A 57,671-nucleotide genomic window follows, 5' to 3' on the forward strand; every position below is an offset into this window, starting at 1 on the left:
TTTTTGCTTTTTCCTTACGTAATTTTTCTTCTCGGATCATTTCTTTCTCAGCCGCAGTGCGATGAAAAAGCTCTCTGAATTTATTGTAACTCATCGTAATAATAAAGGCAACTCCTGTCTCTACAACTTGTCCTTCGACCGCAACCTGATATTCATTTTTACGATACGCACGAACCATATATCTACCGTCTTTTGTCAGTTGATAATCCAGTGCTACATCTCCTGCAATATTGGTACTTTGCTCGTTGGCACGTTCCTGACCTTCGACAGCAAAACTGCTTCCTACGGTAACTTTTAATCTGTCATCTAATAGTTTTTTAGAAAGTCCAACATTCAAATCCGTTCTGTTTTCTCTGGTTCCCGTCGTATAATCATCAGTAGATTCAAGATCAAATTCTAATTGAACTCCGGTAATTAATTCTCCTGCAAGATCATTTAATTGTTGCGAAAGTATTTTGCTCACACTTTGTCTTGCCAAAGATTCTGCACTTGTACCGCCACTTTCGCTCGCAAACGGATTTTCGCCAATAAATCTATTCAATAATAAAAGGGCAAAAACCTGTTTGTTTAATTCGGCTGGTTCTTGTCGTAATTGTTGCAATTTCGTTTGTGTAAGAGACACAACATCTGTCGAAACATCATAATTACCATCCGGAAGAACAATATCAAAAGTAATTTCAGGTTTCAAAAGTTCCTTATTCATTTTCAATAAAGTCTGAAAAGGAATTTTCTGTTTATAGGTATTTCTAACTGTAGGATTATCTGTTGGCAATTGATTTCCAAGTAAATCAATTGGTGCCGCATTTACTTTATAAATAGCGGTAATATTCAAAGTAGCCATTGTTGGTTCCCCATTCCAGGTAATAGAACTTCCTTTTTGAATGTCAAATTTTCGTCGGATCATGTTGAAATTCATTTCATACGCTCCACCTGAAAATTCGTATTTACCCGTCAAAGTTGTTTTTCCTGACGGATCAATTCCGCCTATAAGTTCTGCTTCCCCTTTTAGATTCAAATAATCACCATTTCCTTTATCGATTACCAAAGTAAGTTCAGCCTCTTTATCGATAGAAATGGCAACGCTTACATCCATACCAATTAATTGCGATTGATTCAGCTTTTGCTCCATCGCTGCCGTTTGTTTTAGATACTGATTGTCCTCATCGACAAACTCTACAATTCCTTCTCTATCTGCAATTGAAGGATCTGACTGAGGCAAAACAACAGTAAATTTAGTCTCTTTATTTATTTTGATATTTCCGCCAATAACAGGATTTGCAAGCGTTCCTTTGATATTTAATTTACTATCTAAAATCAAATCTCCATAGAACAAATCATTGTCTTTTTCTTTAGAATGTATCGCTCTAAAATCGTCTGCAACAACAGTTAATCCAAAATCAAAATTGGAATAATCTTCTGATTTAATTGTTCCGTTTATCGTTAATTCATTATCATTTTCGTCATGAAAAGTGAAACTATCAAATGTAATTACATCGTTTTGAAGTGTTATTTTTTCTTCTTCGGTTTTAAAATACGAATTGAATTTAGTCACTCTGAAACCTGCATTTTTAAAATCTAATTCTCCGTTTACTTTTGGCGCATCCGAAGTTCCTGTAATTTTAAAATTTCCGGCTAAATATCCTGTTCCTTCGGTAAGATTCCCCATGCTGAAACCTTGAATACTTTTGATATTCAACTTATTTACATCGAGATTAAAATCAAGATTTCCATCGTCAATTTTATAATTTCCAGTCAGATTTACGTCATTTCCTTCTCCGCTTAGCGTAACATTTGCTGCCAATAAATTGTCTGTTTTATTATCGACTTTTATAGCAATATCTCCAACAGGTTCACCTTTAAAGGCAAATTGATCTATTTTTATGTCTGATGTAAAAGTTGGTTTCGTCATTACATTTTCAACCACTGCATTTCCATTAATCAAACCTTGCATCAATAGCTGATCTTTTTTGACTATGTTCATAATAGTCTCAATCTTGAAATTTACAAAATCAACTTGCAGCGGCGCATTGTCCTGATCTCCTTGCGATTGAATTTTAAGTTCGTTACCTGAATGTTCTAAAAAGAACTTATTGATATAAAGTCTTTTTGCTCCAAATTCAATGGCATTTTCAGGATCGACATTCCATTTATCGTAATTCAGAACAAAGTTTTCTGCATCAATTTTAAAAATGTTTTTAGAATCTTCTGTTTTAAATTCTCCGGCAATAAAATACTGTTGTTTGTCTTTTGCATCTTTCACTTCAAGTGCATAAGTCAGAATATTATTTTCGACTTTTCCGGATAAACTTGTAAACGGAATTTTTAAAGAATTACTTTCTATTGTTGCAACAGAAATTTGATATTCTAAAGCATTTTCTTTGGCTTCGATATTTATTTTTCCGTCGGCGATTGTATTATTTGCATAAACAATTCTCGGAATCGTTCCTTTTATTTCTAAAGAATCGGTTACGTTATTGTATTTTCCGGTGATTTTCAGCGGCTCCAAACCTGTTAATTTCGGAACAAGTTTAAATAGAATTGGATCGTTATCAACTGTTAATGTAAAAGCCAATCGTTGTTCATCTGATTCTCCTTTTTCTTTCGGGCTTTTCAAATCAATATATTTCGATAATGATTTTTTTATTGCAGCGGCCAATGTCGTTAGCTTGTATTTTCCGTCAACTTCTGCTTTTAAAAACTGAGACGAAATCTTGATATTATTTCTGTTTTGATCCGCAAAAGCAATTATTCGTACAGAATCTAAAACAATTGGTTCTGCATCTTCTACCACCTGAATGTTTGAAAGAAACACTTTTCCGTTTAGAAAATCCGGATTACTGTTGGCAATATCAGCATCTACATTTCCACGCAATTTCATTGGGCCGGCATGAAGATTTAGTTTTTCTAAATCGGCAATATCAAGGTTTAATTTTAATTGAACAGTTGGATATTTATCTTTTGTATTTCCGCTTGCAACAAGATCAAAATTTAGATTTTGGTCTTTCATTCCAGATTTTACCGCGAAAGATCCGTTTTCTATATTTCCTTTTAAAGCCAAATCTTTGTAGGTATATTTATTGAAAACTGCTTTCTGAACCAAACCATCAAATTGTGCCTGAGCCGTTTTTGGATCTAAACCTTTACCTTTTACTTTCGCTTTAAGCGTAATTTTTCCGATCGAATCGTTTTTGATTAATCTTCCTAAATCAAAATCCAATAAATAAACGGTCGCATCGTATTTCTCTTTTTTCTTAAAACGCTGATCAAATAAAGCATCGATTTTTGCATTTCCGAAACTACTGTTTAAAGCCAAATTGGTTTTGAAATTTTGAACTGAACCTTTAAATTTTCCGCGTAAATTCAATTGAGATGGTAATTGAATAGTTGTAGGAATCGTTCCAACTGGTACAAACGAATAAATATCTTTTGAGGTACTTGAAAGTTTTTGAATATCTAAATCATAATAGGCTTTTTGAGCATCTGGCAAACCTTTTATTTTCCCCGAAAGGGCAACTTTTGTCGTTCCTATTCCGCTCATTTCAAATTGAGGAATATTCAGGTCTTTTACTTTTCCGCTCAAGCGTGTCTTCAAATACAAAATCGCATTTGGATTACTCTTAAACGGATTTGTTTTTTGTAAATCGGGAGCAAAAAGCAAAATGTCTTTAAATCCAATTTTTGATTGCTTTAAATTGGCATCTAAAGTAAGATTTCCTAAATCTTTAGAAATTGCCGCAATTGACGGATAACTAACTTTTATTTTATTTTGCAGAAGTGTTTGCGGCGTTTTCAAATACAAATCATTCAAATATGCATTTTTTGGACCATAAAAGAAATCGGTTTTTAAGGATTGAATCTGTAATCCGCTTTTATCATTTGCCGTTAACGCTTTTATATTTCCCGAAATAGTATCATTTCCATAGTACAATTTCTCCGCTTTAAAATTGAATTTATCCAAATCCATATGACTGTAATCAATTCCTTTTGAAACGGGTTTTGATTGCATATCATCAAATTTGAAAGCAATGTTTTCTAAGTTAACATCTGCCAACTTCACTTTCCAACCTGTTTGTTTTATGGCTGTTGTATCTAAATTTGGCGCTTGAATTTGTTTGTCTTTTGCCCCCAAGCGCAAATTCCCTTTTAGATTTTTTAATTCGAAAGAATCAAAATCCAAAAGCTGATTATTCAGGTCTATTTTATTGACGGTTAAATCCAGATTCCCCAGTTTTATTCCGGAATCTAGTTTGGAATCTTTATTATCATAAGCAATATCAATTTTTGACAATCTGATTTTGCCTAATTTCAAACTGAAGTCTTTTCTTTTCGAAATGGTATCCACGGTTTTCACCGAAACTTCGGCAATCTTTTCTACAACATCCTGATTCAAGACTACTTTTAATCCGTTTAAATCAATATTCGGAATATCGAAATTCATTTTATCTAAATCGAATTCTTTGAATTTAGTATCAAAATGTACCAATTTCACCCGAACATCATTTTTAGAAAAATCGTCTTTAAAATTAAAGTTTACGTTGTCCAGATTTACTTTTACAACTGAAATTTTAAAAGGTTTGCTATTTGGTTCTTCTACTTTTGGTTCTTTAGATTCGAAAGCTTTTATGATATAATCAAAATTGAAAACGCCGTCTTTATTTCGTGAAATATTGGCTTTGACATTTTCCAGCGAAACCGAATTAATTTCTAATTCACTGCTAACCAATTTAAACAAATCGACATCGAGTTCCAGACGTTTTCCTGCCAGTAAAGTATCTTTTTTTTGATCTTCAAAATAAAAACCCTCGAGAACTACATCTTTAGGGAATTTTATCGAAATATGATCTAAGGAAACTTTGGTCCTGATTTTATCCTGCAAATAGGTAATCGCTTTGTCCTTTACATAATTTTGAATAGACGGAACCTGAATTAATATAATTAGAAGCAATAAAAGCGCAATGGCAGAAGCCACGCACCAAAGCAGCACACGTAATGTTTTTTTAAGAAAATGAATTGGCTTCTTATTCATACGTCAATAAAACACATTAGATTTAAGTTGCGTTGTTATAAGACTGTAACTCTACAGTTTACAAATTTGGAAAATTTAAATTTTAACAATTTACACAATTACATGCAATTATTCTAAAATTTCGATAGCAAATAATTATTCTCTTACTTTTGTTTTTGCCACGAAGACGCGAAGGCTCGAAGATCGTTTTGAATAAACTCCAGCTAAAGCTGGAGGCCAGTCAATAAATTGCAAACATTAAAAAATGTTGTTTAAAATTTAATATGTGACCATTTCTCTTCTATGGCTTTTATTTTCTGCTGAAGTTTAGCTAAGAATTTTTGGTGTTGTTCTGATTCTGGATTAAAGCTTCGATGGTGTAGACTTTTTTGGATTTCTTCGACTTCCTGCATCGTCGAAATACTATTTTCAGAAATATAATTTTCGCTGAATTTATGCCAGATATAATCGATTGCTACTTGATTGGGATGCAGCATATCTTCGGCATAAAAACGATAATCACGGAGTTCGTCCATCATAATTTCGTATGAGGGAAAATAGTTTGGAGTTATGAATTTTGAATTATGAGTTTTTAAACTTTCGTGAAGTCCTGCAAATAAATGTGATTTACTCAATTGATTTTCTGCAAAACCATCTTTAATATGACGCACCGGCGAAACCGTAAAAATAAAATTTATATCAGGATTTAAAACCTGAATGAGTTCGATTGTGTTTTGAATGCTTTTCTGAGTGATCTCAACTGATAATAGTTCTTTTGAAAACTGCTTCTGCGGAACTTTATGACAATTGGCAACAATCTCGTCACTTTCGATATTTCTATAAATCCAGGAAGTTCCGTAGGTAATAATAATGTGTGTGGCTTCTTGTAATTGTTTGTTTGTTTCTGAAATAGCTTTATTCAACGTTTCGAGTAATTCTTCACGATCAGAATTGCTTAAATCGGAATGTACTTCATAACTATGCCAACGTTCGTTATAAAAGAAAACATCTTTCTCTGTATATAATTCCTCCCTAACAACTCGACTAATTATTTTTTCGATCGAAACCGGATTAAAAATAATCCCAAACGGATTCGTGGTATTTTGAAACTTAAAATAGTCGAATTTTTCGGCCATATTTTCTGCAAAACAAGAGCCAAAAGATACTACTTTCGAATTATAATCGATTGGATTATTGGTTTTAGAAATTGGTATTTGGGTTCTGAATTGCATGAGTTTTATTTAAAACACGAATTTCACCAATTTTTATCAATAAAAAAACCAAACACAGAAGTATTTGGTTTCTAAGAAAATTAAACTTTTTTGATTAGTAAGTGTATTCAATTTCATACTCTATTGATTTACCATCACCTGCAAATGATGTATGTCTCAACGGATAGTCTTTATCATTATAGGTATATGTTGTTAAGTAATTTGTAGGTGTTGAATTTCCAGAGCTTATACTAGTGGTTTTTGTACTATTATTTTTTCCGAATTCACTTATTTCATTTAACAACAAATCAAATCCTAAAACATTTTTTAAAGGATTATTTTTGGCATCATATTCATAAGTTCTTGTTGATATTAAAGAACCAGAAATTTGTTGTTCCTTAACAAGATTGCCATCTTTGAAGGTCAAACTACCTTCATCCCTTTTTGATTCTGCTTGTGTATTAACGTTAACAGAATAATTTACATAAGAAATCAAATTGGCAGAAGTATACGTGTATACTGTTTTATAAATATATTCTCCGTTAGGATATTCAGTACTAAATGACTCTTTTAGAATCCTGGTTTTTAATTTTCCATTTTCATAAGTATATGAAACTTCTGCGTCTTTTGTCTCTACACCTTTTGAATCTAGATCAAATTTTACTTGTTTTGTAATCAAATTACCATCATACGTAAATATTGTTTTTGAATTCTCATCAACGGTACTTACAATTTTATTTCCGGAATAAGTTATAACACTTGTGTTATTTGTACCCAACATAGCCGAAGGATAAATATAAGAAATTGTCTTAGGTAAGATCGATGTATCTTCAGATGAAGAATTATTATCGTCATTAGAACATGATGTAAGTACTAAACTTAAAGCACTAAAAAGCAATAAAAGGTTTTTCATTTTTTGTGGTATTTGTTTTCGGTCAGCAAATATAATTGAAATTATTACGGATAATAAAATTTAATACTCCTCCAAAACAAGAAGCAAATACACTGCTTTCCAATTATAATCGATTGGACTATTGGATTTAGAAATTGGTATTTGGGTTCTGAATTGCATGTTATTTAATTTAAACACGAATTTCACCAATTTTCACCAATAAAAAAACCAAATGCATAAAGTATTTGGTTTCTAAGAAAATTAAACTTTTTTGATTAGTAAATGTATTCGATACTTTCTTTTACATTCCCTGTATAATCATAAGTTGTTTTTTTAGTAGGATAGCCTTTTTTGTTGTATTCATAATTCATAGTGTCACGAAATGGTTCAAAAATAATCGTTGCGAGTTCAGGATCAGTGCCTGGTACAAGATTTGTAAACACATTAAATGTATTAATGTTATTTGATGAAGAAAAATTTAATTCAGAATCAAAATCTGCCTGATCTAGCAATAAATTAAGGCCTAGAATATTTTTAAAAGCGTTATTATTTGCATCATAATCATAACGACAAGTGGTAATATAAGGCTTATCTTCCCAATTTGAAACAGATTTTATTAGATTTCCATTTTTAAATGTAAGTATATCAGTAATACAATTTTCTGATTGTTTTCCTGTTTTTTTATTGCTTCTGTAAGTTTCTTTTTTAATTGTATCATCTTCATTATAAGAATAAACATATTTCTCACCATCATCAGATCCATTATAAGTTAACATCCCCGTGTCTAATTTACCATTTAGGTACGTGTATACGATTTCAGAATATTTTGTTTCTTTTCCTTCGTATTTACTATATCGAATTTCTTTTACTATTTGATTGCCATCATAAGTAAAGTAAGTCAATGTACTCTTACTAGAAATACTCACAATTTTATTACCCTCATAAGTAAAAGTTGTAGTTTGATCTTTAGATGTTATTGTTTTTGGTAAAATTAAATTAGTATTATCATTATTCTCGTCAGTAGTACAAGAAGTAAAGATTAATATTATACAGGTTAAAAAATAAAGCAATTCGTTTTTCATAATATTATTGGATTTTAATTAATCATGTAAAAATGATACTTTAAGATAAAGATCTATTGCCACTATAAGTCATGATTGTATCACTATAAGGCATACCTGATGTGGTTATTCAAAAAGTAATCTTTTGTTTGTTAAATTGCGATTTAACTTAAATAAATCATGAAAACACTAAAAATCACAATTGCTAGTTTAGCATTAATTCTATCATCATGTGATAGCAATAATGCAGAAGTTGACATTAAAACATCCTCATCATTAAATGAAGAAATACGCATGTGTCTGTTTGATGAAATGAATTTGCAAAACAACTTTACTTCAAAATCTAATGTGGCTATCACTACCAACAGGACATGGAGGAATGGTCAGATTATTACAGTTAAATTTGTGGACTCCATTGAAAATTATGCAGCACAGGAAAAGGTAAAAAAATATGCAAGTGAATGGACTAAATATGCAAATCTTACCTTTAAATATGTTCCTAAAAACGAATTTGCTGATATCAGAATTGCTTTTACTGGAAGTGGCGCAGGAGGCTGGTCAGCATTAGGAACACTTTCCTCTTATTCTTCGTCTCAAAATGAAGCCTCAATGCGTTTAGGGCCACTTAAGGCAGATGACGAATCATCAAACATAGGTCTCATATTACATGAATTTGGACATGCGCTAGGATTAGTCCATGAACAAACAAGTCCTGCAGCAAATATTAATTGGAACTTACCAAAAGTTTATAAGTATTATAAGGATCTTATGGCATGGTCTAACGAAGATGTAGATCGATGGGTGATTAAAAAACACGTTGATTACGATACAGATTATAGTACATACGATCCTCTGTCTATAATGCATTATTATATAGATAAAGCTCTTACAACTGATGGAGTTGGTGTACCTGAAACCAAAGAGTTATCAATTCTTGATATGAAATCAATAAATAAATGGTATCCATTTCCAATTGTATCTGTTTTAGAATCGGGACAAAGTATACGTGATCTTCCTTGGAGTAAACGTATAAAATCTCCCAATGGCAAATATTCTCTCGAATTTAATAATGGTCTTCTACAAATAATAGATTTAAATGAGAACAACGTTATCTGGAAAGTTGGAGATTATAATTATCGCTATAAATCAAATTGCTATTTCGAGTCAACAACCGGAAATATTATAATTAAAGGGGCAAGATTTGCTGGTTTCCCAACAAGTATAACATGGGTCAGTAATACATCTGGATTTCCCGGAGCAGAACTTTATTTGCGAGATGATGGTAATCTTGAACTAATACAAAATGGAATTGTAAGATGGTCTTCTAAAAATGGAAAAATATAAATACTAAAATTTTAAAATCCGATATTTTAACGAATATCGGATTTTTTCATTTATGAAAAAACATTCCGTATCCACTAAAAATGATCTTCTTTATCTATACTATAACCAACAGCAGTTAAATATTTCATCATTCATAAAATTTACATTTTTAATAACTAAAAGCAACTTTACAGAGTCAAACTATTCACTACTTTTACATTTCCAATAAATTTAAATCTACTTATGAAATTATTATATTCTTATATAATCAAACACAAAATGCTTTTGTTTTTTGCTTTGATTATGGCTTCCATCAACATTTGTTTCAGTTTATCAGACTCTGTAATTACCGGTAAATTAATGCAGGATTGCGGGGTTGGTTTGCATAAATATGCTGGAAACGAAATCGGTTTTATAAAATCTTTATCGTTCTGGCTGGGTCTTTCGCTTGGTGCTGCAATGATTTCCAGAATTACCAAAAACTTTCAGGATTACTTTACCAATGTTGTGATTCAACGCACCGGAGCACAAATGTATACTGACGGAATTAAAAAGTCTCTTGATCTGCCTTTTGCAGAATTTGAGGATCAACGAAGTGGTGAAACTTTGAGCAAACTAACTAAAGTACGTTCTGATTCTGAAAAACTAATTACACTCTCGATCTCTTTAATTTTTCAAACTATTATCGGATTCATATTTGTGATTGTTTATGTTGCCCGAATCGATTATCGCATTTCGATCATCTTTTTGATTACAGCTCCAATTATTGCCTTGATTAGTTCATATCTTGGAAAAAAGATCAAAATTGTTTCCCGAAAAATTGTCAATCAAACTAATGCTTTGGCAGGTTCTACAACCGAAAGTTTAAGAAATATCGAGCTTGTAAAAAGCCTTGGATTAACGTATCAGGAAGAAAAACGTCTGAACTTAAATACATTCAAAATTCTACATCTTGAATTAGAAAAAATACGCTTTATCAGAAGTTTGAGTTTTATTCAGGGAACAACTGTTCACTTTTTAAGAACTTGCGTTGTTTTTACATTATATTATTTCTTGTTTGGAAATAAAATTATCGTGGGTGATTTATTAACAATGGTATTTTTTACTTTCTTCATTTTTGGTCCTTTACAAGAATTAGGAAATTTCATTATTGCTTTGAATGAAACCAAAGTCTCAATGGAAAATTTCAAAACCTTATTAAGCGCTCCAAAAGAATTTCGTCCTAAGAATCCAAAACATGTTGGAGCGATTCAATCTTTGCTTTTTTCTAATGTGAGTTTTCAACATAAAACGGCAAAATTTAAAGCGGTAGAAAACATTGATTTTGACATTAAACAAGGTGAAACCGTTGCTTTTGTTGGTCCGTCCGGTTCCGGAAAAACTACTTTAGTAAAACTACTCGTTGGTTTATACACGCCCGCCGAAGGAAAAGTTCTTTATAATGATATTGATTCTACCGAAATTGATTTACTGGATTTAAGAAAACAATTAGGTTTCGTAACGCAAGATGCTCAATTATTCTCAGGAACAATCCGTGAGAATTTATTGTTCGTAAAACCAAATGCTACAGACGAAGATTTATACGACGCTTTAAAAAGAGCAAGTTGCGAAAAATTGCTACATCGTGCTGAAGACGGTTTAAACACAACAATTGGTGAAGGCGGAATCAAAGTTTCAGGTGGAGAAAAACAACGTTTGTCAATTGCTCGCGCTATTTTAAGAAATCCGAATTTATTGATTTTCGACGAAGCAACTTCTGCATTAGATTCTATTACTGAGGAAGAAATCAATGCTACAATCAGAAATATATCAGATCAAAACAGAATCACAGTTTTAATTGCACACAGATTATCTACTGTAATGCACGCTGATAAAATATTTGTATTAGAACAAGGAAAAATTATCGAGCAAGGAAAACATGATGATTTAATACTTGAAAAAGGTTTGTATTACGCTATGTGGCGTCAGCAAATTGGGGAACGCAAGTAAGTTTTTTTTTAATCTCGCAAAGTCGCGGAGTCGCAAAGTTTTTTTTATATGCTTTGCGACTTTCCTTTTTCTATAATTTAAGTTTTTAAGTTGATAAGCCTAAAGATTAGATACTACTCTTTTGATTCCAAATTTAATGATTGGTACATTAAAGTTTATTAATAAACCTAATTTCATTTTTGTAATTTTAAGATAAGTCAAAACTTGTTTAGCGTGAATGTCTGTAATTTGCTCAATTGATTTTATCTCTAAAATAACTTTATTCTCGACTATCAAATCTGATCTAAATCCGATATCTAGTTTAATTCCATCCCAAAGAACTGGCAATGTTTTTTGTCTCTCGACCGATAATCCTCTTTTAACTAATTCATGATATAATATCACCTCATAAACAGATTCTAATAAACCAGGTCCCAACTTTACATGTATTTTATAACATGCATCAACTACGATAGCTGAAATTTCATTTTCCGTCATTTTTCTTTTTACAAATATAAAGAAAAAACTTACAAATAATATTTAACTTAATAAAAAAAGTCGCAAAGCATTTTAAAACTTTGCGACTTTGCGTCTTTGCGAGATTAAAAACATTTGCTACTTCACAAAATCAATTGCGTGAGCCAAAGCCTCTGCAACTCCATTTGCATTTTTACCTTTTCCAGATGCGAAGAAAGGCTGACCTCCTCCGTTTCCTTCAATATATTTTCCTAATTCTTTGATAACAGCATTTGCATTTAAGCTTTTGCTTGCTACCAATTCTTTAGAGATGTAACAGTGAATATTTGGCAAACCATCTTCTATTGAAGCTAAAAACACAAACGAATCAGCTTTTGAACTTCCTAAAGCAGAAGCCAAATCTTTAGTTGAAGCCATGCTTAAATCTACTTGCTTCGCAAGGAAATTTACTCCGTTTACTTCTTGGAAATCTTTCTCTAATTCAGATTTTAAAGCACCTACTTTTTCTTTAAGTAATTGCTCCACTTGTTTTTTCAATTTTGCATTATCATCCTGCAAAGAAGCCACTGATTTTAAAATATCCTGTGGATTTTTTAATGTTTCTTTTATTTCAGATAAAGTATTCTCCTGATTTTGATAGAAGTCTTTTACTGCATCACCTGTAATCGCTTCAATACGACGAATTCCAGCCGCTACTGCACCTTCAGAAATAATTTTGAAATGCCAGATTTCTGCCGTATTTTTCACGTGAATTCCACCGCAAAGTTCTTTACTTTCTCCAAATTCAATCATACGAACATTATCTCCATATTTCTCTCCAAATAAAGCCATTGCACCTTTATCTAATGCTTCTTTTATCGGAATATTTCTGTGTTCTACCAATTGCAATTGTGCTTCAATTTGCGCATTTACACTTGCTTCAACCTGACGTAATTCTTCATCTGAAACTTTAGAAAAATGCGAAAAGTCAAAACGCAAATAGTTAGGATTTACCAATGATCCTTTTTGCTCTACATGAGTTCCCAAAAGGTTTCTTAAAGCCAAATGCATTAAATGCGTAGCCGAGTGATTTTTAGAAGTTGAACCTCTTAAATCGTTATTTACTTTTGCTACAAAACCAGCTTCAATATTTTCCGGTAATTGTTTTGCAAAATGCAAAATCAAATTGTTCTCTTTTTTAGTGTCAATGATTTCAATAGTTTCATTTGCAGAAACCAAAGTTCCTTTATCCCCAACTTGTCCTCCACCTTCTGGATAAAATGGCGTATTGTCTAAAACGATTTGGTATAAAATTCCGTCTTTCTTAGAATCAACTTTACGGATTCTGGTAATTTTCACTTCATTCTCTACTTTATCGTAACCAACGAAAGTTTCTACATTTCCAGGGATCAAAACCGTCCAGTCTTCTGTAGAAACTTCTGATGCCGCGCGTGAACGATTTTTTTGTTCCTGCATCGATGCATCAAATTCTGTTTCGTTAAAAGACATTCCTTTTTCTTTCAGAATCAAAGCTGTTAAATCTTTCGGGAAACCAAAAGTATCGTATAACTCGAATGCTTTTGCTCCAGAAACTTCTGAACCTTGAGTTTGTGCAATTACGTTATCTAACAATTGTAATCCTTGGTCAAGAGTTCTTAAAAAAGAAGCTTCTTCTTCACGGATTACATTCGTAACTAATTGTTGCTGTGATTTGATTTCAGGAAAAAATTCTCCCATTTGGTTTGCCAAAACTTCAACCAATTTATTGATAAAAGGCTCTTTTGTACCCAAAAATGTAAATCCGTAACGAATTGCACGACGTAAAATTCTACGAATTACATAACCAGCACCAGTGTTTGATGGTAATTGTCCGTCGGCAATTGCGAATGCAACCGCACGAACGTGATCTACAACTACACGAATTGCAATATTGGTTTTATTTTGTTCTTCGCTGATGTTTTTTACTTCATCAGATGTATATTTTAAACCTGTAATTTGTTCTACTTTCTCAATAAGCGGCGTAAAAACATCCGTATCATAATTAGATGTTTTGCCTTGCAAAGCCATACACAAACGTTCAAATCCCATTCCGGTATCTACGTGTTGTGCAGGAAGTTTTTCAAGAGATCCATCAGCTTTACGGTTGAATTCCATGAATACATTATTCCAAATTTCAACTACTTGCGGGTGATCATTGTTTACAAGACTTTTTCCTGAAACTAATGCTTTTTCTTCTGGAGTACGTAAATCAACGTGAATTTCAGAACAAGGTCCACATGGTCCCTGATCTCCCATTTCCCAGAAATTATCTTTTTTATTTCCAAGAATAATTCTGTCCTCATCAATTAAGGTTTTCCAGATATCCCAAGCTTCCTGATCAAAAGGAACATTATCTTCTTTGCTTCCCTCAAAAACAGAAACATATAGATTTTCTTTTGGAATTTTATAAACTTCCGTCAATAATTGCCATGCCCAGTTAATTGCTTCTTTTTTGAAATAATCTCCAAAAGACCAGTTACCCAACATTTCGAACATAGTATGGTGATAGGTATCAAAACCTACATCTTCAAGATCGTTATGCTTTCCAGAAACACGAAGACATTTTTGCGTATCGGCTATTCTTTTGCTTTTTGGTGTTCCGTTTCCTAAGAAATATTCTTTAAACTGGGCCATTCCCGAATTATTGAACATAAGAGTTGGATCGTCTTTAAGAACGATTGGAGCAGAAGGAACAATTAAGTGCCCGTTGCTTTTAAAAAAGTCTAGAAATTGTTTACGTACGTCTTGTGATTTCATGTTATAATTAGAAAATATGATAATGTGATAATTTGATAATTAAAAAATGTGCTTATTTGAAAATGTGACAATTGGATAACTTTTAAATAAAAACTTAAAGTGCAAGACAATAAATTTCCCTTTTAAAACATTATCTAATTATCAAATTGACACATTATCTAATTGTATTTATTCTTGAAAAAAAGCTTCGAACAACTGAAACATTTATTAAATTTGTTCGACTAACTTATTTTACAAGCTGCAAAAATAGGGTATTTTAAAATATGGCGAAAGTAAAATATTATTACGACTCAGAAAATCTGGCTTATACGAAAATAAAAACCAGAAAAAGAATCAAAATTGGTTACGCATTACTGTTTTTGCTAGCTTCTGCACTCTTTGGATTTTTAGTTTTTGTGCTTTTAATCAATACCCCTTACTTTGAAACGCCAAAAGATCGTTTACAGACACGTGAACTTGAAAATTTGAAATTGCAATACGCGATTCTAAACAAAAAAATGGACGAAATTGATGATGTTACAGAAGCATTAGAAAATAGAGACAATAATATATACCGGGTTTATTTTAATAAAACTGAAATTCCGGATTCTATTCGAAAGGCAGGCTTTAGAGATCCTAATAGGTACAAAAAATTAGAAGGTTATAATAATTCTCAGTTGGTATTAAATACCACAAAACGAATTGACAGATTGTCTAAAGAATTAGCGATTCAATCGAAATCATTAGACGAAATTTTGAAACTGGCAAGCGTAAAAGGTAACTTATTACTGGCGATTCCGGCGATTCAGCCTGTTAGTAATGAGAATTTGAAACGAATGGCTTCGGGTTTTGGCTATCGAACTGACCCTTTCACGAAAGTGCGAAAAATGCATAACGGGATGGATTTTACTGCCAACACGGGTTCTCCTGTTTATGCCACCGGCGATGGTGTTGTAGAAAGAGCAGATGCCGCAGCGTCAGGATTTGGAAATCATATTGTGATCAGGCATGGTTTTGGATACGAAAGTTTATACGCCCATTTGAGCAAATACAACTGCAGACCCGGACAACATGTCAAACGCGGTGATGTAATTGGGTATGTGGGAAGTACCGGAAGATCTGAAGGTCCGCACTGCCATTATGAAGTTCATAAAGACGGAAAAGTCGTAAACCCCCTGAATTTTTATTACGGAAATATGTCAGCTGTCGAATATGTCGCAATTTCGCAAATGGCAAATCAAGAGAATCAATCATTAGATTAATACTGTAAAAAGTAGTATTTTTGGAATAAAATAGAAAATTAAAAAATCATGCATATTGAGCTTTCAAAAGATAAAAGATATTATAGCATTGGCGAAGTAGCCAAAGCCTTTAATGTCAATGCATCATTGATTCGTTTTTGGGATAGCGAATTTGACATTTTGAAACCTAAAAAGAATGCCAAAGGCAATCGAATGTTTACTCCTGACGATATTACGAACCTGCAATTGATCTATCATTTGGTCAAAGAAAGAGGTTTTACTCTTGAAGGTGCCAAAACACATTTGAAAGAAGGACAAAAGAAAACATTAGATAAATTCGAAGTAATACGTAAATTAGAGACCATAAAAACACAATTAAACGAAATTAAGAACGAATTATAGTATATTTATTAAATAAAATTTAGAAACAAACTTAAATTAAATACACATGAAAAGATTTTTGCCTTGGATTATTGGAGCTGTTGTTATTTTTGCAATTTACAGCTGGGTTAAAGGAATTAATAATACTGCTGTAACATTAAGTCAAACTGTAGAGCAATCTTGGGGAGATGTACAAACGGCTTATCAAAGACGTAATGACCTTATTGGAAACTTGGTAAACACTGTAAAAGGTGCCGCTGATTTTGAAAAATCAACTTTAACAGCTGTTATCGAAGCTCGTGCAAAAGCAACTAGTGTAACTGTAGATCCATCTAATATTACACCTGAGCAACTTGCTGAATTCAACAAAGCTCAAAGTGGTGTATCTTCATCTTTGTCAAGATTATTGGTTTCTGTTGAACAATATCCAACATTAAAAGCAAATGAGAATTTCTTGAAATTACAAGACGAATTAGCCAGTACAGAAAATCAAATTTTAACCGCAAGAACTCGTTTTAACGAAGCTGTTAAACCTTACAACAGCCATATTAAAACATTCCCTAACAGCTTGTTTGCTGGTATGTTTGGTTTCAAAGAAAAAGCATATTTCAATGCTGTTGAAGGAGCTGATAAACCAGTTGAAGTAAAATTCTAAGAACAATTTAATATTTTTGATTAACGATTTTATATTGCAATCCGGTCTAAAATCGTTAATCTAATATCTAAAATAACTCCAATGTCACAAGTAGAAGATTTTTTATCCAAAGAAGATGAACAAGTAATTGTTGAAGCTATTCGCGTGGCCGAAAAAAATACTTCTGGCGAAATTAGAGTACATATAGAACAAACAACTTCTAAAGTTCCTTTTGACAGGGCTTTAGAAGTTTTTTATGAATTAAAAATGAATGAAACCCAACTTCAAAACGGGGTTTTATTTTACTTTGCTGTAGCAGATAAAACTTTTGCTATTTGTGGAGACAAAGGCATAAATGATGTTGTAGCATCAGATTTTTGGGATTGTACCAAAGATGCAATGGTAGCACAATTTAAATCAGGAAACTTTAAACAAGGTATTGTTGACGGTATTTTAAACGCCGGCGAACAATTAAAAAAATACTTTCCGTGGTCTGAAGGTGACACTAACGAATTATCAAACGAAATATCAAAAGGATAAACAATGAAAATTTTTAAAACTAAGATCTCAAATTCCAAAAGAATTTTTCAGTTTACCTTTTTGCTAGTAGCGTTTTTTACCTGTAATTGTATTTTTGCACAGTTTACAATTCCAGAGAAACCAAGTCTTCAAACTTCGGTATATGATTATGCTAATATTTTAAGCGCAAGCGAAAAAGCACAGCTTGAAGAAAAGCTAATTCGTTACTCTGATTCTACTACTACACAAATTGTAGTTATTACAATCGAAAGTTTAAAAGGCGAAGATGTTAGTCAATTGGCTACCAAATGGGGACAAACCTGGGGAATTGGAGGAACTGCAAAAGATGATAATGGTGTTGTTATTTTATTGGCTAAAGCCGAAAAGAAAATTGCCATTAATCCCGGATATGGAGTTGAAGATCGTTTAACTGCCGGAATTGGCGGAACAATTATCAGAAATATTATTATTCCGGAATTCAAAGCAGGAAGTTTTTATAATGGTCTTGACAAAGGTACAGATGCTATAATTGATGTCTTTAAAGGGAAATTTAAAGGCGAACGCAAGCAACAATCCAAAGGAAAAAGTTTTCCTATACTACCTTTTATTGTAATTGTTGTAATTGTATTAATTTTACTGTCTCGAAATAAAGGCGGCGGAGGAAATTCAGGCAATAATAGCGGTGGAGGCCCTAGCCTGCTCGATGTTATTATTCTAAGTAATCTTGGAAGAAGTGGCGGCGGATTTGGAGGTTTCGGTGGCGGATCATCCGGTGGAGGTTTTGGCGGTGGCGGAGGCTTCGGAGGAGGTTTTGGCGGCGGCGGATTCTCAGGTGGAGGTTCTAGCGGAGGCTGGTAGGTTTTTGTTTCAAGTTTTCCTTGTTTCAAACTTTTTAGTTTCAGCTTTCAAGTTTTTTTAGTTTCTTTCAGGTTAAATAAACTAAAATTCATAATTAGTAATTTACAATTCATAATCAAATATAGATGTTATCACATAAAGCAAAATACGCCCTTAAGGCCTTACTTTATTTAGCAGAACAAGACGAAAATCACATTTCTAAAACAATAGAAATTGCTGATGGAGCCAATATTCCTAAAAAGTTTTTAGAACAAATTTTATTGGATCTAAAACGTGGACGTTTTGTGAGCAGTAAGCAAGGAAAATTTGGCGGATATTATCTGATAAAATCTAAAAATGACATCACTCTGGCAGAAATTCACCGATTATTTGACGGTGCAATTGCACTTTTGCCTTGTGCTTCTTTAAATTTTTACGAACCATGCTCTGACTGCAAAACCGAAGAAGAATGCAGCCTAAGACACGGTTTAATGATCATTCGCGACGAAACTCTTAAAGCGATGCAAGGCATTACTATAGCCTCATTGATAAAAAAATAAAAAAATATTTTCTAAACCCTACCATATTTATAGAATTTATATATATTTGCAAAAAAATAATTAACAAATCATTTCCAAAACTTTAAACCATGAAAGTAGATTTCAGTAAATCAGGTATGACAAAAATTCTTTTGCAAAAAAAACAAAGTCAATTCACAACAGTGAAAAACAATTCATTTATGATGTGCATGTGTTGGTAAAAAAAATTTATTTTAAATTCTACTAATCACATATACTTAATATAAAAATGAAAAATTCTATAAAAAATACGCTTACAATACTATTCTTTTTAACCTTCTCTATTTCGTTTGCTCAAAACATTGAAGGTGTTGTTTCAACTAGCGAAAACATTCCATTAGAAGCTGCTAATGTTGTTATCAAAGGAACCACTTCTAATACCACTACCGATTCTAAAGGAAAATTCTCCATAGATACCAGAGGAAAACTTCCGTTAACAATTTTAGTTCAATATGTAGGATACAAAACGACAGAAGTCGAACTTGTAGATTTACCAACTGCTCCTTTGCAAGTAACATTGAATGAAGAAAATGCACTTATCGAAGTGGTTGTTTCTTCTAGACGCCGTATAGAAAAAGTTCAGGATGTGCCAATCGCAATATCTGTTATCACTGGTAAACAAGCAGAACAAACAGGTGCTTTTAACGTTAACCGTATTAAAGAACTTGTTCCATCAGTACAACTTTACTCTTCAAATCCTAGAAATACCGGAATCAATATTCGTAGTCTTGGTTCTCCTTTTGGACTTACAAACGACGGAATCGACCCAGGAGTTGGTTTCTATGTAGACGGTGTTTATTATGCACGTCCGGCTGCTACAACTTTAGATTTTATTGATATAGACCAAATCGAGGTTTTACGTGGACCACAAGGATCTTTGTTTGGTAAAAACACAACTTCTGGTGCGTTTAACATTACTACCCGTAAACCAAGTTTTACATCGGGCGCTGACTTCGAAGTGAGTTATGGAAATTTCAACTTTTTACAAGCTAAAGCTTCGGTTACTGGAGCTTTGACTTCAAAATTAGCGGGGCGTTTGTCTTTTTCAGGTACTCAACGTGATGGTTTAATTGATAATGTTGTTACTGGAAGACCTACAAACACTTTAAACAATCAAGGAATTAGAGGGCAATTACTTTATACACCTTCAGAAAATACAAATATTATATTAGCTGCAGATATTACAACACAACGTCCTGACGGATATGCACAAGTAGTTGCCGGTGTTGCTCCTACTCAAAGAGCTGGTTATCGTCAATTTGATGCCATTATTAAAGATTTGAATTATCAACTTCCAAGTCTAAACGCTTTTGATCGTAAAATTGACCACGATACTCCATGGCGTTCAGGACAAGATATGGGAGGTATATCGTTGAATATTGATACAAAAATTGGAAACGGAACCCTTACCTCAACTACTGCTTGGAGATTCTGGAACTGGGATCCATCAAATGACAGAGATTTTACAGGATTGCAGGTATTGGCGAAATCTCAAAACCCAACGAGACAAACTCAATTTACACAAGAAGTTCGTTACGCAGGTCAGCTTACATCTAAAATAAGCGGTGTTGTTGGTGTATTCTTCATCGACCAAACATCACAAACAAATGGTACTGAAGAATCCGGAAATGCGCAATGGAGATTTGCACAAAGTACGACTAGCTCTTTATGGAAAACTCCGGGTCTTTTTGAAGGATATGGAATCAAAACGGATGCTCGTATCAGATCATCAAGTGCTGCAGTGTTTGGACAATTAGACTGGGCAATTACAGAACGTATACATATATTACCGGGTTTAAGATATAATTTTGATAAGAAAGATGCAGATTATACCCGTACAACATACGGAGGTCTTCAAACTACTGATCCTGCATTATTGGCTTTGAAAAAATCAGTTTACTCAGATCAATCTTTTACATCAAATACTGATAACACAGATTTTTCCGGAAACATAACCCTGACTTATAAAGCTTCTGACAGAATCAATGCTTATGCTACTTATGCAAAAAGTTACAAACCAGTTGGTGTAAACGTAGCCGGACTTCCTACAGATGCAAAAGGTCAACCTTTATTGGATCTTGCGGTAATTAAACCAGAGAAAGTAAATCATTATGAAATAGGTGTAAAAACTTCTCCGTTTAAAAATTCAGTATTCAATCTTGCATTCTTTAATACCGAAATCAAAGATTTTCAAACAAACGTTCAGGCAGCTGAATTGGGTGTAAATCGTGGATATCTTGCTAATGCTGATAAAGTTCGTGTAAGAGGTGCTGAATTAGATGCTAGTTTTGTAGTTAACAGAAACCTGACAATAAATGGTGCTGCAACTTATACAGAAGGTACTTATGTTAAGTTTACAAATGCACCACTTCCGTTAGAAGAAACTGGAGCTCCGGTAGCTTTTAAAGATGTATCTGGAACTGATTTACCAGGTGCTTCAAGATGGGCAGGATCTTTAGGAGGTGAACTTTCTGATGATGCAAAATTCTTTGGGAATAAAGGAAAAATCTTCTTAGCTGTTGATTCTTATGCACGCTCTGAATTTTCATCAAGCCCTTCGGCTTCAAAATATTTAGTGGTTCCTGGCTATGCAATCTTTAATGCTCGTTTAGGTTTTCGTGCTTCCGAAGGTTTATCTGTTCACTTCTGGGGACGTAACCTTTTGAATAAAGATTACTACGAACAATTATTGCCAGCTGGTGGAAACACAGGACAATATGCAGGTGTAATTGGAGATCAAAGAACATACGGAATCACTTTGAAATATAAATTGTAATCCAGTTAGTTAATTTTTATATATATAAAGCGAGGTAGGTTTTTAAACTTACCTCGCTTTTTTTGTTATCATGAAATCACAAAATAAAATCTAAAACGAATTTAAAAACCAATTGTTACTTCTATAAATCTGTTCTCATTTGTATATATTCGCAGCCTGAATTTATACCGATTAAATGAAATTTGTCAAAATACTGCTCTTATTTGGCTTTATAAGCCCTTTTTTATCGGCACAAAATATAAAAAAAACTGATCAGCAAACCCTAACCTGGATTCGTTACTACAATATTTTGCCTTTAACTGAAAAATGGGCACTGCATTCTGAATTTGACAATCGAAGCTTTTTAAATCCTGTTCATGAAAATCTATTTGTTATAAGAGTTCAGGGGCGTTATCGGGTTCATAAAAACATTGATTTGGGTACAGGTTTGGCTTATTTTAATGTGAACACACAAAATCCTAATGTTGATCCTGATTACTCCATTCCAGAATATCGAATTCAGCAAGATGTTACTTTTATTAATGATATTGCCAAAGTAACTTTTCACAATCGTTTTCAGCTTGAAGAGCGCTTTACCCAAAAAGTAAATAAAACTGAATTGACAGACGATTTCTATTTTGCTTACCGATTTCGCTACAGATTACAATCGACTTTTGATCTTTGGAAAAAAGACATACGAAGCCTGAAAGCAACTATTTCGGATGAAGTTATGTTTAATTTTGGAAAAGATAATAAGAGGAATACTTTTGATCAAAACCGAATTTATGCCGCCCTTCGATATCACTTTAACCCTAATGTTGGTTTAGAAATAGGTTATTTAAAAAGTTTCCAGCGACGTGCCAGTGGTGTAGATTTTTATGATCGGGATATTATTCGTTTTACACTTTATCATAAGATTGATAGGAAAATTAGATAATGTGGCAATTTGATAATTAGATAATTAGATAATGCTTGGAATTAATAAAATCAATTTCCTTGAAATTGGATTTTAATTCAAACTAAAACACTGATAGACAAAACTTTAATAATTGATTAATTATAGATTAACTAAATTTTATAAGTATCTGCCGTAACTTTAACAAAAGATATGGCCATGAAAAATTCAGCAATTAAACTAGTGTGGTTTACTACAATTTATGTTTTTATTTTTGCAGGTTTATGTCAAACTACCATTACTATTCCATTAATAATGAGTTTGGATATTATTGGTATATTTTTAATCCTATATATGGTTTATAATGTACTACATGACGATTACAAAACCACAAAAACTTTTAAAGATTGGTATGAGGATCATCCAGTGAAAACTTTGGAAGAAGACGAAGATTAGTTCTAAATTCTACACAACTATTAAGCAGAGAAATCGATTAGCTAAAAAAGTCTAATTATCTCTCCCTCCTATTTTTTGATCCTTTTTGAGCTGCAAAATTTCCAATTTTATAGGCTACCGAAAACATTACGTAACGTTTTAGAACCGTATTTTCTTCATCGCGAATTGAGGTTGCCGAAATCGTTCGTGTAGCACTTTGGTTTTGATTCAGCACATCGTAAACTTTAATCTTTGCATATACTTTTTTATCAAAAAATCCATAAGACAAACTCGTATTCCAAAGGAAGAAATCTTTCTTGAAATCACCTGAGATATTAGAATTATAGGTATATCCCAAATCATTTCCGAAAATAAAATTTAACGGCCAATAATTCGTTGTCTGCAAATTGATTCTGTGCACGACATTTGAAGTTGCATCGCGTGTATAATTCTCATACTTGGTTTCATTATAAGACAAACTATACGATGGCGAAATCGATAACAATTCTCCATATTCATAAGTCATATAAACCCTTGGCGTAACTGATGTTGCTTTTGCGTTGTACAAAACAGCATTTGTAAAGCCTTTATCAAAAGAATAACTTCCGTTGATACCTAAACCATATCTCAAAACGTGTGCGTCTCTTTTTACCGATTGATTCCAATTTCCGCCAATCGAGGCGATATATGTTCCTGATATATTGGCGTAAGTTGTAGTTCTTTTTCCGCTATCGTCATAAATTGAAGTCGAAACTACGTCATTATTATAATAATCTGCTTTGATAAACATGCTGTAACCGGAACGTGTTCTAAAATCAAAGTTTTTAAAATCAATACCGGCACTATTCTTTTCTATCGGATTTAAATTTGGATTTCCAATTACGGTATTCAACGGATTCATTAAATTCAGAACAGGCAATAATTGAGCAGCACTTGGGAGCGCATTAGAATAATCGTATTTTAAAGTCAGGTTCTTAGAACGGCTAAACTTATATCGTATTAAGGCATTTGCAAAAGGCAAAGCATAGGTTTTATTCAAATCGGTAGAATTTCCTAAGTACAAAGAATGATTATCGTAATCAATTATAGAAGTTTTAGTACTTAGGTTTACTATAAATTTACTTTTCTTCAAAGTAATTCCCACTTTCGGACTAACCGAATTTTGTTTTGAAGTAATGTAATTCGTCAACGACAAATTCAAATCAGAATACGATTCCGTCGCCGCGTCAAAATCAAAAGTTTTTTGATCATTTATTGTCTTTACCCAGTCAAAATCAGTACCAAATCTAACTTTCAACGAATCTGTAATAGGTTCTGTGTATTCAATATCAAGAGAATAAGAATCAGAACTTGTATTGCTTTTACTGTTTTGATTTCGTTCGTCGTTTGGTTTACTATCCTGATAAAAAATAGTTTGAGAGAGATTCAGTGCATTCGAATCGTTTCTGCTGTTATTATTACTGAAAACTGCACTTAGATTACGAGATTCTTTTTCGAAAATTTTATTGAAATTAATCGCGTTGGTAAAATTATTATTCGTGCTTTCATTTTTAGATTCCGATTTGCTTTCGTTCAATGCCTGCCCATTTTCATCCTCAGAAGCTGTACTTGATTTTGAAGCATTATTTGTTCTGGTTTGATTGAAAGACGGAGCAATAAAAATATGAGTCGTTGGATTAATTCTGTAATCTAACTCTACATTAGCCTTGTTTCCTGTATTTTCATTTCGTGTTTTCGAATCTGAAGCCGTTAGAATATTTCCTGTAGGCAAAAAACTCATCTGATTTGATTTGCTATCGTTATTATTGATCGAGTTTGAGAAATTATAACCGCTTGTAACATCTAATTTTTTAGACCACGCATCAGAATAATTAATTCCTGCCAAATTAGATTGTGTAATCCCTTTTCCGCCTCCGGAACTTTGATTGACATTTTTACTATTTCTTCCGCCTCCCATACTATCAAAAACATCATCCATAGAAAAACCAGTCGAATTGATATTATTGGATGAAGCCAAAACACTAATTTTTTGTTGATCTTTGAAAAAATTCATCATCAAACTACTTTCATACCGATCATCAGAACCATAACCGCCAAGTATTTTTCCAAAGAAACCTTTATTTTTCTTTTCGTCAATTGTCAAATTTATAGTCGAATTATCAGAAGTTGATTCTTGTTTTGCCAGTTCTTCTTTCTTGGTTTTAAAATCCGAAACCTGAACCTTTTTAATAATATCTGCTGGTAAGTTTTTTAGAATCAAAGCACCGTCTTTATCAAAAAATGTTTTTCCGTTGACTAAAAACTGTGTTACTTCCCTTCCGTTTACGGTAACTTTTCCGTTATTATCCACATCAACGCCAGGCAATTGTTTCAATAAAGCTTCGACATTAGCATCCGGACGAACTTTATACGAAGAAGCATTAAATTCTAAAGTATCCTTTTTAACTGTAATTGGAGGTGCTTCAGTCTTAATAACCACATTATTTAAGGCATTCACACTTTCGAGTAAATACAATTTCCCGAAATCCTTACTTTCCAAAAGTTCTTTTTGCTCCTCAACCAAAGGCTGATAACCCAGATAATTTACTTTTAGAAAAACAGGCTTCTCTATTTTTTTAGTATTTATTCTAAAAACACCATTTTTATCCGTTGTTGCATATTCAATAACAGTAGAATCCTTAACGGTCGAAAAATAAACAGTTGCCATTTCCAGAGGAAGCTGTGTATTAATATCAATGACAGTTCCTTTAATTACGATATCATTTTGCGCACTTGCCGAATAACAAAAAAGAAAAAACAGAAAATAAGAGAGAAATTTGGTCATAAGAAAAGGTTAATTACACCATTAAGACTAACAAAGAAACTAATGGTTTAATTGTGTGATTAAACATTTATTTCATTTTTAAATTTAATCAAAAAAAAATCCCCGACTAGCGGGGATTTAAAATTATTTCTCTCTGATATAAATATCGATTGGCACTCCAGAAAAATCCCAATTCTCTCTAATTTTATTTTCAAGATATCTCTTATATGGTTCCTTAACGTATTGAGGCATATTTGCAAAAAACACAAACTGAGGCGTTAGCGTTGGCAACTGCATACAATATTTAATTTTTACATATTTACCTTTTGTTGCCGGTGGCGGATAAGCTTCGATTACTTTCAACATGTATTCGTTGAATTTTGAAGTTGCAATTCTTTGTTTTCTGTTTTCAAAAACCTGAACCGTAGCTTCAAGTGCTTTCAATAAACGTTGTTTCGTTAAAGCCGAAACGAACAAAATTGGCACATCTGTAAAAGGCATTAATTCTTTTTTGATTTTCTCTTCGTAGTCACGAGTCGACATAGTGTCTTTCTCAACCAAATCCCATTTGTTCACCAAGATTACAACACCTTTGCGGTTTTTCTCAGCCAACCAGAAAATACTCTGATCCTGACCTTCAAATCCACGAGTAGCATCGATAACCAAAATACAAATATCTGCATGCTCAATTGCACGAACAGAACGCATTACCGAGTAAAACTCTAAATCTTCCTTCACCTTAGCTTTACGACGGATTCCCGCAGTATCAACCAAGTTAAATTCAAAACCAAAACGGTCAAATTTTGTATCAATTGCATCACGTGTAGTTCCTGCAATGTCAGTAACCATAAAACGTTCTTTACCAATTAATGCATTGATAAAACTTGATTTTCCAGCATTTGGACGTCCAACAACAGCAAAACGAGGTAAAACTACTTCTTCCTGAACTGGTTCTGGTTTTTCTGGAAAAGACTCGATTAAGGCATCTAATAAATCCCCGGTTCCACTACCTGAAATACTTGCAAAAGTAAAATAATCTCCTAAACCAAGATTATAAAACTCAAGAGCATCCTTCTCACGCATTGCGTTATCTACCTTATTTACAGCCAATAAAACTGGTTTTGTTACCTTACGTAATAAGCGCGCAACAACATCATCCATTGGTGTAATACCTTCTTCTACATCAACAACAAAAATAATAACATCAGCTTCGTCGATAGCAAGCTCCACTTGTTTGCGGATTTCACCTTCAAATACGTCATCAGATCCACGAACATATCCGCCGGTATCAATTACAGAAAACTCTTTTCCGTTCCACTCGCTTTTACCGTAGTTTCTATCTCTGGTAACTCCAGAAACCGAATCTACAATAGCTTCTCTTCTTTGTATCAGCCTATTAAAAAGGGTTGATTTCCCTACATTAGGTCTTCCTACTATCGCAACAATGTTATTCATTTTTTTGAATTTTAGATTCTGAATTCCAGATTTCAGATTTTTAGTTCCCTAAAAACCTAATCACTTGTAACCCAAAATGCTTTATTTTAATTTTTTGCAAAGGTAGGTAAAAAAGTGGCTAAGTCGCCAAGTTTCTAAGTACCTAAGATTTTTATTATTTTTCCTGTTATATAAGGAGTATTTTTTGGAGCTATTTCCCGCTATCCGTTTCAATCTTTTGCTCCGCTAAAAAGCGTCACAAAAGGATTTCCACTTCAAATGAAATTCACTGAACTCCTATAAAAATAAAAGTATAGTGAAGTAATCAGGGCTAGGGCTTCAAAGTATCGAGAACTTTTTCGGTCATCATTTCGCATTTCAACCTGAAACAAAAAAACTTAACCATTCCAATTTCACATTTCAAAAACCTGAAACCTGAAACTTGAAACAAACAAAACCTTATTGATTATACCCGAAACGTTTCAACATATTAGCGTTGCTTCTCCAGTTTTTATTCACTTTTACAACAAGTTCAATGTGAATTTGTTTTCCGAAGAATTTCTCCAAATCAGCACGAGCCTCAGTTCCTACTTTTTTCAAAGCGGCACCTTTATGTCCAATAATGATTCCTTTTTGCGTTTCGCGTTCTACCATAATGATCGAACGGATTCTGATAATATTTTCATCCTCAAAAAATTCTTCTGTAACGATTTCAACCGCATACGGAATCTCTTTACTGTAATTCAACAAGATTTTCTCACGAATGGTTTCGTTTACGAAAAAACGTTCTGGTTTATCTGTTAATTGATCTTTAGGATAATATGCTGGAGATTCCGGCAATAATTCGATGATTCTTCCAAAAACTTCCGGTACATTAAAATTCTGTAAAGCCGAGATTGGGAAAATTTCAGCATTTGGTACTTTTGCAGTCCAGAATGCCACTTGCTCCTCTAATTGTTCCTGATTCGAATTGTCAATTTTATTCAACAATAACAAAACCGGAATTTTAGCGTGGATGATTTTATTAAAGAAAGCCTCGTCTTTTAAGTCCTGCTCGCCTATTTCGACCATGTAAACCAAAATATCAGCATCTTCAAAAGCCGATTTTACAAAGTTCATCATCGACTCCTGCATTTCATAAGCGGGTTTGATGATTCCGGGAGTATCCGATAATATAAGTTGAAAATCTTCGCCATTCACGATTCCAAGAATACGGTGACGGGTTGTTTGTGCTTTTGATGTAATAATCGATAATCTTTCTCCAACAAAGGCGTTCATCAATGTTGATTTTCCAACGTTTGGATTCCCGATGATGTTTACAAAACCTGCTTTATGTGACATTTGTGTACTATTTATTTTGCAAAGGTAGTCATATCAACTCAATACAGAAAATAAAACATTTTTTAAAGTTTTCGTTGGATTTCTCAAAAAACGGCGTATCTTTGCACCCGAAACATCGCGGGATAGAGCAGTAGGCAGCTCGTCGGGCTCATAACCCGAAGGTCACAGGTTCGAGTCCTGTTCCCGCTACAGAGAATAACCCATCAAAATTTTGATGGGTTTTTTGTTTTTTATTACCTCTCTCAACACCTGTAAACGTTGAGACTAAGCCAAAAATAGAGTTTACTCTTCCAGTTAGATATTCCCTGTTTTCAGCCCTAATTGACAATCCTTCTGGAAATACTAAATTCTGGATTCTTATTTTACTGTCAATATCTCCTTCTCTCCAGTATTTATTGATATTTGTAACCTTTTCGACCACTTTATCAATATGTCTGCTGTGGTTAGATATTATTTTTTTATTTGAGGCAATCTGAAGATCGACATCCTTTAATTCCGTATCAAACTGAAGTGAGTATCTATTGTATTTTTCATCCCCAAAATTCGGATTGTCAAAATAGCGTTTATCCAAATTTTCAATTTTTGCTTCTAAATCTTTTTTCGTAGCAAGCAGACCCTTCATCTCTTCCCTGCCTTCATTTTCCACAATCTCAAAAAGTTTATTCAGCTGAAATTTAAAAGGTTCTACAAATTGAGAGCTTAAGGTATATCTTGATAGCAGTTTTTCAAAGGAATCATTCAATCCTTCCGTTTTTGAATGCGATGTTGTCAATGCGTTAAAACTGGCATTTCTGCATTTCTGGCATTTATAGTAATGAGTATTCTTTTTTCTTACCACATAACTTGTGAGAAGGCTTCCGCATTCGCATCTTAAAAACCCTGTCAGAGGTCTAAACTCATTGATCTTGCTTTTGGAGTATTCTTTAACTGGCACTTTACTTTCGGTGAGCATTGCGTCAACTTTCAGAAAATCTTCCTCACTCACTAAACCTGTCCAGTTTCCTTTCACTGGCTCATCAAGCAGTGCATTAACAGATATTCCGCAGTAAAATGGATTTCTCCACATAGAGCCGAGTGATTGTTTTGTAATATTTAAATTAAGCTTTTCTAGTTTCTCTCTGATTACAAAATCCCTCTCTCCTGCGAGCTTCCATTTCCAAGCCTTTTTTAAAATCTCTCCCTCCAAATTTATCGTAATGGACTGCTTCTCCTGCATTAAGGAATAATCTCCAACCTTTTTCCCTCTCATTGTATAACCTCTGGGAGCTTTGCCAAGCCAGTTCCCTGCTCTGAGCAGTGCTTTCATTCCTGGAATTGTTTTTTCGAGCTTGTCCATATTTTCTCGTCTGGCGTCTAGAAGCTTACTGTAAATATCAAGTTTACTGTATTCATCATTAGTGCACAGTCCTGAAGAAGTTTCAATTAAATGCACGCCTAGTTTATCCACCAGTTCATGAACAATACTAATAGCGTTGCCACCAGTTCTGGAAAACCTGCTGATAAATTTGATAGCGATTGCAAAGGGTTTCTGCTTTGCGCTTTTAACCTCTTCTAATAATCTTGTAAACTCTTTTCTGGTAAAATCCCCCGAAGCACTTTCATAAGTACCTCCAAGAATATTTTTGAGTGTATATCCATTTTTAGAAGCAAATTGTATTATTTCTACGCGCTGTTCTTCAAGGCTGTTGTTTACCAGCTGTAATTTGGAACTTACTCTAGTATAACCCCAGATTTCTTTTACCTCAGCTCTTTGGGCTAATTTCTCTTTTTGGAATTTTTTAAAACTTTCAATTCCCATAATTTTACGTTTTAAAATTATAAACTATCATCGCTAATTGAAATAAGCTTTCAATTATTTCATTTCCATCTGATTCTGAAATTTCTTCAAAACCTCTACATCTTCTTAATTCTTCAATTGTTAATTTCCCCTCATTCGTTTTGAGCTTTTTTTCTGCATCACAAACAATCCTTTCTCTTTCATCAAACCTAACCCCCTGTTTTTCAATTTGTAAATTTACAAAAGTTTTTCCTCGGGTGATTCTTCTCTTCTCATCCGTTGCTTCGTTTTTCATTATAAAATTCCTCTTCATTAAAAAAAGACCATCACTGGTCTTTTTTGTTCAACTTTCATCCACTGCTATAAAATTAAATAATTCACATGTAAATATCCAGTTCAAAATTTGAACTGGATAATGTAAAGATATGAGTTAATCTTCTGGATTTGATAAGTAAAATATACCTGTGAAAGCCCTAGAGCGTTCTTTTAAATTTATACAAAGATAAAACTCTCTCGTCTTATTGTCATGGACATAATATGTACATGAAACGTTTTTTGCTATTTAGAATCAACTAGAGTTCCATCTTTCCGACAGTGGTATAAATCACTAATTTCGTTTATAAGTTCAAATTCATCAATCGGGAATAACTGAAGTGCAACTCCCAGTATTAGCCCGACATCAATATCCTGGTTTTGAATTGTTGGAGGAACTTCTGCGCTGTCCCTGTCTAAAGCGATTATGCAGAGCTTCATCAGATTTCTTATAATGGAAACAAGTTCATAATAATCGTATATCCTGATCTCTGCGTTATACATTCCTCTTTTATCCTCGGCTGGTTTCAGAGTATTAAGCAGTCTTTCGCTTAACACTCCGATTTTTTCCAATTTTCTAATTTCATCTGTCTCCATGCCCATTATTCTTAAATTAATTTTGCCAAATCAGTCCTGCTCATAAATTTTTAAAAGCCCGCCTTCAATTACCAGTTTATGAAGTTCGTTGCTAAGCTTTTTGACAATCATTTCCATCTGAGAAACCTTTTCCGCGTCAAGCCTTGTTAATCCATGCGAAACAGTTCTATTTGCATCCAGATAAGGAAATATTTCTGTCCAGAACGTCTCAAGTAAATAATTGTACTTTTTAATATCATTATCCGCGTAAATGCATAAATTCCACAATGTCTTGCTTGACAAATAATTGGGCATATAATAGGTTTTTACGAAAATATAGGTTCTGCAGAATGAAAGAAAAAACTGTGCGAATAAACAACCCAGCCCACAGTAGTTTTCCTCATTGTTGTGGGCTGTTGCAGAAAACTGCTCCGCACATTTTTCTGCCGATTTATAAAAAATGTGAAGGTCACCGTAATAAGGTTTGTGCGGTTCTTCCCAGTGAAATTCTGGATGATACTCATTTGATGAATAAATCAGATAATTTTCTTTTATGATTTTCTCAAAAAAACTCTGATACTCATAGAGGTTATTCTGTATCCAATAACGACTGTGACTGATCAGAACCAAATTACATTTCCCGTCTGTCTTGCTTTTCAAACAGTCGGTAATTACTTTTAATTTTTCATTGCCTGCATTTTCGGCAATAAGCAACAGATAATAAATCATTTTATCATTGCTGGTTGTCTCATGAAACAAATAAATCTGTTCTGGTTCTGCCCTTTGCAAAATTATTTGAACAGCTGTATCAAGCACTGAAATTGTAGGCTTATTATCAGTCAGGCACAAAACTTCTTTTTTTTCTGTATATTCTTTTTTTATTAGTTTCTTCAGTTCACTCAACCTGTCTCCAATAAGATCACAGAGATTTTCTTCAGCTTCACCGACAGCCTTAAACATTTCATTACGATACAATGCCTCATCATCGCTGGAAGCTTCTTTCGCCTGTTCGAACAGATCGGTAAGAAAATATCTTCCTTTGGAGCTTTTTACAAAGTATCTTTGAATAACAGGAATGTATGGCGAGAGACTGGCTATTCTCTCATTTATACTTACAGAGACAGATTTACTTCCTAAGTACAGTTCCTCCAAGTATTGGAGATCATATTCAATGAGCCTTGAATAAGAAGTAAAAACAGCGTTTGAAGCAGTTTCTAAAATGAGATTTTTGATCTGCCATTTATGAAGCTCATGATCGTGATAAAAATTATTTTCGTAAGCCTTAAATCTTTTCTTGTATTTTTTCCATTCCCATTGTGTGAAAATTGAGTTTTCAAATTCTTTATTCTCGTAGATTACAGCAGACTGGCGACAATAAAATCCAATAAAGGGATCGCCTAAAGAGCAATAATGATGAAGCTTTGAAGAAAAGATAAAATATACGGTGATCTGAAAGTTTTCTTTAACTTTTCTAACCCATTTACTCTGCTGGAGTTTCTGCACATCCATACTGCTCTCCAGATTCACAATAAGGCTTGAGAAAGCAGACGAACTTTTTCTGGTAAAAAACAGCTGGATAATATTATACTTATTTACCAGCTCTCTGAGAATATTCTCCAAATACTCATTTTCGAGTTCTGGAAATGTAATTTTTTCGAGAGTTTTCATAGTGTGTTTTTTTGAAGTTTTTACAAAAGTTATTTTATTCGACAGGGGACAAAATATCCCCAGACAGCTTCTCTTTTTTAATTTTTTCAATGCCACTTTCCATGATAAGCTGTCCTGCATCTAGCATTTTGATTAAATGAACATAAGGAGTTATAATATCATAATCCGATTCTCCTGCGTGCGGAGATAATGAAAGCTGCACGATTTCGCAGAGAAAGAATTCAAACTGCTCTAATGACTTCTCTTCGAATGCCTTTTGAAACACCTTCAAAGGATTTTTATACTCTTCTTTATTTAGTGAAGCCAGATGAAGTATTGAACTGTAGTCGCCAGAACCCTTCACCTGCCATTTCCTGCTTTTTCTTTTAAGACAATTGCAAGCTTTTACAAATGAGCTTAAAGCAGTATAAATCACAAAAACATGGCAAGGGTTATCCTGCTGATAAATCTTCCTTCTGTAGCTGTGGATTGCTATATCGCTTAAAATCTGTTTATACTCATCAAGATGGGAGAAATCATAAAAAACATGCAGAGCATCATATGGATTTCCTGCCTCATAAGCTGACCAAAAATTAGTTCCAAAGGATATTTTATTCTTTTTCATAGCGGAAATATTTAGAATTCAAAGCGAAGTTCCTGCCTTTCAAAAGGATAAACTATTCCAGAAATGGATATAATATCTGACAAAAGGGATATTTTACAGGATATTTTTTTATCTTTGAAATTCAGATTTTTTAATCCGCATGGCTTTATCTTTGAGCCTTCAGAAAATTGATAATCATTATGGAACAGAAAATACATCAGGGAAGAAACGTAAAACGCTTCAGAGAAATGCTTAATATAAAACAGGAAGCATTAGCTTATGATCTGGGAGAAGACTGGAATCAGAAGAAAATTTCTATGTTAGAGCAGAAAGATGTAATTGAAGATAATTTGCTTAAACAAATATCAGCAGTATTAAAAATTCCAGTTGAAGCTTTTCAAAATTTTGATGAAGAGCAAGCAGTGAACTTAATTTCGTGTAATTTCTCTGATAATGCGATGTTCAATAACAGGATTGAAGTTTTTAATAACAATCCGATTGAGGAGATCAAAAAACTTCACGAAGAAAAGATTGCTTTGTTTGAGCGTATGCTGAAAGAGAAAGACGAAATGATGGCAAGGCTTGAAAAATTAATCAATAAATAATCACATAAAATTTCTAAAGCAAAAATTAGCTTTATTGAAGATATATTAATTCAAATAAAAGAGACCTTCGAGTCTCTTTTTGGTTTGGTACTAATTAAGCACATACTTAAAGTTTGACAAATTATCTCAAATACAAAACCAATATTCCATTAAGACAATTGCCTAAATTAATTGTAGAAGCTCTTACGCGCTATTTATTATTCTTCCTTATATCTTACAACATATTCACCAGTGACTTTATAACCAACTTTTTGAAATGCCTTATTGGATGCAGGATTATATGCATTTGTCATTAACAAACATTTTTGGTGGCCATTTTCAATTAAGCCTTTCGTGATATTATAAACTAAAGAAGAAGCAATACCGAGATTTCTAAAATCTGGATGTGAAATAACATGGCCTATAACAGGAAAATCAAACTCTTCATAATTGACCTGTGCAATGCCAACCAGTTTGTTATTTACTACCCAGCAAAATAGATTTCTTTTTTGGACCCCAGATAGCATAATATCAAAAACGTTATCAGCAGGTTTTTCTTCACCATAAAATTCATTTACGAATATGTTCCCCAATTCTACAAGTTCATGTAAATCTTCTTCATTTGCCATTTGAGCTTCTCCTGAAGCAAATTGAAACGGTTCCCAGACTTTATTACATACATAATATATCCGATGTTTTTGTTCCGAAAACTCAACATTAAACTTTAAAAACAAAGAATCAAGTATATTCTTAGTACCAAAAAAAGTATATCTTATGAATTTATGAAACTCCAAACCTTGCGCAACTAGTGATGTAATTTCATCATTTACTTCCGAAGCGTAAATTAAACATTCGTCTTTTACAAGTAGTATAGATACAAAATGATTTTCACCAACTACATTGAAAAACCTTATCAATTGGACTTCATTACGCAAAACTCTAATGAATGTTTTTTCAAGATTGAAATAAAGAAAGGGATTATTTTCTATGAATTCTATATTGAATTTCATATAATCTCTAAAATCATTAAATTCTACTATTTGATACATAAATGTTGTTTTAAATGGAAGATAACGTTCTACCGCAATAAAATGTTTTTAGACTTATTAAGTCCATTATTCGGATTTGACAAATCATTAAAATACAAAAACAAGTTTACAGCAAATTTACCAATCGTTGTTGTAGCTCTTATTCCAAGTTCATTTTATCTTCTGCTTACATAGCTCCATTTATTGTTCTTCTTTTTTATAAGCAAAGCCATATTATAGCCATTTGTATATCCACTTTCATTTCCAATTAAATAATCTATTACAACAATTCCATTTTCCATCTTTTCGTCGAAACAAACTCTTGAAAAAAGAATTTTTGAATAATCATCGTTTGGCTTGATGTCTTCGTTAAATTGTTTATATGGTTTTATAAGTTTTATTTTTGATTTATCATATTCGCGATATTCAAGTTCCTTAAATTTTTTTGAATCCATAATAGCATAAAAAATGATTGAATCAGATTTATTAAAATCATTATTTTTAAACATCCATTTATTATCTTCTCTAATCTGGCTTAGAGGCATTAAAGCATCCGATAAATACAGTTTAAAATCAAGCGTATCAATGCTGGCCTTAGTTGTTGGCTTTCCAAAAAAATCTTTTGGATTCAAATAATATTTGTCTAAATGATTTTTTTTAAGATAATCGTTTGTGATTTCTTCAATCGCTTTTACTTCTTCTTTCTCATATGCTTTTTGACAACTAAAAAAAGTAACGATTATAAAAATTAAAGTTATTATTCTCATCATCGAATTATTGAATTATTGCTTAATGTTCAGGTATTACAGCGGGTTTGAGACTAAATTAAGCCCATTATTCGGATTTGCCAATTCATCCCAAATACAAAACCTACTTTGTATTAAACCAATTGCTTAAATCCGTTGTAGTAACTCTTATTTACTATTTTTTTTATTATTCATCGATAGGTTTTGGCATGTCATCGTACGGATATTCATACCCATAATATTCTTCCCACTCTTTTTTAACTATGTCTCCATAGATTATTTGACGAACTTCATAATCTTTTGTATCCATTGTCCCAACAAATATTCGCTGATGTTCCGGTACTGCCTCGTAACTAACTTCTAATTCATTCCTTAGTTTCTTTGTTGGATTTTGTCGGTACTCTTCAAAAATTCTTGCACATTTTGATATGCTGTTTTCTCTGCCATTAAGTTCATTGAATTTGTCAGTCAACTCCTTTAATTTAAATTTTATTTCAATCCCACTTCCTGATTTTATTTTGAAAGATCCCAAATTCAAAATTGTCACAATTTCGCCAACCTTCAATTCAGTTGTGATTATTCCTTTCTCGACAAGTTCATTTAGTTCTTCAAATTTGAAAGTTTTCTTTGAAGGTAAGTTTGTAAATTCAATATGTCCATTTTTGTATAATGATAACTCAGATAAATATATTTTGTTATCATCATTTCTGTAGAAAAAATGAAATTTCTCCCCATGGATTTTGTTTGGAAAGAAAGATTTTGGATCGTCTAAGTAGAATGGTTTCGGGTTTGGCATAAAGTGTTTTGCAACATTCGCTTTACCAACCGTTTTTGAATTATTTCCGCTATAATGTTGAAGATTTTCAAGTGTTGGATTTAGTCTCTTTATCAGTGAATAAACATAATCATATAAGGTTTCCTCAGTATGTTGCCATTTACCTTGTTCAATCACCCAATTTCCTAAATTAAAGATTGAAATAGATTCCTCATCTGGAATTGATGTAACAACCCAACCTTTTTTCAATTTGTCTTTGAACATCTGTAAATCAACCATTTCCCAACAAGAAATAAGTCCGTCACTATATACTTGCAAGTCTGTAAAATGGTATTGCATATTGTGTATTATTCCTGGAATAGAAAATCCTTCAAGAACTTCAGTTCTTGTAATCATTGTCAAGTCCCCTGGATCTATCTTCCTGTTAGGCTTGAAGATTTTATCAAATATTTTCATTTGTTATAGGGTTTGACTTTTAAAATAACATATAACGTAACGTTGAAGTAGCTTTTAACAGTAGGTCTTTATAGGTCACTAAGTGCCCTAATTATTGATTTTCTGTATTCATTATCTTTCTCAAGAAGTTCAATCGTTTTTTCGTTTGTATTTATATTTAAATACAATTCACAATAGTCTTCTTCTTTATCATTTTCATTATCTCTAAAAAACAATTTAAATTTATAATAACCTAATTTTTCAACTTCAACAATTGACTTGTTTAATGAAAATGCTGTTGGAGATAAAGTATCATTAGTAAATTTTTTATTCGTTGAAAATTCATAAAGTTTAGAAATAGCTTTTAAAAACTCATCACTTTCTTTACCAATAGACGATATTTTTATAGCATTTCGAATGAAACCATTTTTAGGATCAAGATTTCCATTACTATCTATTCCATTAGGTAAATAAGATTTAATCTCAAATTTTAATCCTACAACCTTTGAACCAGATAATCCTTTTGCTATATAAACATATGAATCTTCCATTTTTTGCTCAGAAACTATTTTTAGTAAAATATCTTTAAAACCTTTTTCCTTTTCTGCAACTTCGGTAATTTGTTCAAGATTAATTGATGCAGAATTTGATGATTTATTGCACCCGAAAAACAAAGAAAATAAACTCAAGATAATTATAGTTTTAAATTGTTGCATATTATATAACTTGTATTAACGCTAGCGCCGATTAGTTCTCAAAATTCCATAAATCCAACCTAGTGATGTTTTTTATTGTTCCTCCAAACATTCCCATATGCCCTCTGGAATTCATATCAAAAGTCCCTACAATAATTACATATTTTTGATTGTAATCATTTAAATTTTTCTTTTCAATAATTTCTTTTGAGAAATTCACCCAAAAACCATTATTGGATATTCCTTTTGAATAATCTTCTTTGTGTAGATAAATTGCGTTTCCTTCAAATTCCAAATTCAAATATCCTATAACTTGAATTTGTTTTCCATCATATTTTTCCGGAGTTGAAATTAACCTTATTAGTGATATATTAAATTCATGAAAAGGTATAGCTTGTTCTTTTTCACTTTTTGGTTCTTTAGCAGTTGTTTTATTCTGTGAACAAGCGTTTAATGAGAATGCCAATAAAATTAAAATAATATATTTCATGTTTTGCAATTTTGTTTGTTAACTGGTCATTACCGCTAAAATCTACCGCTAGGCATAGTTGGAGAATAAAGATGCGAGATTTTCAGGTTAAACACAAACTTCTCAAATAGAAAACTATCTTTAAGTTAAGCCTAAAACGCCAGCTTACCAAGCTGTTGTATGTTGTTGCTATTATTTGATTCTTTCTGCGCTAAACTCTTCCGCAATAATAAATGGTTGATTCAGATTAAAATCATTTGGACTCACATCTTCATTTCCAAATATTAAAATTTTTGAATTCGGTTTGTCTTCGTAACCTTTATCTTCCTCTACAATTTCATTAGTAACAGCAAAATATAAACTGTGTTTTACACAGATTTCTCTGAAAAATTTTTCTAAAGATTTTGGAATGCTAATTGTTCTTTTTGAGTACTTCTCATAGTATTCTTGGTTGTTCCAAAAATATTCCTTTACGACTATCCAATTTCCAGTTTCTCTCTCAAGACCGTTACTGACATCACCAATAAATTCACTGACGTTTTCCGGTTTGCCTTTAATTTCGCATTCAAGTTTATTCTCATGAAAGATTAGCAATAGTGGATGTCTGTCCAATATTTTCATTTTAGCATAAGGCAATGTTAAACTCCAAAAGAAACCATCAAATTTTTCAGTATTTCTACAAGTCAGTTTCCACTCTTCATATTCAACAGGAATATCATAGCTATTCTGATTAATTGAAAGTACCATTTCAAAAGTACTGTTTGATGTTTGAAAACTATAAGATTCAATTTTCAAATCACAATCGTTATAGAATTCTTTTTCGTTTGTCTTTTTTATGAGTTCTTCTATCATATTAGAGTTTTGAGTAATTGCATGCCACGTTCTGGGTTTTGGCTTGGCTAGGAAATAAATATATAAGATTTTTCAGTTAAACACAAATTCTCCAAATGCAAAACCATTTTTAAATTTCAGCCTAAATCCCAATCTCGCCAAAAAAAGATGTTAGTTGAGTTTTTTATTCTCTGAACTTATATTTATAATTGTTTTCTAAATTATTTTGTTCGGTTTCAGTTATTCTCATAAAGGCAATATTTTGACCGTATCCATATTTGCTTTCACCAAGACATTCAACAATTCTCGTTTTGTTAGCCTTTATTTTTTCTTTACAAATTTCAAAAACTATAGAATCTAACCAATCGTCAGAATATTTTGGATTAAATTTTATAATTTCATTGTTCAGTTCAAATTCTACTGTAATCGGACCAGAAGGACTTTGCCATTTTTCAGAAATATTTTGGGGATTGAACGAACCATTAGATAGATTTGAAAACATTTTAATTACATCTACATAAACATTGTTTTCAGCACAAACATCAGATTCTAAATCTAAATAAATCATTTTGCGTTTATCAATGCAAGCCAAATCAAATTCGTCTAATTCCATTCCAGGATCATATTTTTTATCAAATATTTTAGAATAATCATCAATTCTATTTGAATGTAATTGTTCAAATATTTCCTTATCACTAAATTTTGAAAAATTTTCAAAGAATCCACTTTTTCTTAAAATTGAAATATTTTGAATAACATTTTCTTTCGGAATTTTTTTCCCAGAATTCATAATATTGGTTTTTCTCGGGTTATCACAAGAGCTAAAAATAAATAAAAGCACAAATATGTATTTCATTTCTGTGTGTGTGTGTTTAAATCTCTAGTAACTTTTTATATCTACTATTTTATAACGCTTTTGTACATCCTGCTATATCATATGTAATAATATAACGTATAGGTTACAATACTACACAAAAAAGACAGACAGGCATTACGGTTTACCATAAATTCAGAATTATTTTTCAAAAATATCAAAAGTTAAGCTTAGGTAGTTATTTTAAAAATATATTAACCCAGCGCTCAAGGATCACTTTCGCTATATGACAACATTTGTCAATCTAAGAGTTTTTTAATCATAAAATAAAAAAGATAAGCAAAATTACTGGACATAGACAAAAGATGTACGCATAATGTCAGGTCTCGTTTCCTCAACCCTCCACCCTTCGGGACTTATAGCACATCTTTTGTCTATGTCCACTGCCTGAATGCTTTCTTTTTTTTTTCTTTTGAAATGTATTTAGCTTAATCTTGATAAGTAAAATATACTTATGATACTCAAAATATTTTTACCTTAATTAACTTTGTTTTTGATTTAACTTCAAGACCTTAGATAAAATTAGCAATAACAATCAATAGCTATCATGTTCAAAATATAGTCATGATATTATAATATTATTTGTATTCCTTAAATTTGAGGTTGGCTTAAAAACGGTATACAGATTAAATTACAAATCTCTCAACCCACAAAACAATCGAGGAAGCTTATAAAACAAAACCTCAGCTTAATCCAAATTATTTATAATATGCTGATTTATTAAAGTCTATCAGATGTTAAAATTTTGAAGACCACCTCGTTCCTGTGGTCTGGCAAGATGAACGGTTGTTAAACAACCGCCTATCTTGCCACCTATTACCTCGGAACTCGGTGGTGGAGACTGTAGAAAGAAAAGAGTTTGAAAACAATGAAAATGAAAGATGATGAAAAGAGAAAATTCAAACAGAACACGAATCGTAGGACTGCGATTAACTCCCTTGGAGTATGCCGTGCTGGAAAAAAGATTTAGAGCAAGTACCTGCCGAAAATTAAGTGACCATATAAGAAGGCACTTATTTAACAAACCTATTGTAACAACTTACCGCAATGCTTCATTTGATGATTATATCGAAGAAACAATGACTCTAAACAGTGAGCTTGATTCAATAGGAAATAACATCAACCAGATTGCCAAAAAGATGAATTCTTTTAAAACTATATCTGATTTTAAAACACAGGTCTTCTGGTTTGAAGTAGATAAAAAGAAGCTATTCGAAAAAATGGAGGAAATTAAAATACACTCTCAAAAATTCTCAGAGCAATGGTTGCAATTATAAAAACCAGCAATTCATTACAGCGAATTTTAAATTACAATGAGATAAAAGTAAAAGAAGGAAAGGCAGAATGTATAAGCGCTATTAACTTTCCTCTGGAACTCGACAGGCTTAATTTTACTTTAAAACTCAACCGCTTTGTAAAACAGGCTTCGCTTAATGAAAACGTTAAGCGAAACGCTGTACATATATCATTAAATTTTGATCCTTCGGAAAACCATTCTAAAGAAAAGCTAAATGAAATTGCAAAAATTTACATGGATAAAATCGGATTCGGCAAACAGCCTTTCCTAGTTTATCAGCATTATGATGCAGGACACCCTCACTTACATGTGATTACAAATAATATTCAAAGAGATGGAAAAAGGATTGATCTTCATTTGTTGGGGATTAGAAAATCAGAACCTGCCAGGAAAGAAATAGAAGAAACCTTTGGACTTGTAAAAGCGGAAGGAAGAAAAACAAAAGAACAATTTTCATTACAGCCAATCGCGAACCGCAAAGTACAATATGGAAAAGCAGAGTCCAAAAAGGCTATCAATGGAGTTTTAAATAAAGTTTTATTTGAATATAAATATTCAAGCCTTCCAGAACTCAATGCTGTTTTAAACCTTTACAATGTTCATGCAGATAGGGGAACTGAAGAATCCAGAGTTTTTAAAAACAAAGGATTGCTTTATAAGATACTTGATAAAGATTCAAAACCAACTGGAGTACCAATTAAAGCAAGTGGCTTTTACAGTAAACCTACATTAAAATTTCTGGAAGACCGATTTAAAATTAACGCTATAAAAAAAGAGTCTAGTCAAAGACATGTGAGATCTGTTATTAGAGAGACTTTTATTAATGAAACATTTAAATCTCCCGAACAGTTAGCAGAAAAATTAAAAAAGGTAGACATTAATACTGTTTTGAGAAAGAGTAAAGACGGGCAGCTTTACGGAATTACTTTTGTGGATCATAAAACTAAATGTGTTTTTAACGGAAGTAGTCTGGGAAAACAATACAGTGCAAAAGGAATTCTAGAACGTTGTGAAGCGATCAATCCTACGAATCAAAATCATAATTATCAAAAAACTATTTCAATTGCTTATGAAAACATCAAAAATTTAGGATCTGAAAATATTTTTAAAACTAATCCACTTGATATTTTACTGCGTGCTGAAAATTATAATGATTACACATCCCAATTTAAGCAAAAGAAAAAAAGAAGATTGAGAAGAGGTATTTAAAGTAGTTAATGGTGGATCAATTAACCCTAACATTATAGTAGTATACACAAAATGACAGGTAACGTCCCTTTACTACAGCGGGCTTGGAACTAAAGTAAACCCATTCTTCGGATTTGCTAAATTATCATAAATGCAAAACCATCGTTTAATTAAGCAAATTACCCAAATCCATTGTTGTAGATGTTAGCAGTAAACATTTTTATTAAGCTTTACTATCTCTTTTCTCAATAGCATCAACTAAATTTTGAGGTAAATTTCCATACAAAGCTTCAACATGCTTTGGCTGGGATATCATTACATCGGCGATTATGTTTATTAATCCAAATAAGGCAACACATAATTCGAAATTGTCTTTTAAATCTATTTGTCCAGGATGTACTGCATTATTTCCAACAACTCTTAAAATATCTAATGACTGTTGAATTTTTACAGGTAAACCTTTTTTCACAAGGTTTGCTATATCTTCATTTATATTTTTGCCTTCTTCTCCTAGAAATATGCAAAGCTTTTGAATAGCTAATCTAAGTAATGCAGATGCACCTCTAGGAGATTTACTTAAAATACTTCTGGCTTCATTATAGTCTTCAATAATATCTTCGGGCAAATCTGAGTTAGCCATCATTACATTTCCAACTTCAGGTATTATCATTTTTTCATTAAACCAAAAACTACTTTTTTTGCAATGTTCACAACTAGACATTTTCATATCTTCAATTTTTGTATATCCGCCACCACCTGAATAACAAATGGTTAACCAATGCTGTCTTGCGAATGCACCGCAACTTGGACAATTAAAAGAAGTAGATTTAAAACTTGGAGGTGTATAACTCATTATATACGTTTTTTTTCGCTATGAAAGATTTTTAAGTATGATTGCTGCTAGCGTTTCGGGTTTGGTGCTAAATTAAGCCCATTATTTTGATTTGCCAAATCATTCAAATACAAAACACCATCTTTCGATTAAGCTAATTACCCAAATCCATCGTAGTCGTTGTTACCTGCAGTTATTTTAGCTTTCTATTCTTCTTTAATTCTTCCTGCAATGCCTTTATCTTTTCTGGCTTAACAAAAATTTCATGTATTATAGAAATGAATAAGTCATGAAGTCCATTTGCATCTTCTTTTGTAAAATCATGAAGTGTAATGTCATCTTCAGGATGTGCACCTTGGTTACCAATATCTTTTATAATTTTCGTGTTGTCATGAAAAACCTCTGTTAAATCTATATTTAAAAGATTTTTATTTGTTTTTAACCACTCTAATTGATTAAATAAAGTTTTCCCTTTAGCACCTAAAACATTCTTTGCGACAATTTGTATTGCACGTCTAAATAATATGGCAGAGGCAATAAATTTTGAATTGATTAAACAATAGTTTGCTTCGGTTGCTGTCTTTTTAAGTGAGCCGTATTTTTCAGGAATATCTTCATTTATATAGTTTTCAACGGAAATTGGTAATCGATATAACTTGTAAAGAGAATATGTGTATTCATACTGTGAACCACCAGTTGGAAGTGGTTTTTTCTTTTGTTCAACAAATTGTACAGTAAAAATAAAACTTTTTTTTCTGCAACTCGGACACTCAATGAATATATTTATAAATGTTGGTAGTCCGTTAGAGTTATGGTACGGTTCACTGAATGATTTAGAATATATATTTAGAAAGACCTCTCTATTACAAGAATCACACTTTCCTGGAACTTGTTGAGATATTGAGGATTGTCCTTCAGCTTCATAAATGCGCTCAAAATTTTCTTCAATATATTTTTTAAATTCTTTTTCGTTTAATAATTCCATAAGTGTGTTTATAATTGTTAGTAATGTTCTGGTACTATAGCGGGTTTAAGGGCTAAGTTAAGGTCATTCTTCTGATTTGCCAAATCATCCAAATGCAAAAATATTTTTCCATTACGCCAATTTCCAAAATCTCGTGTATCGGCTGTTAGCGGTTGTATTTTTAGAAGATTTTCATAATATAAATACCATCTATTATTCCACTCGTAATTTCAATATGTTCATTGAAAGTTGGTTTAATTATTCCATAAATATTTTGTGAATCAATTTGTCCACGTTTTATATGTATATGTTCCGCTTTCCAATGTTTTCCATCTATATCAGGTTGACGAACTTCTATTACAGTTCTTTCCCCATTATTTCTGTCAAATATATATTCCCCAGAATAGTAGTTTGGATGCTTAATTTTCGAATAGCGTGCGCTTATAATTTCGGTATCAATCCACCAAAATTGTTCAAGAATACATTGGTCTAATTGATTTATAATTTTTGTGTCATTATCAAAAAAAAGTTTTACTATTTTATATATTGATTTGTCTTTAATATGATGAAATATAATATCATAAGGTATTGTAGATACAGTTCCAATATTTGCAATTAAACCTTGGTTCCATTCGTAAAATTCTCTTTCTTTTGATTTTGAATTGGCTCTACTCATTATTTTTAGATTTTCTATGGTAACGTTACCGACCTACATGCGTTGGGACTTAAAGTGCCTAATCTTTCGATTAAATACAATTTTTAAAATAGAAAGCATATTTAAAATTAAGTTGAATTGCCATCTTGCTCGTAGTGTGTGTTAGTCGTAGTGTATTACTATCTTAGTTCTGATATTAGTAATTTATCACACGCCAGCCAATAATCATCTGGATTGGACTTAATAGGTCGGACAGTTGTTCCGTCTTCACAAACCTTACGAGGAGTTATTGCAAATACATATAGTCTGACCCAGGTTCTATGAATTCTGCTATTCGTCCGTCGTATTTATTTCTGGCACTCCCTCCTTTCACAACCTTCTCTTGATGAACTACAGATCCGATACTGATGTAAATAGAAAATCCAATATCAGGTTTTTCCATATAATTTTTCTTGTTCTCGTTATTTAAAACAAAGTTATTATAATAAAGATCCATGTCGTTATTTTTAACTGCTTTGCTGTATATCGATATAGATTGTCCTCCGCTTTGAGTCTTTGCAATAAAATTTTCCACAAAGTTAACGGTCCAGTCTAACTCCCCTATAAATTGATTGATGTAAAAACCCATAAAAATTGGCTCTTTAATTTTATCGTAATATCTAATCTTAAATGCGTTTTCTAATATTGCTAAGAAAACCGGATCAAACTCTTCAGTTACATCACTATTAACTTTAGACAGCAGATTTTTGAGTAATCTGAATCTGTCAAAATGATAATTGTATCTTTCTCTATCTTTAAGATTAAAAACAATTACAGCTTTCAGATATTTTTCAACAGCAATACTCGCAAGAGTTAACCCTTGAACTATAAAATTTTTATTAAGTAAAAAACGTGCCGCAATATAATCGCGATATCCAAGATCCATAAGCGCATACCCGCTGGATAACTTTTCCATGTATGTAATCGATTTGTTCATAATAATTACTGTCTTTAGTTGTTTTATTTGATAATTCAAAGATACTTGAACAGTACGCAGTCATTTTGCGTAGTTACATAATAATATTTTAAATTTTAGAAAAACTACAAAATCTAAATCATACTATTCTTTACTTTTAGTATTCGTTCTATGTATGAGACAAGCTTTATCGGTCTATAGAGAATTACGTTGTTAGAAAACATGATGTATAACTGTGAAGGAATTTTAATAGCTAAATTTTAAAAATTCTTGTAGAGGCGTAGTATTGTACAAATCCGAGTAACGGGCTTAATTTATTAATTTGCAAAGAAGGTTTATAGATTTTGACTATCAGTAAATTTACAATGTCCCGTATTGCAAGAAAGCAGGGTCGTAAAACCCTGCTTTCTAAAATAAACTGTACTGACCCGGATAGGATCTGCAATGTTGAGTAACGTTTTCTAAACGGCCGAAGCGCATTCTAGAATAAGCTCTTACAAAAACTGGTCGGTTGGTACTGCATACTAAACACTTTTTCATAGCTATTGATTTAAATTAATAAAATCATTTACCTAAATCACTATGAGTTGTTTAGCTTTGCAAAAATAGGATATTTCTCCTAACTAGAAAACAACTTTAATTTATATTTTTTATATCTCGATATAAGTCTATTAAATGGTAAACAGACATATCTATTAACGGCTCATACATGAACGAGTTGATATGAATATTTTCTGGCGTCATTAGATTTACCTTATCAATTAACTTCAAATTGTTACTATCAGGGTTATTAATTTTGTATTGTTCAGAAAGTACTCTCGTTTGAAAAGCACCTACGGTAGTTAAATCGCAATCAGGTAAAGATTTTATAAGATATTGTTCCGCTTTAAGTCGTGAAGCCACTGCCAAAACTATTTTATTTTCCAGTAAAATTTCATTTATATTGTCTTCGATTGCTATTGCGTCAGCAGTTGAAAAAATAAAGTCTAGTATTTTTCCATCCCCATCAAATGCCAGTTGACTATCTTTTAGCTTATTAATGCGGTTTCTAAATACAGTGAAAACCTCATTTAAATCAATCGTTAAAGAATTTTGTTTTATATGCAGGCAGCTTGTAAGTTTTACACAATCTTCTGCTTTTGCTGAATCCGTATATTCAATTATATTTCTAACAAAAGCAATTAAACTTATAAAAATTTTTGGTTCATTATGGGATTTTATAAATTCCTTAAAAAGATCGTTCATGTATAAACCTTTTTCTAACCTGACACATCGACTATGATCACGTGTTGCCATAAAAGTATGCTTATAAAGGTTGAGCCTCGATGCGAGTGTTCTATAAAAATCAAAATTATGTGTGAGGATTAACGATTTAAAATTTTGAGAATAGTGTAAATCCCTTATATATTCAATGATTGCATATTTATTTTTATAATCAAATGAATCCGCTACATCATCAAAAATCAGTAGTGTCATATCGTCTGAAATTCTTCTGGATTCAATTTCGAATAAAAATTGTAAAATAAAATAAGCTCTTTGTTCGCCCTTACTAAGGATTTTCAATAAATTTTCTTTTGATTGTTTTGAAGGGGCTTCATCTCTATCTTTATAAATGAACTCTAAATTAGCAGTTTCTTGTCGAAGGATAATATCATGCTGATTACCTATCCTTATTTCAAATGGCACATAGAATCGATTATTAAATTTTTCAATTATATCACTCCATAATGAAAGCTCTTTGTTTGCGTCTTTTATTATAGATTCTAAATTCTCTTTATGTTTATTATACAAGTCGGTCAGACTTTCTGCTTCCTTTTTAATTTCAGACATGAAGCTGTTCCATACCTTTCGTTTAAAGCCATTGTAGTCTTTCAGGCTTATTAAAAGAGAATTGTCTTTTTCAAGTACTTTTTTAAATGCTCTCAAATCAACATTTGCGCCAATAGCCTTATCAACCTTATCAAAAGACGTTTTTAATTTTTGATCTGCTATTATTTTTTCAAGTTCCTCCTCAAATAATTTTTTTAATTCTTCGGAGGTATTAATTTCTGTACCATCTTCTAAAACAAATTTGTGACCTGCGTCGAAGTAAGAATTATCTTCAATGGATTTCAATATCTCATTTGCTTGATAGGTGCCAAAATTATTATTGCCTGTTAATTTGAACAACTTTGAATTGGACAAAATTTCATTGTAATTTTTTATATATCCATCTAGGAGTTCTTCATTTTTAATTAAAAAGTTTTTTACTGTACCTTTAGAATCAAATACACTATTATATTTAAAGGAAATTTTTGGAGCGTCTTCTTGAAGTTCTTCTAAGTGATCTGATAAAACCTCAAAAAAATTATTAGAACCGTCTTCATTGAATGTTCCAGTGTATTCTCCCTCACAATCTGAACTTTGCGATATGGTTTTGAGTTTTTTTAGAAGATCGGCTTTCGCTGTATTCAGTTCCGCATATATTTCGTCATATTGGGCCTTTAGTTCCTTGCTTGCAATAAATGTGGTTAGTTTTTGTGAGGCATCAAAAGAGTTATCTTCAGCATTTACCACTAAAACCGAGCTGTGATTAATTACTTGCTGATCACATAAAATTTCAAATTTTGCGCTTTTTGTATAAACTAAATCTCTGGGTTGATTTTTTTTATCATTTTTAGCAATTAGATCAAATGTCTTAGCAAATGAGGTCTTCATTGTGCCGTTAGGTGCATAAATTAAATAGGAGTTTGATGCTGTAAAGTCAAAATCATGTTGCAGTTTTCCGATGCCAAAGCAGTTTTCGAAATCTATTGATAAAACGTTCATATTTATAGTATTTGTTTGGTTAGTGTTAATTTGCAAATTATGATAATTTGAACATTTTTAAATAAATATTCGCTGATGCAAGCGAACTTATATTTTATCAAAAGGTAAAAACTTCTTCGTAAAAATTGAAACTTTGCTTGTTTTTGCTTTTGGTTTAAATATTCTGTCTGCCCCAACGCATAATTGAAAATGTTTCCAGCATTTCTGGAATATGTTTTGGATAATTTCCTTCAAAATATTCAAGGATTAAAGGATTTCCTGAGAAGAAATGACTTGTAAAGTTAATCCAAGTCCTTTGTTGCCAATTTTGTGATTTATACACAAAAGATTTTTCACCTTCTTTTAATGATTTATTAGAGTTTTTCGATTTCAACAATTTTAATTGGAAAGGTCAACATATTCATTTCTCTAACACATTGAATTAAAGAATATTTCGCAATATTGGATTGAACTTTTTCTACATTATTTTTTATCTGTGAAATCTTTTTTAATTCTGATTTAAAAGCCATTACAAATTGTATATTTTTACCTCCCGTTTTGAATTTAGCTATAAAACTATCTTTATCGATAAGTCTATCAAAATTTACTTTCTTACTATTATATGCATCAACTACAGAGGATATAAAATCTTCACTTCCAGAATTTCTTTCATTCATAAATCTACTTGCAGATATTTGAATTTGATTACTTAAATCCCTAATTTTTGCATCAAATCCACTCTTAACGTGAATAAAATATATCGTATTATCATCTTCATACATGATATCACATAATTCAATATTCTCACCTATTGCTTTATCTAAAACCCAATAATTATTTTGTAAATGATATTTTCTATTATAAGCGTCTTCATCTTCAATCTCGTCCCACTTTTCAGTGATTATTCCAGAATTTAAATAGTTGTTATCTATCATTCTTGAACATATATCATTAATTGTGTTCGTAAAATCATTTTCTACTTTAAACCATTTTGCATCAATTTGAAAGATTGGTCTATTTTCGACATTGATTTCACAAACAATATGGTCTAAAAACATTGCATGAGTTATAAAATCATTTTTTCGCATTCCATATAAATGCAAACCGGAAATTATTTTTTTAAATTCTATTAAATTTAAATTTTCTAAGCTTTCATAAACTAATTTTAGTCCCTCATAATATAATTTTTTTCTATTTTGAAAATGATGTCCCTTGCGTGCTCCTTTAAATTTAAATATATAAAATTCCGCCTCATAAAATTCTTGAACCTTGGATGGGTGAACAAATTCAATATCTATTTTTTTTGGTTTTTCACCTCTAGCAGGAGAAAACAAATCCATCATGTTTTCATATAACAATAACAAAAGTTCTTCTCTGTAAATATTTGAAACAATGCCTTTATCCGTAACCTCAACAAAAGATGTTAAGTTTTTTTTAGTGTCTGATTTAGAGATTTCATTTATCTTTTTAAAAAGTTGATGTAAAGAGTCGAAAGGTATTTTATACTTTATATTGAAATATGAGCCAATTTCAATAGTAGTAATTCTATTGTCAAACTGGATGAAATCAAAAACACTATCTTTAATTTCTTGTTTTAAAACAATGTTTATTTTTGTGGGTATATTAGTGAAATTTAAAATATCAATCAACTTTAAACCATCTTTAAAGATATCTTTCCTTTTTGTTAGTTTACCTGAAATACCTCTTGTTTCAATTGAAATTACGTCTTCATTTAAATCAGTTATATATTCAAAGAAGTCCAATCCAAATCTATGATTTTGATAACGAATAATAACCCTACTTCCACCGCCACCTACAATAGCATAGATATTATTCTCAATGCTTGCAAACATTGCAAATGAAAGTTGTTGAACTTTAAATACTAAATTATTTGATAAACTTTCTGGTATAAATTTTTTCCAGAATGAATCCTTTTCTTCTTCATTATATACATATGTAAAATAATCGACTCCATCTATTAATGTGGGAACAATATCTTTATTATAATTGTCAAGATCTTTTACTTTTATTCGATGTTCATTAATAATATAATTGATAATTTGATTATTATTCTTAAGATTATGTTTTTTGAATTCATAAAATGATTTGTCAATCTGAAATATCTTTATTTCATATTCAGCATTATCAGAGTTATTATTTATGTCCATAAAATTCTAAAATTAGTTTGTATATCATCCTCTTCAAACATTGTTGTTTCTGCTTTTTAACGTTAAAATGAATTTTACAATTTAGATCTTCTCATTCCAAATTGTAAAAGGCAAATAACATAAAAACATCGATAGTTTTATTACGGAAAACCATAACAAAGAAATAAATTATAAAGTCGTATACAATACGTATTTATACTGGATCTACATTTCTTTTATATAGTTAGTTCTCATATATAAACAAAAAACAAGTTCAAGCTATTCTACATTATTAAGACAAACTACTTAATAATAATCTTCAAAAAATTGGTTAAATATTTGAATGCTTCCCGCTACACAGACAAAAAGTTTCAGAGATATCTGGAGCTTTTTTGTTTTAGTTGAAACTTTTATACTCGTTATGTTCAGGAGCGGGATGCTTGCGCCGGCGGGAAGAAACTTTTATTCGTTGCAACATTATTTTCCACCCTTTTATTTTTTAGATCTGCTTTAAAATTGATGAACTAAAGAACTAAACTTGTTAATAAATACTTTTCTATACTTTTTTTAGGATTACAATTACAACGTACATTTAGCAACACTAATTTTCTAATTATATAGCAAATGTTTAGAATTCTTCAATTTGAAATTATCAGACATAATTTTTTTCAAGCGCAAAAATTTAATTTCATCAATGATCTAGACTATTCTAGCGGACCATATACCACAATGCTTATTGGACCTAATGGAACGGGTAAAAGCCAATTACTTGAATTACTTATTAAAATTTTTAACATAATAATTTCATCTCAAGAACAAGGGCAAAAGATCCAGAATTTTGATTTTGATTTTGAACTTACTTATCGAATTGAAAATAATTTGGCTCAAATAAGGTGTGTGAGAGGAAAAGATGTTTATAAAGTTAATAATGAAGATTGCAATCTCAATGATTTGCCTACTCCAGCAAAAATTCTAGCAAGTGCAATAAATCTAAATGATAGATTTCCATTTTATACCAGTCGAAGCAAAGCAAAAAATACTAAGTATGAATATCTAGGCATACGTACTGCATCAAATAACGCATTTAAAAATTACAACACATTAATTGATAGGTTTTCATATTCTTTAGTGAATGAGGAAAATATTGAAAAGTACAGAAAAATATTTGACCAAATTGGTTTAAAACCCGAAATAACAATAACTTACAAGGCAGGTAAAAATTTAACTCTAAACAAATTAAGCAACGGACAAAATTATTCAAATGATCCTTTACTACTTGCAGAAAAGTTCCAATCTATTATCGAAAAACTTGATAGACCAGGACGTTTTTCTATTAGGAAAGATAGGTATCAAAAAGTAATATCTCATCCTGAAAATTTACAATTAATTGTGAACTTTTTAGTGAATAAAATTGATCTGCAAATTCCAAGAAAAGGGTTGATTAAGTACAACTCACATACTAAATTTGACAATTTGCAAGAGGTACATTATTTTAGAGATGAAGCACAATCATTACAACTTTTAAGGGAATTAGAGTTACTCGATGTAGATAAATTAATTTTACATCGAAAAGAAGGAAGTTATGGATTTGACCAAGCAAGTTCAGGAGAATATCACATCTTATCTAGCTTTATAAATATAATATCAACTATAAAGCCAAATTCCTTAGTCTTAATAGATGAGCCAGAAATTAGTTTACATCCTAATTGGCAAATTCAATATATGTCACTGTTACAAAAAACATTTACAAAATATAGCAACTGCCATTTTATCATCTCAACGCATTCACATTTTTTGGTTAGTGATTTAGAACCCGAAAAATCTGCAATAATAAGCTTTCATAGTGATAACAATGGTAGAATATTCAATGAAACACTCGAATATGAAACAACTGGGTGGTCGGCTGAGAATGTACTTTATCGAGTTTTTGGAGTAAGTACTGTTCGCAACTATTATTTAGAAATGGATTTACGAGATCTTTTATCAAAAATTTCCAATGGTTCTAAGGATTTTAAACATATGAATGAGATTTTGGATAGGTTGAAAAAATTTGATTTAACCATTGATGACCCATTAACACAAATAATACAAACCGCAGAAGGCTATTTAGACAACCATGGCAATTAAACAATATCATTTTACTTTAAGAGTTCCAAAGTATTACAAAAAAATCATAAAATCAATGTTACCCTTACAAGGGAATGAATGGGATTGTAGAGCAACCAAATTCGCAAAACCTATTCATGGACTAGCAACTAGAAGAAATGAGTTAAAAAAAATTTTAAGAAAAAGTCTACATAGTCAACAAGGTCATTACTGTGCATTCTGTGGCTTAGACATGAGAACAAGAGGTGCACAAATTGAACACATTGCCCCCAAAGCAAATGATCGCTACCCATTGTTTATGTGGGAATCTAAAAATCTTATTCTTGCATGTCCAACATGTAACGGATTTACAAAAAAAAGTACTTTTAATTCCATTCAAAATTTTAATGCAGTTTATCATAATTGCATCTTTTCAATTGTACATCCCTACTTTGATGATCCAGATCATCATTTTAAATATATAATGGATCCTAATACTAATCTAGCATACATAATCGCAGTTCGCGAAATTAATGGTAGTCCATCTCAAAAAGCAATACAAAGCATTAAACTATTTGGGCTTAGTTTACCAGATATGACTGAAGAGCGATATAAAGATGCATTGGCTTTAAGCCGTCCTTTACCACAATTTGAAAAATTGATAGAAGAGGTTAAAACAAAAGGCTATATTTCTAAGTAACATTTTTTTTACAAAGAAAAAAAAATATATAAACACTAAAATTATTGTCTGTTACAGATTTTTTAAACATATGTTCGTTATAAATCTTTTCAACTTTACCACTTCTTTAAGTCATTATAAAAGAGAAATTAATAAAAATGTTGAAATTAAAAAGAAATCATACACTAATTGAATTATTCGTCATCTTATATGATTTATAATCTAATTAGAACATCGAGACGATATATATCTTAAAACATAATGAATTTACTATTTATTTATTTTATACCTGTGTAATTGTAAAGAAGGACATTCTCTTTTGATACTTGAAAAATAAAATCAACAATATTGAATTTAAGCAGATAAAATTGAATAAAAATCTTCAAAAAATAGGTTAGATAATTGAATGCTTCCCGCTACTAAAACAAAAGCTTCAGAGAAATCTGAAGCTTTTGTTGTTTAATCTCCATTTGTTTAAACAATATTGCAAAGTCAGAGACGTTTGCCTTTACTTTGTATTTGATAAAAAAGGTGTTATGTAAGATTTTTTACGTCTAATTAATTAATTAATTAATAATTCGGCTATTTTATTGTTGAACATAACCCCCCGGTCACAATTTGTAAAAAAAACGTACCCATTTTGATTGGCTCTGTTAATCTTAAATCCTGACTGGAAGTCGCCATTGTTGCCTCCATGCTCATATATTGTTCCAAAGGAAACCGGCCGTATCGCTATCCCTAAACCCCAGCCAGTATCACCATTCACGAGGTAATGGGGCGATTTTTTATCTAAAGCAGTTTGTTGTTTAAACATTTCATTCACAAGGGATTTAGAGATGCCCTTGCTCTTCATCAAACCAATCAGAAAAGCCGAAAAATCTACAGCTTCCGTATGCAATCCGCCGGCAGCATCGAACCAAGTAGAATCTTGCTCCGGAAAAGAGGCGGGCCAATCCTTTTTAGAGACCTTGCTATTCACATGTCCCTTAACTTTATGATTGCTTATATAATTGTTGCCACTAAACCATGCATGTTCCATATGCAATGGTACAGCAACCTCTCTTTGGAAAAGAGGATCCAGTGTCTGTATTGATAATCCGTTCAAATGAGCGATCACTAACGATAGGTAACGGTAACCCTCTCCGGAATAAGCAAATTCTGTCCCAGGAGTAAACTTAAGATACAATTCACCGAACTTATAACGGTTTTCATCTCGCTTGTCAAAATATCGCCAGTTAGGAAATCCGGTAGTATGCGATAAAACCATCCGGGCGGTGATCAATTTGTAACGTTCATCTTTTTCAATGTCTTTATAGGGCAAATAGCGATATAACGGCGTATCCAAATCTAAAAGCTTTTTATCAACCATTCTAAGCACAAAATAAGCAAAGACAGTTTTAGACATGGATGCTGCTTCAAAAATCGACTGATCATTAACTTTCAATTTGGTTTCTTCACTGGTTACACCAAAGGACCTGTGATAAACGACTTTGCCGTTATTGATAAGGGCAAACGATAAGCCTGGCATTGCGAGAGAATCCATTTGTTTCTTGATATACTTATCCAGGTCTTCTGAATTCAGCTTTCTTCCACTTAACGTTTGCAATTGAGAATAACAATTATAGGTTAGCAGTGATAGTAGTAATACTATTATGACAGGTATTTTCTTGACCATTTTGATTATTATTTTAGTGAAGTGTGGAATAAGCCAGCTTTTTGAAGCGGTTTGTAATCATTAGACGCGAAGATGTTGCAAATGTTACGTGTTATAAAATAGCCTATCCATTTTTATATTATCATCCATTATTTTGGAAAAAGAGATTCTTCATCACTTTAGTGCGAAACACTCTAGGTAATATTAATAACTAACAATTTTATAAAAATCTTCAAAAAAGTGATTAGATAATTGAATGCTTCCCACTACTAAGGCAAAAACTTCAGAGAAATCTGGAGCTTTTTTTGTTTGTGCTATATTTACAAAAAATGTCTGTTTCAGATTACGGGTGCGAAGTCAGGAGACATTCGCACAGCTTTTCATGGGAACTCTTCGGGGAGCGGAGGGTGATATTGAAGCGACATTTAGCAACGTTATACCATCCATTTTGTAAGAATATTTTATATCTTCCCAAAAAAATCAACCATTAAAAACCAAACATTCAGAATGAAACATTTTTTTTCAATTTTAACACTATTTATTTTAATTAGCTGTTCAAGTCCTAATGGAGAAGAAGCTCAACCCCCAAATTCAGATACTCAAACCCCAACAATTCAAAGCATTTCGACTAGTTCAACTAATATAGGCGATACTATTATAATTAATGGACAACACTTTGACCCAAATTCAACTTATACTATTACATTTAATGGTACTAGTGGTCAAATTGCTCAAATTACTTCAACTACAATAAGTGTTAAAGTTCCGGTTGGTACAACTTCTGGTCCACTTCAATTAACTACAAATGGTGTAACAGTTAATGCAGGTTATATTTCTATAATTGGTCAAAATCGTCTATTCGCATACAAACAATACGGAGAAATTGTTGAATTAAATTCTGTTACAGGTGTAGAAACCAAAACCCTGGTATATGGCCCAGGATCTCACTATTTAACTGAATTAAAATATTTTGCTCCAACAAATGAAATTATTGGACAAGGATTTATTTCAAATAACAATGGAACTAACACTTACCAACTTTTTAAAGTAAAACTTGCAGACAAAACTATAAAAAACATTATTTATCCAGGTTATGACCAACTGATCGTAACAACAACGGGGAAATTATATGGGTACAAATTGTATGAAGGGATTATTGAATTAAATCCAAATACAGGTTCCGAAATTGGAAGCTTAATAAATACGGGAAGCGATCAACTTTATGGATTAATTTACAATCCTCAAACAAATGAAATAATGGGAGATAAAGGACTCCTTGACAATAATGGAAAAAACATCCATAAATTTTGCAAGATAAAACTTTCTGACAACTCAGTAACTGAAAATATTTATTACGGTTATGACGAATTAATTCCTGCAACTAATGGAAAATTATATGCCTACAGAGCAACAGAAAAAATAGTTGAACTCAATCCCGCTACTGGTACAGAAATCAAAACTTTAATAAATATTAGTACCCCAAATATCAGTAATCTCACTTATTACCCACAAACAAATCAAATAATTGGAAAGAAAATTATATATAATAATGGAATTGCCACATATAAACTTTTAAAATTAAACCTAACAAATAATTCATTATCTGAAAATAACATTATTAAGGATGATTACGACTATTTTATTGTAACCAATTAAAAACGATCATTCCGGCAGCAATAGCTACTATTCTGCTCTGCGAAGTATTCTTTTGAAGAATGTGTTTATGGTGGACAAAAGCAGATATAACATCTGAAAAATCTGGATTTTTTTTTATTTTACCCCTCTTTGTCAAACATCTCGTTGCGTCCAAGAGCGAGACGCTCGCCCCAGTAGGAGGAGCTTTTTTTGTTTATATTTATATTAATAAATCTTAAGACATACAACTAAGTAATATTATGAATACCATTATACTTCCAGATGAATTGGGTTTAGAAAATTCTCAGCTTGTTGAGATTTTTGATTATAGCACTTCGCAAGAGATATCTAAACAGCAAATCATTTTAAATCAAAATATCTTTAGTTTTTTACTTGAAGGAACAAAGGAAGTTTTTTTTGATAATTCAGCTTTATCCATAAACGATTCTAAATTTCTAGTAATGAAATCAGGAAATTGTTTGATGACTGAAAAACTTTCCGGGGATTCTAATTATAGAAGTGTCGTTTTATTTTTTAAAAATGAAATTGTATCAAAATTTATTCAAAAAAATGAATTGCATAAAATCGAATCAAAAGTATGTAAATCAGTTTATGCTTTTGAGTATGATGAATTTATAAAGCGTTTTGTATACAGTTTACTGGATATCTCAAAACTTTCAAGAGATTTACAAAAGAAAATGCTGGAAGTTAAGTTTGAAGAGATTATGTTCTACCTAATAGAAAAGTACAGAACTGATTTTCTCTACTCCTTGTCTACACACAGTGACAATGCTACACAAAAATTTACTACGATTATTGAAAGCAGCCACCTGAATAAATTGACTTTGAAAGAATTGGCCTTTTTGTGCAATATGAGTGTGTCAACATTCAAAAGA

Annotated in this window: 48 protein-coding genes and 1 tRNA gene (2 of these 49 running past the window's edge); 19 read left to right on the plus strand and 30 right to left on the minus strand. The window is 31.8% G+C overall.

Going from position 1 to position 57,671, the window contains the following annotated elements:
- From LPB88_RS13150 to LPB88_RS23815, 5 genes are all read right to left on the minus strand, one after another.
- On the minus strand, nt 1-5,026 hold the 5' portion of the coding sequence (locus LPB88_RS13150) for a translocation/assembly module TamB (RefSeq protein WP_230716153.1). 65 nt of this gene lie to the left of the window's left edge; only the first 5,026 of its 5,091 coding nucleotides appear in the window; its start codon is at nt 5,024-5,026; its stop codon lies off the left edge, out of view.
- A gap of 251 nt (nt 5,027-5,277) precedes the next feature.
- Nucleotides 5,278-6,237, minus strand: coding sequence for a GSCFA domain-containing protein (locus LPB88_RS13155; protein ID WP_230716155.1), 960 nt, complete (start codon nt 6,235-6,237; stop codon nt 5,278-5,280).
- 94 nt (nt 6,238-6,331) lie between these two features.
- Nucleotides 6,332-7,129: a hypothetical protein gene (locus LPB88_RS13160; RefSeq protein ID WP_230716156.1), complete on the minus strand. Its 798-nt coding sequence runs from the start codon at nt 7,127-7,129 to the stop codon at nt 6,332-6,334.
- Nucleotides 7,130-7,383: 254 nt separating this feature from the next.
- On the minus strand, nt 7,384-8,190 hold the full coding sequence (locus tag LPB88_RS13165; RefSeq protein WP_230716158.1) for a hypothetical protein: 807 nt from the start codon (nt 8,188-8,190) through the stop codon (nt 7,384-7,386).
- Nucleotides 8,191-8,333: 143 nt separating this feature from the next.
- Complete coding sequence (locus tag LPB88_RS23815; protein WP_255673706.1) at nt 8,334-8,465, minus strand: hypothetical protein; 132 nt, start codon at nt 8,463-8,465, stop codon at nt 8,334-8,336.
- On the opposite strand from LPB88_RS23815, the gene LPB88_RS13170 reads away from it, so the two are divergent.
- Nucleotides 8,464-9,513 (plus strand): M12 family metallopeptidase, encoded by a 1,050-nt coding sequence (locus LPB88_RS13170; protein WP_230716159.1) that lies wholly within the window; start codon nt 8,464-8,466, stop codon nt 9,511-9,513. The genes LPB88_RS23815 and LPB88_RS13170 overlap by 2 nt on opposite strands.
- 222 nt (nt 9,514-9,735) lie before the next feature.
- Complete coding sequence (locus LPB88_RS13175; RefSeq protein ID WP_230716161.1) at nt 9,736-11,481, plus strand: ABC transporter ATP-binding protein; 1,746 nt, start codon at nt 9,736-9,738, stop codon at nt 11,479-11,481.
- A 99-nt stretch (nt 11,482-11,580) separates the two neighbouring features.
- Here LPB88_RS13175 and LPB88_RS13180 read toward each other — a convergent pair whose 3' ends face one another.
- Together LPB88_RS13180 and alaS are read right to left on the minus strand one after the other, a co-directional pair.
- A complete protein-coding gene (locus LPB88_RS13180; protein ID WP_230716163.1) occupies nt 11,581-11,958 on the minus strand; it encodes a GxxExxY protein in 378 nt (125 codons plus the stop codon).
- A 117-nt stretch (nt 11,959-12,075) separates the two neighbouring features.
- Nucleotides 12,076-14,712 (minus strand): alanine--tRNA ligase, encoded by a 2,637-nt coding sequence (alaS, locus tag LPB88_RS13185; protein WP_230716165.1) that lies wholly within the window; start codon nt 14,710-14,712, stop codon nt 12,076-12,078.
- Nucleotides 14,713-14,975: 263 nt separating this feature from the next.
- On the opposite strand from alaS, the gene LPB88_RS13190 reads away from it, so the two are divergent.
- The 9 genes from LPB88_RS13190 (at nt 14,976) to LPB88_RS13230 (ending at nt 22,987) form a co-directional block, all read left to right on the plus strand.
- Complete coding sequence (locus tag LPB88_RS13190; RefSeq protein ID WP_230716166.1) at nt 14,976-15,953, plus strand: peptidoglycan DD-metalloendopeptidase family protein; 978 nt, start codon at nt 14,976-14,978, stop codon at nt 15,951-15,953.
- A gap of 48 nt (nt 15,954-16,001) precedes the next feature.
- Nucleotides 16,002-16,334: a MerR family transcriptional regulator gene (locus tag LPB88_RS13195; protein ID WP_230716167.1), complete on the plus strand. Its 333-nt coding sequence runs from the start codon at nt 16,002-16,004 to the stop codon at nt 16,332-16,334.
- A 46-nt stretch (nt 16,335-16,380) separates the two neighbouring features.
- On the plus strand, nt 16,381-16,968 hold the full coding sequence (locus tag LPB88_RS13200; RefSeq protein ID WP_230716168.1) for a LemA family protein: 588 nt from the start codon (nt 16,381-16,383) through the stop codon (nt 16,966-16,968).
- A gap of 81 nt (nt 16,969-17,049) precedes the next feature.
- Complete coding sequence (locus LPB88_RS13205) at nt 17,050-17,487, plus strand: TPM domain-containing protein (protein ID WP_089352042.1); 438 nt, start codon at nt 17,050-17,052, stop codon at nt 17,485-17,487.
- A 3-nt stretch (nt 17,488-17,490) separates the two neighbouring features.
- The gene (locus tag LPB88_RS13210) at nt 17,491-18,324 is read left to right on the plus strand and encodes a YgcG family protein (RefSeq protein WP_230716169.1); all 834 of its coding nucleotides are present in this window, start codon (nt 17,491-17,493) and stop codon (nt 18,322-18,324) included.
- A 125-nt stretch (nt 18,325-18,449) separates the two neighbouring features.
- The gene (locus tag LPB88_RS13215) at nt 18,450-18,863 is read left to right on the plus strand and encodes an Rrf2 family transcriptional regulator (RefSeq protein WP_089352040.1); all 414 of its coding nucleotides are present in this window, start codon (nt 18,450-18,452) and stop codon (nt 18,861-18,863) included.
- Nucleotides 18,864-19,110: 247 nt separating this feature from the next.
- Nucleotides 19,111-21,657, plus strand: coding sequence for a TonB-dependent receptor (locus LPB88_RS13220; RefSeq protein WP_230716170.1), 2,547 nt, complete (start codon nt 19,111-19,113; stop codon nt 21,655-21,657).
- 175 nt (nt 21,658-21,832) lie between these two features.
- The gene (locus LPB88_RS13225) at nt 21,833-22,573 is read left to right on the plus strand and encodes a DUF2490 domain-containing protein (protein ID WP_230716171.1); all 741 of its coding nucleotides are present in this window, start codon (nt 21,833-21,835) and stop codon (nt 22,571-22,573) included.
- A 177-nt stretch (nt 22,574-22,750) separates the two neighbouring features.
- The gene (locus LPB88_RS13230; protein WP_230716172.1) at nt 22,751-22,987 is read left to right on the plus strand and encodes a hypothetical protein; all 237 of its coding nucleotides are present in this window, start codon (nt 22,751-22,753) and stop codon (nt 22,985-22,987) included.
- Nucleotides 22,988-23,042: 55 nt separating this feature from the next.
- Here the strand turns inward: LPB88_RS13230 and LPB88_RS13235 are convergent, their stop codons facing one another.
- The 3 genes from LPB88_RS13235 to era all read right to left on the minus strand — a co-directional run bounded on the left by LPB88_RS13235 (nt 23,043) and on the right by era (nt 28,544).
- Nucleotides 23,043-25,790 carry an outer membrane beta-barrel protein gene (locus tag LPB88_RS13235; RefSeq protein ID WP_230716174.1) on the minus strand — a complete coding sequence of 916 codons (2,748 nt, stop codon included), beginning with the start codon at nt 25,788-25,790 and terminating at the stop codon, nt 23,043-23,045.
- 123 nt (nt 25,791-25,913) lie between these two features.
- Complete coding sequence (gene der, locus LPB88_RS13240) at nt 25,914-27,224, minus strand: ribosome biogenesis GTPase Der (protein WP_230716175.1); 1,311 nt, start codon at nt 27,222-27,224, stop codon at nt 25,914-25,916.
- A gap of 438 nt (nt 27,225-27,662) precedes the next feature.
- The gene (era, locus tag LPB88_RS13245) at nt 27,663-28,544 is read right to left on the minus strand and encodes a GTPase Era (RefSeq protein ID WP_041517423.1); all 882 of its coding nucleotides are present in this window, start codon (nt 28,542-28,544) and stop codon (nt 27,663-27,665) included.
- 116 nt (nt 28,545-28,660) lie between these two features.
- Here era and LPB88_RS13250 point away from each other — a divergent pair.
- A tRNA-Met gene (locus tag LPB88_RS13250) sits at nt 28,661-28,733 on the plus strand.
- Here LPB88_RS13250 and LPB88_RS23870 read toward each other — a convergent pair.
- The 5 genes from LPB88_RS23870 to LPB88_RS13270 form a co-directional block, all read right to left on the minus strand.
- On the minus strand, nt 28,693-30,342 hold the full coding sequence (locus LPB88_RS23870) for a recombinase family protein (protein ID WP_370635836.1): 1,650 nt from the start codon (nt 30,340-30,342) through the stop codon (nt 28,693-28,695). The genes LPB88_RS13250 and LPB88_RS23870 overlap by 41 nt on opposite strands.
- A 4-nt stretch (nt 30,343-30,346) precedes the next feature.
- Nucleotides 30,347-30,616 (minus strand): hypothetical protein, encoded by a 270-nt coding sequence (locus LPB88_RS13255; RefSeq protein ID WP_230716177.1) that lies wholly within the window; start codon nt 30,614-30,616, stop codon nt 30,347-30,349.
- 263 nt (nt 30,617-30,879) lie between these two features.
- Nucleotides 30,880-31,230: a hypothetical protein gene (locus LPB88_RS13260; RefSeq protein WP_230716179.1), complete on the minus strand. Its 351-nt coding sequence runs from the start codon at nt 31,228-31,230 to the stop codon at nt 30,880-30,882.
- A 30-nt stretch (nt 31,231-31,260) separates the two neighbouring features.
- On the minus strand, nt 31,261-32,877 hold the full coding sequence (locus LPB88_RS13265; protein WP_230716180.1) for a hypothetical protein: 1,617 nt from the start codon (nt 32,875-32,877) through the stop codon (nt 31,261-31,263).
- A 34-nt stretch (nt 32,878-32,911) separates the two neighbouring features.
- A complete protein-coding gene (locus LPB88_RS13270) occupies nt 32,912-33,481 on the minus strand; it encodes a hypothetical protein (protein ID WP_230716181.1) in 570 nt (189 codons plus the stop codon).
- A 179-nt stretch (nt 33,482-33,660) separates the two neighbouring features.
- Between LPB88_RS13270 and LPB88_RS13275 the strand changes: the two genes are divergently transcribed.
- On the plus strand, nt 33,661-34,065 hold the full coding sequence (locus LPB88_RS13275; RefSeq protein ID WP_230716182.1) for a helix-turn-helix transcriptional regulator: 405 nt from the start codon (nt 33,661-33,663) through the stop codon (nt 34,063-34,065).
- 197 nt (nt 34,066-34,262) lie between these two features.
- Here the strand turns inward: LPB88_RS13275 and LPB88_RS13280 are convergent, their stop codons facing one another.
- From LPB88_RS13280 to LPB88_RS13310, 7 genes are all read right to left on the minus strand, one after another.
- Complete coding sequence (locus tag LPB88_RS13280; protein ID WP_230716183.1) at nt 34,263-35,093, minus strand: GNAT family N-acetyltransferase; 831 nt, start codon at nt 35,091-35,093, stop codon at nt 34,263-34,265.
- A gap of 155 nt (nt 35,094-35,248) precedes the next feature.
- Complete coding sequence (locus LPB88_RS13285; RefSeq protein ID WP_230716185.1) at nt 35,249-35,842, minus strand: hypothetical protein; 594 nt, start codon at nt 35,840-35,842, stop codon at nt 35,249-35,251.
- Between the two features lie 163 nt (nt 35,843-36,005).
- Complete coding sequence (locus tag LPB88_RS13290; RefSeq protein ID WP_230716187.1) at nt 36,006-37,049, minus strand: hypothetical protein; 1,044 nt, start codon at nt 37,047-37,049, stop codon at nt 36,006-36,008.
- 68 nt (nt 37,050-37,117) lie between these two features.
- Nucleotides 37,118-37,717 carry a hypothetical protein gene (locus tag LPB88_RS13295; protein ID WP_230716189.1) on the minus strand — a complete coding sequence of 200 codons (600 nt, stop codon included), beginning with the start codon at nt 37,715-37,717 and terminating at the stop codon, nt 37,118-37,120.
- A 58-nt stretch (nt 37,718-37,775) separates the two neighbouring features.
- Nucleotides 37,776-38,213 (minus strand): hypothetical protein, encoded by a 438-nt coding sequence (locus LPB88_RS13300; protein WP_230716190.1) that lies wholly within the window; start codon nt 38,211-38,213, stop codon nt 37,776-37,778.
- A gap of 171 nt (nt 38,214-38,384) precedes the next feature.
- Nucleotides 38,385-39,044, minus strand: coding sequence for a hypothetical protein (locus tag LPB88_RS13305; RefSeq protein WP_230716192.1), 660 nt, complete (start codon nt 39,042-39,044; stop codon nt 38,385-38,387).
- Nucleotides 39,045-39,207: 163 nt separating this feature from the next.
- Nucleotides 39,208-39,879 carry a hypothetical protein gene (locus LPB88_RS13310; protein ID WP_230716193.1) on the minus strand — a complete coding sequence of 224 codons (672 nt, stop codon included), beginning with the start codon at nt 39,877-39,879 and terminating at the stop codon, nt 39,208-39,210.
- 899 nt (nt 39,880-40,778) lie between these two features.
- Between LPB88_RS13310 and mobC the strand changes: the two genes are divergently transcribed.
- Nucleotides 40,779-41,174 (plus strand): plasmid mobilization relaxosome protein MobC, encoded by a 396-nt coding sequence (gene mobC, locus LPB88_RS13315; RefSeq protein ID WP_230716194.1) that lies wholly within the window; start codon nt 40,779-40,781, stop codon nt 41,172-41,174.
- The gene (locus LPB88_RS13320) at nt 41,159-42,403 is read left to right on the plus strand and encodes a relaxase/mobilization nuclease domain-containing protein (RefSeq protein WP_230716195.1); all 1,245 of its coding nucleotides are present in this window, start codon (nt 41,159-41,161) and stop codon (nt 42,401-42,403) included. Before mobC ends, LPB88_RS13320 begins: the two co-directional genes overlap by 16 nt.
- A 202-nt stretch (nt 42,404-42,605) precedes the next feature.
- Here LPB88_RS13320 and LPB88_RS13325 read toward each other — a convergent pair whose 3' ends face one another.
- The 7 genes from LPB88_RS13325 to LPB88_RS13355 form a co-directional block, all read right to left on the minus strand.
- A complete protein-coding gene (locus LPB88_RS13325; RefSeq protein ID WP_230716197.1) occupies nt 42,606-43,235 on the minus strand; it encodes a DUF4145 domain-containing protein in 630 nt (209 codons plus the stop codon).
- 172 nt (nt 43,236-43,407) lie between these two features.
- Nucleotides 43,408-44,199 (minus strand): DUF4145 domain-containing protein, encoded by a 792-nt coding sequence (locus tag LPB88_RS13330; RefSeq protein WP_230716199.1) that lies wholly within the window; start codon nt 44,197-44,199, stop codon nt 43,408-43,410.
- Nucleotides 44,200-44,359: 160 nt separating this feature from the next.
- Nucleotides 44,360-44,854 carry a hypothetical protein gene (locus tag LPB88_RS13335; protein ID WP_230716200.1) on the minus strand — a complete coding sequence of 165 codons (495 nt, stop codon included), beginning with the start codon at nt 44,852-44,854 and terminating at the stop codon, nt 44,360-44,362.
- A gap of 265 nt (nt 44,855-45,119) precedes the next feature.
- Nucleotides 45,120-45,788 (minus strand): hypothetical protein, encoded by a 669-nt coding sequence (locus LPB88_RS13340; protein WP_230716202.1) that lies wholly within the window; start codon nt 45,786-45,788, stop codon nt 45,120-45,122.
- Nucleotides 45,789-46,424: 636 nt separating this feature from the next.
- On the minus strand, nt 46,425-48,596 hold the full coding sequence (locus LPB88_RS13345; RefSeq protein ID WP_230716204.1) for a hypothetical protein: 2,172 nt from the start codon (nt 48,594-48,596) through the stop codon (nt 46,425-46,427).
- Between the two features lie 154 nt (nt 48,597-48,750).
- Complete coding sequence (locus LPB88_RS13350; protein ID WP_230716206.1) at nt 48,751-48,969, minus strand: hypothetical protein; 219 nt, start codon at nt 48,967-48,969, stop codon at nt 48,751-48,753.
- Nucleotides 48,950-50,743: a DUF6119 family protein gene (locus LPB88_RS13355; RefSeq protein ID WP_230716208.1), complete on the minus strand. Its 1,794-nt coding sequence runs from the start codon at nt 50,741-50,743 to the stop codon at nt 48,950-48,952. The genes LPB88_RS13350 and LPB88_RS13355 overlap by 20 nt, the downstream gene beginning before the upstream one ends.
- Before the next feature lie 603 nt (nt 50,744-51,346).
- On the opposite strand from LPB88_RS13355, the gene LPB88_RS13360 reads away from it, so the two are divergent.
- Together LPB88_RS13360 and LPB88_RS13365 are read left to right on the plus strand one after the other, a co-directional pair.
- A complete protein-coding gene (locus LPB88_RS13360) occupies nt 51,347-52,849 on the plus strand; it encodes an AAA family ATPase (protein ID WP_230716210.1) in 1,503 nt (500 codons plus the stop codon).
- Nucleotides 52,839-53,507, plus strand: coding sequence for a hypothetical protein (locus tag LPB88_RS13365; RefSeq protein WP_230716212.1), 669 nt, complete (start codon nt 52,839-52,841; stop codon nt 53,505-53,507). The genes LPB88_RS13360 and LPB88_RS13365 overlap by 11 nt, the downstream gene beginning before the upstream one ends.
- Nucleotides 53,508-54,048: 541 nt before the next feature.
- Here the strand turns inward: LPB88_RS13365 and LPB88_RS13370 are convergent.
- Nucleotides 54,049-55,161 (minus strand): serine hydrolase, encoded by a 1,113-nt coding sequence (locus LPB88_RS13370; RefSeq protein WP_230716214.1) that lies wholly within the window; start codon nt 55,159-55,161, stop codon nt 54,049-54,051.
- Nucleotides 55,162-55,647: 486 nt separating this feature from the next.
- Here LPB88_RS13370 and LPB88_RS13375 point away from each other — a divergent pair, with 486 nt between their 5' ends.
- Entirely contained in the window at nt 55,648-56,796 is a 1,149-nt protein-coding gene (locus LPB88_RS13375; RefSeq protein ID WP_230716216.1) for an IPT/TIG domain-containing protein, read from the plus strand.
- Between the two features lie 239 nt (nt 56,797-57,035).
- Nucleotides 57,036-57,671 carry the 5' portion of an AraC family transcriptional regulator gene (locus LPB88_RS13380; RefSeq protein ID WP_230716218.1) on the plus strand. 201 nt of this gene lie beyond the right edge of the window, so 636 of the gene's 837 nt are visible here — the first part of the coding sequence; the start codon lies at nt 57,036-57,038; its stop codon lies beyond the right edge, outside the window.

The organism is Flavobacterium sp. JAS (genome assembly GCF_020991455.1).
Classification (GTDB): Bacteria; Bacteroidota; Bacteroidia; order Flavobacteriales; family Flavobacteriaceae; genus Flavobacterium.

Excerpts from the sequence above, each read along its gene's own strand:
- LPB88_RS13365 (WP_230716212.1), top strand. The coding sequence starts at position 52,839 with ATGGCAATTAAACAATATCATTTTACTTTAAGAGTTCCAAAGTATTAC.
- LPB88_RS13355 (WP_230716208.1), bottom strand. The coding sequence starts at position 50,743 with ATGGACATAAATAATAACTCTGATAATGCTGAATATGAAATAAAGATA.
- LPB88_RS13275 (WP_230716182.1), top strand. The coding sequence starts at position 33,661 with ATGGAACAGAAAATACATCAGGGAAGAAACGTAAAACGCTTCAGAGAA.
- LPB88_RS13370 (WP_230716214.1), bottom strand. The coding sequence starts at position 55,161 with ATGGTCAAGAAAATACCTGTCATAATAGTATTACTACTATCACTGCTA.
- LPB88_RS13170 (WP_230716159.1), top strand. The coding sequence starts at position 8,464 with ATGTGTCTGTTTGATGAAATGAATTTGCAAAACAACTTTACTTCAAAA.
- LPB88_RS13210 (WP_230716169.1), top strand. The coding sequence starts at position 17,491 with ATGAAAATTTTTAAAACTAAGATCTCAAATTCCAAAAGAATTTTTCAG.
- LPB88_RS13265 (WP_230716180.1), bottom strand. The coding sequence starts at position 32,877 with ATGAAAACTCTCGAAAAAATTACATTTCCAGAACTCGAAAATGAGTAT.
- LPB88_RS13260 (WP_230716179.1), bottom strand. The coding sequence starts at position 31,230 with ATGGAGACAGATGAAATTAGAAAATTGGAAAAAATCGGAGTGTTAAGC.
- LPB88_RS13305 (WP_230716192.1), bottom strand. The coding sequence starts at position 39,044 with ATGATAGAAGAACTCATAAAAAAGACAAACGAAAAAGAATTCTATAAC.
- LPB88_RS13205 (WP_089352042.1), top strand. The coding sequence starts at position 17,050 with ATGTCACAAGTAGAAGATTTTTTATCCAAAGAAGATGAACAAGTAATT.
- LPB88_RS13200 (WP_230716168.1), top strand. The coding sequence starts at position 16,381 with ATGAAAAGATTTTTGCCTTGGATTATTGGAGCTGTTGTTATTTTTGCA.
- LPB88_RS13335 (WP_230716200.1), bottom strand. The coding sequence starts at position 44,854 with ATGAGTAGAGCCAATTCAAAATCAAAAGAAAGAGAATTTTACGAATGG.
- LPB88_RS13345 (WP_230716204.1), bottom strand. The coding sequence starts at position 48,596 with ATGAACGTTTTATCAATAGATTTCGAAAACTGCTTTGGCATCGGAAAA.
- LPB88_RS13190 (WP_230716166.1), top strand. The coding sequence starts at position 14,976 with ATGGCGAAAGTAAAATATTATTACGACTCAGAAAATCTGGCTTATACG.
- mobC (WP_230716194.1), top strand. The coding sequence starts at position 40,779 with ATGATGAAAAGAGAAAATTCAAACAGAACACGAATCGTAGGACTGCGA.
- LPB88_RS13360 (WP_230716210.1), top strand. The coding sequence starts at position 51,347 with ATGTTTAGAATTCTTCAATTTGAAATTATCAGACATAATTTTTTTCAA.
- LPB88_RS13215 (WP_089352040.1), top strand. The coding sequence starts at position 18,450 with ATGTTATCACATAAAGCAAAATACGCCCTTAAGGCCTTACTTTATTTA.
- LPB88_RS13225 (WP_230716171.1), top strand. The coding sequence starts at position 21,833 with ATGAAATTTGTCAAAATACTGCTCTTATTTGGCTTTATAAGCCCTTTT.
- LPB88_RS13280 (WP_230716183.1), bottom strand. The coding sequence starts at position 35,093 with ATGTATCAAATAGTAGAATTTAATGATTTTAGAGATTATATGAAATTC.
- LPB88_RS13255 (WP_230716177.1), bottom strand. The coding sequence starts at position 30,616 with ATGAAAAACGAAGCAACGGATGAGAAGAGAAGAATCACCCGAGGAAAA.
- alaS (WP_230716165.1), bottom strand. The coding sequence starts at position 14,712 with ATGAAATCACAAGACGTACGTAAACAATTTCTAGACTTTTTTAAAAGC.
- LPB88_RS13285 (WP_230716185.1), bottom strand. The coding sequence starts at position 35,842 with ATGATGAGAATAATAACTTTAATTTTTATAATCGTTACTTTTTTTAGT.
- LPB88_RS23815 (WP_255673706.1), bottom strand. The coding sequence starts at position 8,465 with ATGCGTATTTCTTCATTTAATGATGAGGATGTTTTAATGTCAACTTCT.
- LPB88_RS13320 (WP_230716195.1), top strand. The coding sequence starts at position 41,159 with ATGGTTGCAATTATAAAAACCAGCAATTCATTACAGCGAATTTTAAAT.
- LPB88_RS13230 (WP_230716172.1), top strand. The coding sequence starts at position 22,751 with ATGAAAAATTCAGCAATTAAACTAGTGTGGTTTACTACAATTTATGTT.
- LPB88_RS13330 (WP_230716199.1), bottom strand. The coding sequence starts at position 44,199 with ATGGAATTATTAAACGAAAAAGAATTTAAAAAATATATTGAAGAAAAT.
- LPB88_RS13180 (WP_230716163.1), bottom strand. The coding sequence starts at position 11,958 with ATGACGGAAAATGAAATTTCAGCTATCGTAGTTGATGCATGTTATAAA.
- LPB88_RS13310 (WP_230716193.1), bottom strand. The coding sequence starts at position 39,879 with ATGAAATACATATTTGTGCTTTTATTTATTTTTAGCTCTTGTGATAAC.
- LPB88_RS13155 (WP_230716155.1), bottom strand. The coding sequence starts at position 6,237 with ATGCAATTCAGAACCCAAATACCAATTTCTAAAACCAATAATCCAATC.
- LPB88_RS13325 (WP_230716197.1), bottom strand. The coding sequence starts at position 43,235 with ATGAGTTATACACCTCCAAGTTTTAAATCTACTTCTTTTAATTGTCCA.
- LPB88_RS13270 (WP_230716181.1), bottom strand. The coding sequence starts at position 33,481 with ATGAAAAAGAATAAAATATCCTTTGGAACTAATTTTTGGTCAGCTTAT.
- LPB88_RS13220 (WP_230716170.1), top strand. The coding sequence starts at position 19,111 with ATGAAAAATTCTATAAAAAATACGCTTACAATACTATTCTTTTTAACC.
- LPB88_RS13300 (WP_230716190.1), bottom strand. The coding sequence starts at position 38,213 with ATGAAATATATTATTTTAATTTTATTGGCATTCTCATTAAACGCTTGT.
- LPB88_RS13175 (WP_230716161.1), top strand. The coding sequence starts at position 9,736 with ATGAAATTATTATATTCTTATATAATCAAACACAAAATGCTTTTGTTT.
- LPB88_RS13290 (WP_230716187.1), bottom strand. The coding sequence starts at position 37,049 with ATGAAAATATTTGATAAAATCTTCAAGCCTAACAGGAAGATAGATCCA.
- LPB88_RS13340 (WP_230716202.1), bottom strand. The coding sequence starts at position 45,788 with ATGGAAAAGTTATCCAGCGGGTATGCGCTTATGGATCTTGGATATCGC.
- der (WP_230716175.1), bottom strand. The coding sequence starts at position 27,224 with ATGAATAACATTGTTGCGATAGTAGGAAGACCTAATGTAGGGAAATCA.
- LPB88_RS23870 (WP_370635836.1), bottom strand. The coding sequence starts at position 30,342 with ATGGGAATTGAAAGTTTTAAAAAATTCCAAAAAGAGAAATTAGCCCAA.
- LPB88_RS13160 (WP_230716156.1), bottom strand. The coding sequence starts at position 7,129 with ATGAAAAACCTTTTATTGCTTTTTAGTGCTTTAAGTTTAGTACTTACA.
- era (WP_041517423.1), bottom strand. The coding sequence starts at position 28,544 with ATGTCACATAAAGCAGGTTTTGTAAACATCATCGGGAATCCAAACGTT.
- LPB88_RS13165 (WP_230716158.1), bottom strand. The coding sequence starts at position 8,190 with ATGAAAAACGAATTGCTTTATTTTTTAACCTGTATAATATTAATCTTT.
- LPB88_RS13195 (WP_230716167.1), top strand. The coding sequence starts at position 16,002 with ATGCATATTGAGCTTTCAAAAGATAAAAGATATTATAGCATTGGCGAA.
- LPB88_RS13235 (WP_230716174.1), bottom strand. The coding sequence starts at position 25,790 with ATGACCAAATTTCTCTCTTATTTTCTGTTTTTTCTTTTTTGTTATTCG.
- LPB88_RS13375 (WP_230716216.1), top strand. The coding sequence starts at position 55,648 with ATGAAACATTTTTTTTCAATTTTAACACTATTTATTTTAATTAGCTGT.